This is a genomic window from Trinickia fusca (assembly GCF_003628145.1).
GTDB classification, from domain to species: Bacteria; Pseudomonadota; Gammaproteobacteria; order Burkholderiales; family Burkholderiaceae; genus Trinickia; species Trinickia fusca.
Window position 1 is genome coordinate 58,294 of sequence record NZ_RBZV01000010.1, and the last position, 57,671, is coordinate 115,964.

Genomic DNA, 57,671 nt, shown 5'->3' on the forward strand with positions numbered 1-57,671 from the left:
CCATCGCCGACGAGGAGCTAGACCAGGAGATCCCCGAGCACGCGCACAGCGAGGCACGCGAGATCCCGCCCCCAGCCGTTGCGGCCACGGCCAGCTCGGCCGCGTCCGGCGTAGTGGCCTCTTCGAGCGCTACCGCGGCATCGCCGCCCTCCTCCCCCGCCGCTTCGGCCACAGCCGTTCCCCCCGAGCAAGCCAGCGTCAGCCGACATTCGCTGCGCGTGGACGGGCACAAGCTCGATTACACGGCCACGGCCGGCAATCTGCTGCTGCGCGACACCAAAGGCGAAGCCGAAGCCAGTGTGTTCTACGTGGCATACACCGTACCGACCAAAGACAGCGCACAGCGTCCCGTCACATTTCTCTTCAATGGCGGCCCTGGAGCGGCCAGCATCTTCTTGCTGATGGGCTCGGTCGGCCCGAAGCGCGTGCACACCGCGAGCCCGGCCGCCACACCACCCGCGCCCTATGTGCTCGCCGACAACCCCGACACACTGCTGAACCAAAGCGACCTCGTGTTCATCGATGCGGTGGGCACCGGCTTCTCCAAGACGGTCGGCCGCGCCACGGGAAAGCGCTTCTGGGGCGTGGACGACGACCTCGACGCGTTCGTGCGCTTCATCGACCGCTACTTGACCACGAACCGACGCTGGAATTCGCCGAAGTTCCTCGTCGGCGAATCGTACGGTGCCACACGGGCCGCGATGCTCGCGTACCGGCTCGGCCAGCACGAGATCGCGCTCAATGGCGTCGTGCTGCTGTCGGCCGCGCTCAATGCCAACGTGCACGCGCCCGGCTACGATCTGGCCGCCGTGGGCGACGTACCGACCTATGCAGCGATCGCGTGGTATCACGACAAGCTGCCCCTGCCGAAGCCCCCCGACCTGCCCGCGTTTCTCGACGAAGTCCGCACGTTCGCGGCCGGCCCGTATGCGTCCGCGCTGGCCCAAGGCGATACGCTGCCCGACGCGCAGCGTGACGCCGTCGCGGCCCAGCTAGCACGCTATATAGGGCTCGAGGTCCAAACCATCCTCGGCGCGCGCCTGCGCATCCGACCATCGCAGTTTCGCAAGCAGCTGCTGCAAGCGCACAGGCACAGCGTGGGCCGGTACGACGGCCGCGTCGAGGGCGTCGACACCGACAACGCCTCCGACACGCCCGACTATGACGCATCGGAACGCTACATCACGAGCGCCTTCGACGCTGCGCTGCACCAACACCTCGCCCAAGATCTGCACTACGAAGCACGCGAACCGTACCGCGTGTTCAACGACACGGTGTCCGCTATGTGGGATTGGAAGCACCGGCAATGGTGGGGAGAGCGACTGCAGTTGCCGTACGCAGCCGGCGATCTGGCGGAGGCCATGCGGCAGAACCCGCATCTACGGGTGCTTTCGGCCAACGGCTACTTCGACCTGGCCACACCGTTCTTTTCGACGGAATACGACCTCACGCACATGGCGCTCGAGCCGTCGCTGCAGGCCAACCTGCGCATCACGCACTACGCGAGTGGCCACATGATCTATCTCGACGACGCGGCACTGCGCGCACTCAAAGCCGACATGACCGATCTTTATAATGCGGCCTTGCATGCAAGCAACGTGCCCAAAACTGCGTATTAAACGTTTTATCAACACCTTTAGCAAAATGGATTCACTTAGATATAAGCAAATTACGAGACACTTAATATATTCATTAGAGTAATCATTCGATGTGCTACACAACCCCAATTCATTACAAATAGCCAGCAACAACGCTGCAAAACATTTTCAAATCGGCAAATTTCGCACAAATACGGCGCAAATCACGCCCCACAAGCCGGCAAAGTATATCTAATTAAATACAGACCGTCATTTACACTACCATATTTAATAGCTACACGAGCTTATTTTTGGCTTGTTAGTTTAGGCATGCTCAATGATTAATTGAGCATTTCTCAATGAAAGTCAATGACAACAAAGGCTCGAGACGGCAGTTAATCTCCAATCCGTTGACTTACCGCTATCCCGCGGATACGGCGTCTCCCGGCGTTGCAATCCTAGGAGGTCAAATTGAAGTCGACTTTGAAAGCGAAGCGGTCGGTATCTGGTTTGTATAAAGGTGCAGCATTGGCGTTGCCGCTCGTGTTCGCTGCGCTGCCGCTGCATGCGGCCACGGCGCCCACGACATGGGTCAGCACCGAAACGAAGGCGTTCCTCACGCCCGAGCAGTTGAAGACGTTCGCGACCGGCCCGCAGATCGAAGCAGCGGCAGGCACGCCCGCGAATGTGGTCGTCGCGCTGAAGGTGCGCAACCTCGCCCAGCTGAAGGCACTCGGGCAATCCGTGACGACGCATGGCGACGCACGCTATCACAAGTTCCTGACGAGCAAGGAGTTCATGGCGAACTACGCGCCGACGCAGGCACAGGTCAATAGCGTCGTCGCTCACCTGCGTTCGAGCGGCTTCGTCAACATCCGCGTGTCGAAGAATCGCCTGCTGGTCTCGGCCAGCGGTACGGCCAGCACGGTCAAGCACGCGTTCAACACCTCGCTCGTGCACTTCCGCAAGGACGGCCACGAGGTGTACGCGAACACGGCGCCGGCGCAAGTGCCTGAAGCCCTCGGCGACAGCGTGCTGTCGGTGCTCGGTCTGCAGAACGTGACGAAGGCGCACACGTACGCCGTCAAGGGTCCGCGCACGCAGGCGAAGATCCTCGCCACGGGCACGGAAACGGGCCACTACCCGACCGAATGGCCGACGATCTATAACGTCGGCAGCGTGCCGACGGCGGCGAGCACGAACGTCGCCATCATCACGATCGGTGGCGCGAGCCAGGCCACGCAGGACTTGAACCAGTACACGAGCGCGAACAACCTGGCGCAGGTGAACGTCGTTGCAACGCCGACGGGCGACCCGAACGGTGACTACAGCGACGACCAGGAAGGCCAGGGCGAGTGGGATCTCGACAGCCAGGACATCGTCGGCGCAGCAGGTGGCGCGGTCAGTCAGCTGACGTTCTATGAAGCCGATCAAGGCGCCTCCGGCAACACGGGTCTCACGCAGGCGTTCAACCAGGCCGTCAGTGACAATACCGCCAAGGTCATCAACGTTTCGCTGGGCTGGTGCGAAACCGATGCCAACGCGGACGGCACGGTAGCAGCCGAAGACCAGATCTTCGCGACGGCTGTGGCGCAAGGTCAAACGTTCTCGGTATCGTCGGGCGACGAAGGCGTCTACGAGTGCAACAATCGCGGCATTCCCGACGGCAGCACCTACTCGATCTCGTGGCCGGCCTCCTCGCCGAATGTGATCTCCGTGGGCGGCACGACGATCTACACGAACTCGAGCGGCGGATGGGCCAGCGAAACGGTGTGGAACGAAGGCGTCGACGGCAACGGCAAGCTGTGGGCGTCGACGGGCGGCTTCAGCGTGGTCGAGCCGAAGCCGTCGTGGCAAAACTCGCTGAAGGTGAGCCCGACGCCGACGGGTCGCGCAGTGCCGGACATCTCGTTCGATGCGGCGCAAGGCTCTGGCGCACTCGTCTACAACTACGGCCAAATCCAGCAGATCGGCGGCACGAGCCTGTCCTCGCCGATCTTCGTCGGGTTCTGGGCGCGGTTGGAGTCGGCCAACTCGAATTCGCTGGGTTTCCCGGCGTCGAGCATCTACAGCGCGGTACCGGCGACGCCCTCGCTCGTGCATGACATCACCTCGGGCAACAACGGCGACGGTGGCTACGGCTACAACGCCGGCAAGGGCTGGGACTACCCGACGGGCTTCGGTAGCCTCATCATCTCGAACCTGCAGTCGTACATCAAGTCGCACTCGTTCGCTCGGTAAGCATTCCCGAGCAATGCGAGTGACGGGCCGGTCGTCGTCCCACTATTTGGTGAGACGACGGCCTGCCCGGGCTTACCAGGCGTAACGGTCTGCCGGTCGTCGCCATCTCGGCGGCGACCGGCTCCCGTTCCAGCACGTCGTTGTTGCATGCACAACAGATTGTTGTGCTAAGCAATTCGCGCAGCATGGAAGACCGGGCGCATAATCCAGGCTTTGTGACACCGCGCCGCAGCGTCGTTTTCCATGCCGCTTGCCATCAAAGCTTTCATCGTCCCCTTGATCGTTGCCTGTGCCATGTTCATGGAGAGCGTCGACGGCAACATCATCGTGACGGCCCTGCCCTCGATGGCCCGCGATTTCGGCAGCGACCCGGTCTCGCTGAAAGTCGCGATCACGAGCTACGTGATCGGCCTCGGGGTGTTCATTCCCATCTGCGGCTGGCTGGCCGATCGATTCGGCGCCCGCAGCGTCTTCCGCACAGCCATCGTCATCTTCGTGGCGGGTTCGCTCATGTGCGCAGCCTCACACTCGCTGCACATGTTCACGTTCGCGCGTTTTCTGCAAGGCGTCGGCGGCGCGATGATGGTGCCGGTCGGGCGCATCATCATCTTCCGCGCCGTGCCGAAATCGGAGTTCGTGCGCGCGATGAACTACCTGAGCCTGCCCGCGATGTTGGCGCCGGCCGTAGCCCCGCTGCTCGGCGGCTTCATCACGACGTACCTGCACTGGCGCCTGATCTTCTTCATCAACGTGCCCGTCGGCGTGCTCGGCATCTATCTGACCAACCGCTACATCATCAACACGCATGAGCCACACCCGGGGCCGCTCGACTGGATCGGGTTCATGCTGTCGGCGTGCGGCGCCTCGCTCATGCTGCTCGGGCTTTCGCTGATCGGCAGCGAGCTCGCATCGAATCGCACCGCGTTCGAAATGTGCGTGACCGGTGCGCTGCTGCTCGTGCTCTATGTGCTCCATGCTCAACGCGCCGAGCGGCCGGTGCTCGATCTGCGCCTGCTGCGCGTGCCGACGTTCCGCGCGAGCGTGCTCGGTGGTTCGATGTTCCGCATCGGTCTGGGCGCCGTGCCGTTCCTGCTGCCTCTCGCGCTTCAGGAAGGGCTCGGCATGTCGGCATTCCACTCCGGTGCCATCACCTGTGCCTCCGCGTTCGGCAGCATGTTCATGCGCTCGATGACGACCAACGTGCTGCAGCGCTTCGGCTTTCGCACGGTGCTCATCTACAACGCGGCATTCTCGGCCATCGCGATAGCGGCCTACGGCACGTTCTTTCCAGGCACACCGGTCTGGCTGATCTGGATCGTCGTGCTATTCGGCGGCTTCTTCCCGGCACTGCAATTCACGAGTCTGAACTCGATGATCTACGCCGAAATCGCGAATGCCGATGCCGGACGCGCCACGAGCCTCGGCAGCGTCGTGCAGCAGATGTCGCTGGGCCTGGGCGTGACGGTCGGGGGAATCGTGCTGCAAATCGCGCGAGCGCTGCACGGCCATGCGCACGCGACTTGGGCGGACTTCTGGCCTGCGTTCGTCGTCGTCGGGCTCTTCTCGCTAGGTTCGATTCCGATTACGCGCGAGCTTGCGCCCGACGCCGGCGACGAAATCGCCCGAGGCCGCGCAGCAAGCGCCTAAGCCAGGCCAACGCTCACGCTACCGCGCGTTCGGCGGGATTGATCAACGACGTGAGCACATGATCGGCCCATTGGCCGTCGATCTTCAGGTAAGAATGCGCGAAGCCTTCCCGCTCGAAGCCCAGCCGCGCCAGCAACCGCCCGCTGCGTTCGTTCTCGGGCCGGTGATTGGCCATGATGCGGTGTAGGCCCACTGTGTCGAACGTGTAGGCGATCGCTGCCGTCAGCGCTTCATGCATGAAGCCGCTGCCTTCGAACGCATGCCCGAGCGAAAAGCCGAGGTGGCAGGCCTGGAAGACCCCGCGCACGATATTCGTGAAGTTGCAGCAGCCAATCAGCGTGCCGTCATGTCGGGTCAGCAGCATCAGATACAGCGCGCTTGCCGCGGCCATGTCCTGTTCCGCGGCCGCGAGCCTGCTCTCGACGGCGTGCAGCGAGTAGAACTCGTCGGGGCGCGCGGGCTCCCAGCGTTTGAAGTGCGTACGATTATCGAGCGAATAGCGCTGCAGCGCCGATGCATGGTGGCGGCTTGCGGCCTGCAGCACCAGGCGTTCGGTCAGCAAACCTTCCACCGGAAACGGAGCAGCAAGTGACATAGCGGGATCGATGTGACGACGATGAAAAACGTAGGCGCAATAGCGTAGCGGAAAACGCCGCACGGATCGACATCGGCACGCGGCACGAGGCACGACGCCCGCTGCGTCAAGCGCGCCGCGCCTCACGCTGCCGCTGCCTGCCCTTCGCTCACATAGCCACGCACGGCTTCGAGGACGATCGTCGCGAGTTGCTCGACGGGTGGCGCCGGTGTGCTCGACGCGCGCAGCAGGATCAGCGGCAAGGTCGGCAACGCAGGCAGCCCATACGCCGCAGCATCGAGCATCTGCACGGTCGACGGCAGCCCGTAGTGCGTGCGCACGGCTACACCGAGGCCTGCCGCTGCGGCAGCCCAGAGACCGGCGAGGCTCGGGCTCGTCAATGCCACGCGCCAGGGGATGCCGGCTCGATCGAGTGCCGTCGTCGCGATATCGCACAGCATGCACGGCCCGTCGAACAGTACGAGCGGCAGCGGCTCGCCCGCTTGCGCATCCCATTGCAGCGCATCGGAGCCGATCCAGCCAATCTGCGGCTTGGCGAGCAGGACGCTGGCTCCCGCCGCGTGACGCGCGCGCATCGACAGATTGAGATCGTCCCATGCGAGCGCGAGATCGAGCTCGCCAGCGTCGAGCCGCACCAACAGATCGGTGTTGCGCGCCACCCGCGCCTCGATACGCACCTTCGGATGAGCACGCGCAAAGCGGCCCAGTACGCCCGGCAATAGCGACTCGCCGAAATCCTCCTGCAAGCCGAGCCGCACCCAGCCCTCGAGATCGGTGCCGCGCGTCGCCGACGCCGCCTCGTCGTTGAGCTCGATCAGACGCCGCGCATAGCGCAGCATCACCTCGCCGGCATCGGTTAGCGCGAGCCCACGGCCCGACTTGCGAAACAGCGGCGTGCTGGTCTGCTCTTCCAGTTTCCTGATTTGCGCGCTGACAGCCGACGTCGAGCGCCCCACGCGATCAGCCGCTTTCGCGAAGCTGCCGAGATCGACGCCCGTCACGAAGCTGCGCAGCGCCGCGATATCGAAGTTGACTTGGCTCATGTCGACTCAACCATCCCGTTTTTCTGAACAATGAATTCACAATTATCTGATTTTCAGGATGATCATAGGGTGCGACACTTCGTCCGTCAAACAAACAGACAAAAGGACTTTCAGATGGACACTCAATACCTGGTCAACGTGCCGGCACCGGCTTCCGCGCGGTTCGGCGCTGAGCATCGGTGGAAAGTGCTCGCCGTCGGCGTCGCCGCGAATGCCAGCTTTTCGGCCGCGGCAACCGGCCTGCCGACCACGGCCGTGTGGATGCGTTCGGGCTATCACCTCGGCAACGCCGAACTCGGGCTCGTGCTCGGCTCGATGGGTTTCGGCCTCGCGCTGTCGGAACTGCCGTGGGGCTTCGCGACCGATCGTTTCGGCGATCGTCCGGTCTTGATGACGGGCTTGCTCAGCACGGCTTTGGCCCTCGTCGCGATGTCGCTGTTCGTCGTGCCGTCGCTGACGTCGATTCCCGGCTTGTGGCTGCTCGTGGCTGGCATGTGTCTGGTCGGTCTGCTCGGCGGCAGCGTCAACGGCTCGAGCGGCCGTGCCGTGATGAGCTGGTTCAAGGAAGGCGAGCGCGGACTCGCGATGAGCATCCGCCAAACGGCGGTGCCACTCGGTGGCGGCCTGGGCGCCTCGATGCTGCCGTCGCTTGCGTCGTCGCATGGATTTGCCAGCGTGTACGGCACGCTCGCGGCCTTGTGCGCGATTTCGGCCGCGTTCGCGTGGCGCTGGCTGCACGAGCCGCCGCAGGCTGGTGCCGTGACGAGCCAGGCTGTCGAGCGCCCGACGCGCAGCCCGCTTGCAGATCTGCAAATCTGGCGCGTGGCACTCGGCATCGGCGTGCTCTGCATGCCCCAGTTCGCGGTGCTGGCGTTCGCCAGCATCTTCCTGCACGACTTCGGCCATCTGGGCACGGCCGGCATCAGCGTGGCGATGGCGACTGTGCAAGTCGGTGCGATGATCATGCGCGTCTGGAGTGGGCGCCATACCGATCGACGCGGCAACCGCCGCGGCTACATGCGCGGTTCCACGCTCGTCGCGGTGCTGTCGTTCATGGTGCTCGCGGCAGGCGTCGCCTTCGAGCGTCATGCGTCGATCGCACTCGTCGTGGCAGCGCTCGTCATTGCCGGCGTGTGCGTCTCGGCCTGGCACGGTGTCGCCTATGCCGAGCTCGCGACCCTGGCCGGCCCGGCTCGGGCAGGCACGGCGCTGGGTCTTGCCAATACGATCGTCTACGTCGGGCTCTTCCTGGTGCCGGTCGCGATTCCGCATCTGCTAGCCGCGAGCTCGTGGTCGATCGTTTGGCTCGTAGCCGGTGCGATCGCCCTAACGGTCTATCCGCTGTTTCCGAAGCCCGTACAGGCGTAAGCGCCATGCCGTGCCGACGTGTGGCCTCGCTTCAAGCGCCGAGCTGTGTCGCGAGGTCGACGAAATCCTTGGCGACGACGTCCCACGCGGCCTGCGCCTCCAAGTCCGTCGTTTGGCGCGGGCCGTGTTCGGTGGGACGAACGACGAATGCCGTCTTGAAGCCACAGGTACGCGCCGCCGCCAGATCGCTGTTGTGCGCGGCGACCAGGCAAACCTCCTCAGGCCGCATCGCGAGTACCTCCGCGGTCCGCAAGTAAGATTCGGGCGTCGGCTTATAAGCGCGCACCACTTCGGCGCCGAGGATCGCATCCCAAGGCAGTTGCGCCCGCTTGCTCATATCGAGCATCAGCACGATGTTGGCATTCGAGAGCGGCGCAATGATGTAACGCGCTTTCAGGCGTGTCAGGCCGGCGACCGAATCGGGCCAGGGGTCGAGCCGGTGCCATGCAAGATTGAGTTCATCGAGTTCGGCGGCCGTCACCTTGGCCGCGTCCAGGCCGAACTCGGGCAGGACGGTGTCGAGGTTCTCACGATGCAGCACGTCGAGCCGCTCGAATGGCCTGCGTCCGCTGCGCACCTCTTCCATGGCCGGCGAGTAGCGGCGCCGCCAAGCATCGGCGAACGCGAACGGGTCCGCATCCACACCATGCCCGGCCAGAAACTGCGCCGCCTCACGCGCGACGCCGCTGCGCCAATCGACAACTGTGCCGAATACGTCGAACACCAGTGCTTTCACCCCGTTCAAAGCCATACTGCCCCCTCTCGTGGTCGATGTGCCGCTGCGGCACGATGCGCACAGTCTATCGCCGGGCTCGCTGCGGGGAGTCGGGTCCGAGGTTAAGCTCTATGACCAACGCCGAACCCAGACCCAGACGAAAGCTTCGCCATCGAAAGGCAGCCGCATGACCCTCACCACGATTCCCGTCACCGCGGCCCGTACGCTGCATCTGGCCGCGCAAGGCCTGTTGACGCCGCCGCGCCGCAAGGCCGTCAAGGACGACGTGATCGCCGCGATTCGCCGCATGGCGCAGTTGCAGATCGACACGATCCACGTCGTCGCGCGCAGCCCCTACTTCGTGTTGTTCAGCCGCCTCGGCCCCTACGAGCCGCAATGGCTCGACGAGCATCTGGCTGAGGGACAGCTGTTCGAATACTGGTCGCACGAAGCGTGCTTCGTGCCGATCGAGGACTATGGCCTGCTGCGCCATCGCATGCTCGACCCTCATGGCATGGGCTTGGGATGGAAATATCCGGCCGACTGGCATCGGCGTCACCGTAAGGAAATCGACAAGCTGCTCGCGCACGTGCGCGACACCGGCCCCGTGCGAGCCGCCGATTTCACGCGCGCCAAAGGCAACGGCAATGGTTGGTGGGACTGGAAACCGGAGAAGCGCCACCTCGAGACGCTCTTTACGCTCGGCAAGCTGATGGTGCTCGAGCGGCGCAACTTTCATCGCGTCTACGACGTTGCCGAACGCGTGCTGCCCGAATGGGACGATGCACGCGACCTGCCTGCACCCGAGCAAGCGCTACGCACGCTCGTCGCACGCACGTGCGCGGCGCTAGGCGTCGCCCGCGCCGACTGGATCGCCGACTACTACCGGCTCGAACGCCGCCAGTACCAGGAGGAGCTGCACGCACTCGCCGATCGCGGCGCGTTGCGCGTCCTGCGCGTGGAAGGCTGGAAGGAAGACGTATTCGTGCCGATCGAGTTCGATGCCCTGATCGACGACGCGGCGCAAGGCCGTCTGCGCTCTAGCGTGACGACGCTGCTCTCACCGTTCGACCCGGTGGTGTGGGATCGCAAGCGCGCGTCAAAGCTGTTCGATTTCGACTATGCGATCGAGTGCTATACGCCGGCCCCCAAACGCAAATACGGCTACTTCTGCTTGCCGATCCTGCATCGCGGGCGGTTGATCGGCCGCATCGATGCGAAGGCCCATCGCGCGAGCGGCATCTTCGAATTGAAGTCGATTCACCTGGAACCGGGGGTGCGCATCGGCACCGCGCTGCTCAAAGACGTGCGCCGTGCCATCACGCGTTGCGCGCAGTGGCACGGCACACCGGAGCTTGCTATCGGTCACGCGCCGCGCGAGCTCGCCGAGGGCTTGCTCGCCGCCGGTTAGGCACCGGCTGGCGCCGCGCGCGATTCAACTATTTAAGGAGACTCAGCAGCGTCGTGAGCACCGAAGTTTGCGGCTTGCTTGCCGTCGTTGCAGGCGCGGCCGTGGTGTTCGTCTTCGCAGCAGGCGTGGCAGCCGGCTTGACACTCGCCGGTTGCGCAGCAGCTTTGACGGCGGCCATCGCGCTAGCCGAGCCCGACGGCGTCCAGCGGTACATCAGCACCTTCGCTCGCGCATCCTCTTCGGCAAGGACCACATACTCCCCGTTCGAACGCAGGGCCGCGCTGATACCCATTTCAACGTCGATCCAGCCGCTCGTGCTGCCGACCGTCGAACTCGGTGCGAGGAAGCCGACTTGCTGGCCGGTACTTGCGTCGTAGACGTCGACATGGGCCGTCAGCGATTCCGCGACGAACACGTAGTTACCTGCCGCAGCCAGGCCGACCGCAGCCGGGAGCGTAGACGACGGGACGTACGGCAGTTGCACCGTCCATTGCAACGACGGCGAGCCCGAACTCCAGTTGTTGTAGCGTGCGAGAACGGTACCGATCGCCTTCCAATCCGCAGAGGCGTACGGCTGGGTGCTCGTATAGCCCGAGATGTACATCGTGTCGGTCTCCGACACATACACGATGCGGGCGATATGCGTGAACGGCTGCGGCATCGGGAAAACCTTCGCGCCTTGGTACTGATAGACCGGGTTGCCGTACGCATCGACACCTTGCAGCGGCATTTCACGGATACCGCTGCCCTCCGTCGCGAGCCAAACGTTTGCGGCATCGTCGACGTACCAGTAGCCGTTGCACACGGTATTACCCGTCGACGGGTTCGACTGGATTTCCGCCGGCTCGATGGCACCATCGCCGTTGGCGTCACGCCACATCCATTCTCCGGTCTTCGGTTGTCCCTGCGGCCAGCTACCCGGGATCGTGTTCTGCGACAGCAGGCCCGACGGCACGGCCACTTCGCCGTTCGTGCTCGGCTGGAACCGATAGATGCTCAGATAGTGCGCATACATGTCTTGCGTGTACAGGAACCGCTGACCGTTGATGCGGCGCACCAGCGGTTCGCCACGCACGTTACGCGTCGTGTGGAGCGCGGGATCGTCCGGGTAGCGGTAGGCATTCATCGTGAAGCCCGCATAGCTCCACTCCTGGCCCGCCGACGCCGAGTAGTTCAACGAGAAGTGCTTCGAGCCCGAGAACACGTCGCCGGGTGACGCCGGGTCGAGCGCCGCGCCGTCGACGAACAGCAGCCCGTGAAGACGCCAGTTCAGCGCTTGCGTCGACCAGTTGTAGCTCTCGAGCACGGTACCTTGGCCAACACCCGTCGAGCCGAACGCACGCAGGCCGGCGCCGTTCTGCGCGACATACAGGTTGCCCGTGCTGTCGAAGCCAAGCCCCGTGAGACCGTTGAAGCGCCAGTTGCCCGGCGTGCCGGCCGTGCCTTGGAAGATCCCGCCTTGCGCGCCGAGCGCACCGGCATACTGGGTTTGTCCGCTCACCTCGTTGTAGATGAGGATCTGCTGTGACGGACCGTCGTCGGCGATCAGCAGCTGGCCCGACGGCGAGATCGTCAGATCGGCTGGCACGGCCGACGGCGGCAGCGCCACCGTGCCGGGCAGCGCGGCGCCCGCGGCCGAATAGTGCACGACGCTACGGGCCGACGACTGCATCCCCTGAATGACCCACAGCGAACCGTCCTGGTCGATCGCGATACGCCCCGGCGAAGACGCCGCCCACGAGCGCAACGGCGCCATCGTGTTCGCGTCGAATACCTGGATCTGGTTCGCATAGGCGTTGCTGACGTACAGCTCCGTGCTCGACGCGGCAAGGCCGCGTATACCGGCGTCCGTCGTGTCCGGCGCCGTGTTGACGATCAGGAAGCTGTTCTTCGTCGTGTTGTTCACATTGCCGATGCCGCTCGCGAACGGTGCACCCTGTGCGATGTTGCTGAGCAGACGTCGCGTGATGCCGAACCACGTCGAGCCGCTCGGCGGGTAGCTGCTGCCGGTCAGCTTGCCGCTTTCGTTGTCGATCGACATAGCCGCATACAGATAGGTGCCGTTGATGGCGATCGCGTCGCCGCCCGTGTTGCCCCAGCCGTGCGTATTGCCGGCGAGGCCCACCTTCGTGCCGTTGGAGTACTTGCCGATTTCGCTGCCGCTTTCGTCCCACGGCGCATTCGTATAGACGCTGCCATCGGGGCCGACAGCCATTGCTTCGACGTCGAGCTGGACCCACTTGCCGTCACCGTAGCCGAACGTGTTGCCGATCCACGACGTCGTGGAGTTCAGCTGCGTCTGCGAGAACGAGGCCGTCGGCAGGAGCGCCGAGACTGCGACCAACGAGGTGCAGAGGTAACGTGCAGTTTTTTTGAAAAAAGCATCCCCGCACCGCGCTGCTGCGCGGCGAACAATCTGTGCCATTTTTACTTCCCCCGAGCAGCAGCCCTATTTTTTTGATTAGGACTACTACCTATACGATGATCACGTCGCCCGGCCCTTGATTCGCATTCCTGATCTCCGACACTTCCTGGATGCGAACTTCCGATATGTGCAGTCGCTGAACCGAACGGATGGAAAGACTTTTGACCCTGTCTTGCAGGCTGGGCCTTCAAGGACCCTTTCTTATGGGCTCTAGTATTGCCGCTCGCGCAGACAGCGAAAATCAGCGTGGGAGGAGAATGCCGTGCGGATTCGGCAAATTTCGGTAGGATTCGTCTGACATAACTTCAGCGCGGCGACGACGGCGGGCGCGGCAAGATTTTCCGTCTGATAGCGCACAGACCGCGCCCATCAGGAGGGATTTTTTACCTTTTCCGGCGCCTATAGATTTTGTAGTCCTAACTACCTAGGCAGAGGGAGTCCGCTCGATGAGCGGAAAAGGCGGGATAGGGAGAAACAGGTAGCGGAGGGAGAGAAAAGGGGAAGCGATCAGCCGAACGGCCGCACACCGATCAGCCAGCCGTGCAAGAAGAACGCGAATACAGCCCACACCACAATCCCGCCCACGACGACGCGCGCGTCGCCGAGCAGCGTGCCTGCCGGATAGCGCGTGCCGGCGAGCCGATCGCGGCGGCGCCACACGAGAAAGCTCGTCGTCGACCAGACAAAAAACGCGCCAAACAGCAGGATGGCGTTGGCCGTGCCGTTGGCCAGCAGATGTCCGACGGCCCAAACCGCCACGCCGGCCAGCATCGGGTGGCCGAGCAACTGCTTGATGCGGCTGGCGGGCGCGTACGCCGCGCCGATCAGCACGAATGCGATCGCCACGAGCAACGCGGTCAGATGGCGCGCGCCGGCCGGCGGCATCCATAGGACTATCGGCGCGCGGCGCGCCACACCGTAGCCCAGCACGATCAGCACAATCCCTAGCGCCGATGCGAGCGAGTAAAGCCCCTTCCATCCGCGCTCGCCGAGCCGCGTGACCTGAGCATTACGCCACGGCTCCGCCACGAGCCGGATCGAGTGAACACCGAGAAAAATCACCAAACCGAGGATCAGTATTGCCACGTCGGACTCCTTTGCGTTGTCGTTCTACGTCGCGTGCTCGCGCCGATGCTTGCGCATCGGTGCGAGCGAATACTGGCGTCGATTTTAGGGCGCGACTGAGATCACTTGCGCGATGGCAGCCGTGAGCTTCTTGGCGTAAGGCACGTGCAAGAACTCGTTGGGGCCGTGTGCGTTGGATTTCGGGCCCAGCACGCCACAGACCACGAATTGCGCCTGAGGAAAGCCTGCTTGCAGCACGTTCATCAGCGGAATCGTGCCACCCTGACCGATCGAAGCGCACGGCGCGTCGAAGTAGGCTTGCGAGGCATCCTGAAGCGCCTTGCCAAGCCACGGTGCCAGATCGGGCGCATTCCAGCCGTTGGCCGCACCGGCCTCGGGATTGAACGTGACCTTCGCGTTATAGGGCGGATCGAATTCGAGCAGCGCCTTCAACTCGGCTACGGCGCGCGCCGCGTCGATGAGCGGCGGCAGTCGCAGCGACAGCTTGAACGCGGTGCGCGGACGCAGCACGTTGCCCGCGCCGGCCACCGGCGGCAGCCCTTCCGCACCGGTGACGGACAGCGTCGGACGCCAGGTTGCATTCAACAGTGCCTCACGCGGATCCGTCGTGGTCGGCAGCACGGGCTTGCCGTCCTGTCCGCAAGCCCACGGTGAGGACCGCCATACCTCGTCGCCGAGAATGCGTGCCGCCGCCTCGGCTTCGCTGAGGCGGCTGGACGGGATCGGGCAATGAAAACCGGGCGGCAACAGATTGCCGGAGGCCGCATCTTCGAGCCGCTCGAACAGCTGCCGCATGATACGAAAGCTCGACGGCACGATGCCGCTGTAAGTCCCCGAGTGCACACCTTCGTCGAGCACCTGCACTTCCAGCGCGCCGGCGACGTTCCCGCGCAGCGAGGTGGTCAGCCATAGTTGATCGTAGTTGCCGGCGCCCGAATCGAGGCATACGACGAGGCCGACCTTGCCGAGCCGCTCACGCAGCGCGTCGACGTACGGCAGCAGGTCGTAACTGCCCGACTCCTCACACGTTTCGATGAGACCCACGCAGCGCGGACGCTCGACGCCCTGCGCATCGAGTGCGGCCAGCGCCGAGATGCTCGCGTAGATCGCGTACCCGTCGTCGGCCCCGCCGCGGCCGTACAGCTTGCCGTTTTCGTATTTGGGCGACCATGGGCCGAGGTCGTTGCGCCAGCCGTCGAACTCGGGCTGCTTGTCGAGGTGGCCATACAGGACGATCGTCTCGGTGCTGCCCGAGCGCGTCGCAGGACTTTCGAAGAAGATGACGGGGGTGCGGCCAGGCAACCGCACGATCTCCAGCTTGAGTCCGCGCACGGGCTGCCGTTCGGCCCATTGCGCGGCATCGGTGACGACGCGCTCGAGGTAGCCGTGCTTGGCCCAGTCGGCATCGTAGGCCGGACTCTTGGCGGGGATGGCGATATAGTCGGTCAAGGCCGGGACGATTTCGTCGTCCCATTTGCGCTCGACGAACGCGCTGAGCGCGTCCCGATCGAGCTGCACGGAATGTTGCGTCGCATCGGCTGCAGTCATGGCGGCTTTGCCCTATCGATGAAAGCGCACATGATAGTCCCGATTGCGCGCTATTTCGATATCGCGTGACTTGTACGGAGACGCCGCGCGTGTCCGTGCATTCCCTCGCGCACGGGTCCAATTCGCCAATTGCATAACCGCTCGCATGCGGGATGGGTGCGCGGCGCTGCAGGAAATCGCGGAACGCGCGACAATCGTAGGCCTATGGTGCCGGGAGCGCGTTTATATGTGGGTCAAAACCATTGTGCAAATTGCCGAAATCGTCGCCGCGCTCGCCCTTTACTTCCTCCCCGCGATTATGGCGGATCGGCGCAAGCGGCATGACCTGTTGACGATTGCGTTATTCAACGCCTGCCTGGGCTGGACCGTGCTCGGCTGGGTGATCGCGATGCGCTGGGCCCTCGTGCCGAACCCGCCGCCCGACCTCGAGCACGACGTGGTCGCCAAACGGCGCCTGGTCGGGATGCGTACGTTCTCGAAAGCGCTGGTGACCCGCATCCAGCAACGCGGGGCCAAACGCAACGCCGACGCTGCACGCCGCTAACGCATCAGGCAAGCCAATCGCCTGCGGTCGTGCCGCGAAAATGCACGCGCCCTGGGGAGATCGAGCGTGGTTCACGCACGAGCGCGTCACTTGGAAATTTCTCTTGCCGGAAGTCGCCGCGCTCGTCGAACCATTGGCAAACGGCCCAATCACCATCTGTGCGGCTCGTTCCCACGTGCTCGACGGTCATGCGCGGACCACCCGCCTTCGTCGTCACCACATCGCCCGCACAAAATCGTTCAATTGGATCGAGAGAAATCGTAAGCATGTGCGCTCCGTCGAGAAAAATCGCATCGATTCGGAAAAAGCCAGCTTGGTGCGCCAGCGCACGGAATAAATTTTCCGCTCTGTTTGCCTTTGCTGCCGCGATAACGACTGGGGTGGCCAACAGAGATTAACAATAGAATTTTTATTCCACAAGCAACTTTAGGGAAAACATGGGTAAACCGTTTCACTATATTTAATCGTCAGACGTATCATTCGACCCACCCAATAGCCATTGCGTCGGGCGAAAATACTTAAAAGAAATTCGGCGCCGGAAAATCATAAATTTGAAACAATTGTATGCCTTCCGAGTCGACCGTGCCGCGGTGGATCGCCACAGTCAAGCCTGACGGGCTGAGCGCCGCATATCGGGCACCTCACCCAGTGTCACCAAAGTAAAGCCCAGCCCGCAGGATAGCCTAGTTAGCCGACACGCGCTTGACGGCCATCAAAATGGCTATTCGTAAATAGATATGAAGTATTTTCCAAATATTCGACTCGAATAATCGAAAACGTTTTCGATCAAGACGAATTATCTGCAAATTACCGGCACGATCTGAATAACGTGCCGGCGCAACGGCGATGTTTTCGTCAATCGTCAGGATGCAGATGCCGCGACGCACGCCGCGATGCCACCACGATCAGCTTCATCGTAGCCCGCGTCGCACCGACGAACAGCTTGCGGGCGGCGCGCTCGTCGAACGTCTCGAAGTCGACCTCGGTCAGAATCGCGCATGGCGCGGACTGGCCCTTGAAACGATAGATCGACTCGAGCAGGACATCCCCTTCACGGTATTCAGGGCTGCCGAACAAGTCGTACTTGCCGGTGAAATTACGCAGTCGATGCGGCCCCAGATGATCGAGCGGCGTGAGCACGGAGCCCTCGCGCCCCCGATATGACAGCACCGCGATGTCCTGCTTGCGAAAGCCGAATGAAAGGGCCTGGGTGATGGCACGCTTGGTCGCCTCGACGACGCCGTCCACGCTCGTTTCGTCGTACTGATTGAGCACGATATCGGAGCCGTCGAACGGGCTGCCCGAAGTGAGACGCGACGCGTGCGGCACCGGCGCCCCAACCTTCGTGCGAACGAAGTCGAGAATGTCGCGCGGGCTGCGATAGTTCGTCGTTTCGGTCAGCACCGTCCAGCCCGGCAACGTCACGGGCTCACGCATATAGAGGTTCTGCAGCGGGTCCTCGAGCCACCACCAGGCGCCACCCGGGCGGACGAGACGCGCGAGCGCTTCGACCCAGGGCTCCTGAAAGTCCTGCCCTTCGTCGACGATCAGGACATCGAACGTCCAGCGCTCGTCGATCGGCGCCTCGGCGAACGCGGCCTCGAGCCGGCTGAACACCTCGGGCGCGCCGAAGTCGGGCGCCCGGCCCACATCGCGCACGATCCAGTCGCACAGCTGATGGTAATTGGCGACTTTGGCCCCAGCCGGCGCCACGCGTGCGATGTGATCGGCCAGCGGCCGGTTGAAGCACACGTAGAGCGCACGCTTGCCGCTGGCGGCGGCGTCTTTCATGGCCTGTACCGCGAGCTGCGTCTTGCCCGAGCCCGCGGTGCCGATCACGCGCAGCCGGAACGGCTCGAACGACAGCCGCCGGGCCCAAGTGGCGAGACCACCCGACAGACGCGTGACGAGCGTGCCGGCCTGACCGACGAGCGCGCTCGCGTCGGGCGTGAGCGCCAACTCGTCGGCAAGGAAGTGGTGGATCTTCGGTGCGCACGGCAGGCGCGGCTCGTCGGCCGGCAGCGCTGCCATGATGACCGACGCGAGTCGGTCCTTGCGCGTCGCATCGACGATGTGCGTCGCCTCCACGCCGGCGATCGCCGCGTCCTTCACCACGTAGTCAGGGCAGTAAAGCAGGGCCTCGATACAATAGGTACCGGCCCCGAAAGCTTCGGTAAAGCGCCGATGCATGCCTTCGACGGTCCGTGCCAGCTGGATCGCAACGTTGCGCTCGGTTTGCAGATAGACTTTGACGAGCCCTTTCGGCGTCTCGCGCAGGAAGCCCGCCTTCTGCTCGAGCAGCATCACGCGGCCCGCCGGGCTCACGACGACGAAGTCGGCTTCGCCGAAAACGGAAAAGCTTCCATTCAGGCGCGTCCAATGGACGCCGTGATAGACGGTGTAGCCGTCGGGCAGCGCCGTCTCGAGCAGCGCGAGCGTTTCGCGTTCGCGCACGGCGGCGCCGGTAGCGGCCAGGTTTTTCCAATCGTCAGGGATGAGGCGGGCCATGGTCGGGCAATTCCTCGTGGGACGGTTTGAATTCGGCGTATTGTACAAACCGCGTGATCGCCGCCGCTCGGATGGCGACACCATTTTTTATCGGAGGAGGTACAAATGCTGCAAATTTGGGGACGAGCGAACTCCGCCAACGTGCAAAAGGTGCTCTGGTGCTGCGACGAACTGGGTCTGCCGTTCGAGCGCATCGATGCCGGCTTGCAATTCGGCCGAGTCAACGATCCCGACTATCGGGCGCTCAACCCGAACGGCCAGGTTCCGACGCTCGTCGACGGGACGTACGTGCTGTGGGAGTCGAACTCGATCTTGCGCTATCTGGCCATGCAATATGGCGCATCGAGCTCGCTGTATCCGGCCGAGCCGAAGCAGCGAGCCAGCGTCGACCGCTGGCTCGACTGGACGCTCACGATGTTGGCGCCGGCCGAGCGCCCGGTATTCATTACCCTCGTCCGCACACCGGCCGAGAAGCGCGACCATGCGGCACTCGAGGCCAACCTCGTCACGCTGACCGCGCGCTGGAAACTGCTCGATACGTACCTGCAAGGCCGCTTTTACGTGGAAGGCGACAAGTTCACGATCGCCGACATCGTGCTGGGTACGTTCGCCCGTCGCTGGTTCGGGCTCGAAGGCGTCGAGCGAGCGCCGATGCCGAGCCTCGAGCGCTGGTATCAGCGCGTCGCGCAGCGAGCGGCATTCAAGAAGTACATCGATTTGCCGCTGACCTGAGGCGGCCGGCCGAGCCGGCGTGCGCAGCCGCGTTCAGCGGCCCGCACGCCGGTCGTCGGCGCGCTGCAACAGCGCTTCGATCAGCGGCAGCTGCACGGGCTTGGTCAGATGCATGTCGAACCCCTGCGAAAGCGAACGTTCGATGTCGGCGTCCTGGCCGAAGCCCGTCATCGCCGCAAACAGGGTCGGCTCGAATCCGCTCGCCTGCTTGAGTTCATGCAGCACGCTGAAGCCGTCGGCGCCCGGCATGGCAATGTCGATCAGCGCGACGTGCACGACCGACGCACCCGCTGCGAACGCAAGCGCTTGCGCGCCGCTGTAGGCCACGTGCACGTGATGCCCCTTCATGCGCAACAGCATCGCCATGCTGTCGGCCGAGTCACCGTTGTCGTCGACGATGAGGATCGACAGCCCTTCCTTCTCCCCCTCGCGCGGCCCCGTGCGGCTCGCCGCCGATGCAGCGTCGTTCGCCGCGAGCTGCACGCCGAGCAACGGCAGCCGCACCGTGAAGGCGGCGCCACAACCTGGGCCATCGCTCGCCGCGGCGATCGCCCCGCCATGCATCTCGACCAGCCAGCGGCATATCGTGAGCCCGATGCCGAGCCCGCTTTCCTTACGCTCGAGCCGGGTGTCGGCCTGCACGAACAAGTCGAAGATCGAGCCGATCGCCTCGGGCTCGATACCGCTGCCGCGATCGGTCACACGCACGACCGCGAATGTGCGGTTTTCCTCGGCGATCGTCACGCCGATCGGATCGCCGCGTTCCGAGAACTTCGATGCATTGTTCAATAGATTCTGGATGACCTGTATGAGACGTGCCGTGTCGCCGTTGACGAAGACGCCCGCCTCGGGCGCCTCTACCTGTACGACTTGCTGCCGCAAGCCCAGCAACGGGCGCATCATCTCGATGGCATGTGCCGTGACGTCGCGCAGATCGACGGGCGCGAGGCGCAGCGCGATCTTGCCGGTGGTAATGCGGCCAGCGTCGAGCAGGTCGTCGACGAGCCGCGTCAGATGCGAGATCTGCCGGTCGATCATGTCCCGGCACTGCTTGAGCGTCGGGCTCAAAAGCGGCTCGAGCTTCATCACGCTCAGCGCGTTGCTGACCGGTGCGAGCGGATTGCGCAGCTCGTGCGCGAGTGTCGCGAGGAATTCGTTCATGTGCTCGCTTGCCGCTTCGAGATCGCGCAGCCGTTTGCGCTCGGTCATGTCGCGCGTGACCTTCGCGTAGCCGCGCAGCTTGGGTTCGCCGCCGTGCGTGGTGTAAAGCGCCGTGATGACGACGTTGGCCCAGAACAGCGAACCGTCCTTGCGCACGCGCCAGCCTTCATCTTCGATTCGCCCTACCGTTGCCGCGGTCGTGAGCGTGCGCGCGGGCTTGCCGTTCGCGACGTCTTCGGGCGGATAGAAGATCGAGAAGTGGCGGCCGATGACTTCCTGTGCCGTATAGCCTTTGATCTTCTGCGCGCCGACGTTCCAGCTCACGATGCAGCCATCGGGATCGAGCATGAAGATCGCGTAGTCCTGCACCGAATCGACAAGGATGCGGAAACGCTCCTCGGGCGGCACGACCTGCTCCGATGGTGGCGGGACGGCTTGGCTTTCACGGGCGGGGGCGGACGGTTCCGAGCGCATGGCGGCGGCAATTCGTTAAACGGAAACTGCACGAATGTTCAGGGCACCACGCAAGCATGACTTATGCCTGCCACGAAGCCTGCCGATGAGAACCGCGCTGCAACGCAGCGTCACCACTCGTGCCAAGTCGATTCTGCGAAGCATCGCGGATCGCCCATGAATCCACGCAAAAGTCCCGCCAGCACATCGAAAGAAAAGCCCGAAAGCAAAACGCAACTTTGACAAGACGCTTTGCAAAAACTACTGCGCCCATGCGGTAAAACAACCACGCGAGGCACGCACGCTCGCTGATCCGAGCGTGCGGCCGTGGCCACCGTGGCGTGTGTCACTGCTGCTGTGCTTCAACCGTGTGGACAGCATCGAGGATCACCTTCGCTACCTCCGAGGGCCGAGACTCCTGAGGGACATGGCTGGTCGGAAGGCTCGTCACCCTTGCGCCAATCTTCTTTGCCATGGCCCGCTCCAAATCCGGCTGGATCATCCGATCCTGCTCGCTGACGATGTACCACGACGGTTTCGACTGCCATGCCGCGACGGTCGTCTTTTCTCCAAAGGCAGAGGCTTTGATCGGCCCCTGCGTTGCCGCCATGACACGGGCCTGCGCTGCCGGCACATCCGGCGCGAAATCGCTCGCCAACGCAGCCTCGGGCAGCGACAGGTAGCCGTCCACATCCGCCACCAGCTTGGCGATGCCCGGGCTGGGAGGGAAGCCCTTACCGGCCTCCGCCGTCGACTGACCGGCATCGGGCGCGAAGGCAGCCACGTAGACCAACGCCGAGACCTTGTCATTCGCGCCGGCTTCCGTGATGACGGTTCCACCCCACGAGTGACCGACCAGGACAACCTTGCCAGGCTGGTTGTCGATGGCGCGACGCGTAGCAGCGACGTCGTCTGCCAGCGAGTTGAGCCCGTTCTGAACGGCCTGCACTTTCACGCCCTTCGCTTGCAGCAGTGGGATGACTTTCGCCCAGTCCGAGCCGTCGGCAAAGGCGCCATGGACGATCACCACGGAAGGCGGGTTGGTGCCCTCCGCAAAGACGGGGGAAGTTGCAGCTACGCCAACGGCGAGCAACGCAGCAGCGGCGAATTTCTGATGAAACATAACGATTCCTTTTTTGGTTAAGCGGTCTGCCGAGAAGGTGGGCGAGTCACTTGTTCTGCGCCAGAAGCTTGCGAATGGCGGCGTCCGTTTCGGCGTAGCGTCCTTCTCCGAAGGACTGGTAGACGATGCGGCCCTCGGCATCGATCAGGTAGAGAGCAGGCCAGTACTCGTTGTGGAACGCCGACCACGTGCCATAGCTATTGTCTTGGGCAACGGGATAGTGGATATCGAAGCGCTTGAGCGCTTCCTGCACGTTGGAAGTGGACTTCTCGAACGGGTATTCGGGCGTGTGGACCCCGACGACAACGAGCCCTTGATCCTTGTACTTCTCGTACCACTGCTTCACGTAAGGCAGCGTGTTGATGCAGTTGATACAGGAGTACGTCCAGAAATCGACCAGTACGACCTTGCCTCGCAAGGCCTTCATCGAAAGCGGCGGCGAGTTGAGCCAATGGTCGATGCCGGTGAACTCGGGCGCGGCGCCCCCCTCTGCGGCAGGCGCGCTGAAGGCGCGCGCGCCCGTCCCGACGAAATAAACGGCGGCAATGCCGATCGCAACCAGGGCAGTACGTAGATACGTGCGCATGATTTCAGGTACTTGAAAGGTTGGAAGGCGTGCCAATGAAGCCGGCATGCTCGGCGGCCTTCCGATCGCATCGGGAGGCCCCCTGGACGGGTGTCAGACCAGACGCAGCTCGACGTGGATGTTGCCGCGCGTAGCTTTCGAATATGGGCAAAGCTGGTGCGCCGCTTCAACCACCGCTTGCGCCACCTCCCGATCGATGCCCGGCAGGCTGATGTTCAGGCGGGCCTGCAGCAAGTAGGCGTCGCCGGTTGTCCCAAGGTCCACTTCCGTATCCAATGCCAGGTCCGACGGCAGCTTGATCTTCATCTGGCTGGCAGCGCGGCCCATTGCGCCAATGAAGCAGGCCGACCATCCGGCAGCAAACAACTGCTCAGGGTTCGTTCCCGAACCGTTGCCGCCCGGCGGGGACAGCTTCAGATCGAGCCGATCATCATCGCTATGAGCCTGGCCTTCGCGGCCGCCAGTGACGTGGACCTTGGCGGTGTACAGCACGTTTTCGATACGGGTCATGATGCGTTCCTCGTTGGTTTGGGGATGGCCTGAGATCGCTTCGCAGATGCTCGGCGCTGGGCCATGGAACGCATTAAAGACGGCCGACGTATCGCACGCGTAGCGTGTAACGGCCTGTTGTGTCTTGGTACGTATCGGCGTTGCCGCGTGATACAGACGCATACAAAAATCCGGCGGCAAACAGTTGGTAGGTGGTGTGAGGCGAAGAAACAGGGCAAGGTGCTCGACACGGTCTTTGTATCGCTCTGTATCCGACGGCCCACCGGATACGCAACTTTTCAAATCGGAGGATTGAGCAAACAGGCGCGATACGTCGGCCAGCGATGCTCACCATCGACATCACTTCGAATGGAGCAAGCCATGTCCGAATCGATCAATCAACAGCGGCGGCGCCTGTTCAGCTCGGCCGCCATCACGCTCGCTGCCGCGCCACTGGGCCTATCCAGTCTGGCTCGTGCCGAATCCGGCAAGGCGGCAACGCTCCCGCCGACGGCCAGGCCGGGTGCGCATACCCAATTCTCGAAGATCAAACAAGTGATCGCCGGCGAGCTCAACATCGGCTACGCAGAGGAAGGTCCGGAGAATGGGCCGGTGGTGATCTGCCTGCATGGCTGGCCCTATGACATTCACAGCTTTGTCGACGTCGCACCCGCGCTCGCGGCGGCCGGCTACCGAGTCATCGTGCCGTACGCGCGTGGCTATGGAAGCACGCGCTTTCTTTCCAATGCGACATTTCGCAATGGCGAGCAGGCGGCGCTTGCGCTCGACACCCTGGCCCTGATGGACGCGCTCGGAATCAAACAGGCGATTTTCGCCGGCTACGATTGGGGCGCACGGACGGCCTGCATTATCGCGGCGCTGTGGCCCGAGCGCTGCAAAGCGCTGGTTTCCGTCAGCGGCTACCTGATCGGCAGCGTCGCGGGCAACAGCAAGCCGCTTGCGCCACAGGCTGAGCTCCAGTGGTGGTATCAGTTCTACTTCGCCACCGAGCGCGGAAGGCTCGGCTATGAGCAGCACCGGCACGACTTCGCGAAGCTGATCTGGCAACTCGCCTCGCCTAAATGGAATTTCGATGATCGTACGTTCGATCGGAGTGCTGCGGCTTTCGACAACGAAGACCACGTGAGCATCGTGATCCACAACTATCGGTGGCGGCTCGGCCTCGCTGAAGGCGAGTCACGACACGACGGCCTGGAAAGGCATCTGGCCGAGTTTCCGAGCATCGAAGTCCCCACCATCACGATGGAAGGCGACGCAAATGGTGCGCCCCATCCGGAGCCGAGTGCCTATGCCCGCAAATTTTCGGGCAAGTATCAGCACCGCCTCGTCACGGGCGGCATCGGCCACAATTTGCCGCAAGAAGCACCGTTGGAATTTGCCAGAGCGGTAATCGACGCGGATCACCTGTAAAGGCACCCGCTTTCGGATTTCGAAGGCAGCGGTCAATTTAACGTAACGACCGCTGCCAACCCACCGCCCTCGCGATTGCGCAACTGAAGCGAACCGCCGATCGCGACCGCAAGCTGGTGTGCGATGGCGAGGCCCAGACCCGTGCCGCCGGTCTCGCGGCTGCGCGAGTTCTCGAGCCGGACGAACGGTTGCAGCACGGCTTCGAGCTTGTCTTCCGGGATGCCGGCACCACGATCGAGCACCTCGATGATCACGCTGCCACGCTCTCGGCGCACACGCAGTTCCGCGGCACCGCCAAACTTGATGGCGTTATCGATCAGGTTGGTCAGGATCCGGCGCAGCGCATGGGGACGCGTCTCGATGGTGCCGTCGATGTTCTGCTCGACGGTCACGGTCTTGCGCATGTCCTGGTAGTCGTACGCCAGGCTCTCGATAAACGATCCGAGGTCGATTCTCGATGGCTTCTCGCCATCGCCATGCATGGAGCGCGCATACGCCAGCCCTTCTTGTACGAGCCGTTCGATCTCGGTCAGGTCTTGCTCCATCTTGCGGCTCTCTTCCGAGTCCGCCCCCATCTCGACGCGCAGCTTCATGCGCGTGATCGGCGTCTGCAGGTCGTGCGAGATGGCCGCCAGGATCTGCACGCGTTCCTCGACGAACCGCGCGATGCGATCGCGCATCGCGTTGAACGCCCGCGCGGCACGTTCCAGCTCGGCTGGACCGGTCTCATCGAGCAGCGGTGTCCTCGTATTGGGATCGAGCGTGTCGGCCGCTTCGGCCAGCGCCGCCAGCGGCCGGATCGCCAGGCGTACGGCGAACCAGCAGCACAGAACCAGCAGCAGCAGTTGAATCAACAGCACATAAGGCAGCCACTGAGCGATCGGTGTCATGCGGGGGTGCACGTCGATCGTCAGCGGGCTGCCATCGCTCAGCGTCAGGTGCGCCTGCACTTGCTTGCCACCGCCGGGAATCGCTTCGACTTCGACAGGGAAACGGCCGCCGCTGGCTTGCGTGATCCGGTCGGCAATCGCCTTCCCGCGCGGCGTCATCTCGGGCACACCCGGCGAGCCCGGCCCCAGGATATATCGGTAGTTGCCGCGGTTCACGCGCGGCAGCCACTGCGGCCGCTCGGCAGCAGGCACGCGGTCCAGGATGGCAATCGAGGTCGCCACGTCGGTCTCCAGCGTGTCGAGCATGACTTCGCGTGCGCTCATGTAACGCTCGGAGAACAGCACGGCGAATGACAAGCCATATGCGATCACCAGGCCGACCAGCAGAATCAGGAACAGGCGCGAACGCAGCGAGCGCGGCCAAGGTCGGAAACGCGCCTTCACTGGCGTGCCTCCTTGATCTCCACGGGCATTGCCAATACGTAGCCCTCGCTGCGCACGGTCTTGATGTAGCTCGGTTCGCGCGCATCGTCCCTCAGACGCTGACGCAAGCGGCTGACCAGCAGGTCGATCGAGCGCTCGAACATCTCCGCCTCGCGGCCCTGCGTGAGATTGAGGAGTTGGTCGCGATTGAGCACTCGCTGAGGATGATCGACGAACACGCGCAGCAGCCGGTACTCTGCGCCGCTCAGCGCGACGATGGTGCCCTCGCGGTCGATCAGGTGACGTGCCGTGGTATCCAGCTGCCAGTCACCGAACGCGAGCACCCGTCCGGCCTCGGTGATCTGCAGATTGGGCGGCAACATCCTGGTGCGGCGCAGCACGGCCTTGATGCGTGCCAGCAGCTCGCGCGCGGCAAAGGGTTTGGCGAGGTAATCGTCCGCGCCCATTTCGAGGCCGATGATGCGGTCTGTTTCATCATCGCGTGCAGTCAGCATCAGGATCGGCGTGGCCTTGTGCTTCCCGGCGCGCAATTCGCGGCACAGCACCAACCCATCGTCACCCGGCAGCATCACGTCGAGCACGATCAGATCGACGGCATCGGCCTCCAGGAACGACCTCATGTGGCGGCCATCAGGGGCCACGGTCACGCGCAGACCGTTCTTGGTGAGGTAGGTCGAAACCAGTTCGCGGATTTCCCGGTCGTCGTCGACGATCAGGATATGGTCGATATGCGAGTCCATCGGCTTTATCTCGGCAGGATTGGAAGAATGCGGCCTGTCAGGTCCGACGACATTGTATGGGGCTGCCCATCCTTGCGTGTACCACAATGTATCGGGTCACGAAGCTGCCACACAGCGGTACATATTCGGCCGTTTGCGACACATCCTGGCGATGTGGGCGGTGTCTGATCGAGGGCAAGCCAAGCCCCTTGCGAATGGAGCCCGATCATGACCCTGCTGATTCTCGCCTATCTGGGTGGTGTGCTGACCATCCTGAGTCCGTGCATCCTGCCCGTCCTGCCCTTTGTCCTGAGCCGAACCGGACAGCCATTCCTACGCAGCAAGCTGCCGATGCTCGCCGGCATGGCGCTGACTTTTGCCGCCGTGTCCACGGTCGCGTCGGCCGGCGGTAGCTGGGTGGTGCGCGCCAACGAATACGGACGCGATGGCGCGCTGATCCTTCTCGCGGTCTTCGGACTCTCCCTGCTCATGCCCGACTTGGCCACCCGGCTCGCGCGCCCTGTGGTGGCGCTGGGCAACCGGCTGAGTACCGGCAACGCAGGCGCGCCGGCTTCGGCATGGGGATCGCTGGTGCTTGGCATCGCGACCGGCATGCTTTGGACGCCGTGCGCGGGCCCCATCCTCGGTCTCGTGTTGACAGGCGCGGCCTTGAACGGCGCCAGCATTTCAGCTGCATTGGCGCTGACGGCCTATGCAGCCGGCGCGGCAACCTCGCTGACCGCCGCGCTCGGCATCGGCGGCCGCGTCTTCGCGTTGATGAAGCGATCGCTAGGCGCTGGCGAATGGATCCGCCGTGGCCTCGGGGCGAGCGTGCTGGGAGGGGCAATCGCCATCGGTGCGGGTGCCGACACTCGCCTGCTCGCGCATTTGCCCGCCAGCGGCGCGGCATGGATCGAGCAGGCACTGGTGGGCGCATGGCACACGAAAAGTCCCTCGCCGCGAGCCGCGGACGCAGAGACTTAGCAGGGAACGTTCACATTCCCTGGACCGCACTCGCGTACTTGTGAGCGGCCGCCGTCTCCGCCAACAGCGCCACGAGCCGATCGGGCTGCGCGGGCTTGGTCATGAAATGCTGGAAGCCTTCCCCGATGCTGCGTAGCCGATAGGCGTCATCGGTATGGCCCGTAATGGCGATCGCCACGGCGGGCACACGATTGCTGCGGATTTCATCGTCGCGCAGCCGCTGAATCAGGTAGAAGCCGTCCATCGCCGGCAAGTCGAGGTCACATACGATCGCGTCGGGTGCCATGCTCAAAACGGCTTCGACGCCTTCTTCGGCATCGGCTGCTGCCACTACACGCGCCCCTTCGGATTCGAGCATCTCTTTCAGCGATTCTCTGCTGGATCGATCGTCGTCGACCACGACGATCGTCATGTGCTCCAGTCTCAGTACTCCGTCCATATCAGTCTTCTAAGCTTTCTATGCATTTGCCTGATGCTCGGACCGGCTAGCGCGTCGCAAGTTGCATAGGCTGCGGCACAGCATCGGGTCGCGACGTCTCTCACGCCGCCGCGGACAATATCACGTCATAACGTCGTACGGATGAATGACGGCGCGCCCATTATTGGTTTTGCCGCACATTGCGCGATGCGACATGCAGGTTTTACATGCTGCAGCGGCGACGCCACAGCTGCGCGCTACAATCCGCGCATGCCGAAACCGACCTCCTCGCCACCCGCACAAACAGGCGCGCCGGCGCATGCGCCGCTCAACGAATACACGGTCGACGAGCTTGCGCGCGTCGCCGGTACCACCGTGCGCAATATACGTGCCTACCAGGACCGAGGGCTGCTTGCGCCCCCGACCAAGCGTGGCAGGATCGGCGTCTATGACGACACGCATCTGTCTCGTCTGAAGGTCGTCAATCACCTGCTCGCGCGCGGCTATACCCTCGCCAACATTCAAGACCTGATCCAGGCTGTCGAACAAGGCCACGACCTGCGCTCGATCCTCGGTCTCGAAAGCGCAATCGGCTCGCGCTGGTCGCATGAAAGACCGCACTCGTACTCGCTTGCCGCGCTCGCGAAGATGTTCGGCGGCGCCTCGCCCGGGCGTCTTGCGCAGGCCGTCGAACTCGGGCTCGTGGAACGCGACGGCCTGAAGTTCGTGGCGCCGAGCCCCGCTTCGCTCACGACCGGCGCGGCCCTCGTGAAGGAAGGCGTTCCGGCTGACGACCTGCTCGAAGCCGTACGCGCCTCGCGACCGCATTTCGAGGCAGTCGCCAAGGTGCTCGTCGATCTCGTCGTACGGCGCCTCGACCGCTACGAAGCCGGCGCGCTGCCGCCCCCCGCGGACGTGCCTGCGCTCATCGACGCGATCTGGCGCTTGCGGCCGCTCGCGTCGATCCTCGTCGAAAGCGAAATGAACCGTGCGCTCGAAGAAGCGTCGGGCGATTACCTCGGCAATCGCGTCGCGGCCATTCTAGAGAAGCGGCTGGAACAAGCGCACGACGATGCAGCCGCGCAGCCTGCCGAGCCGCATGACCGACGCGGCAGCACCCAACGTTCGGGGACGCGCTCGACACGGCGCTGAACAATCGGCTCGAGGATGGGGGATTGACGCCAATATCAGCTCGTATATGCTGGAAGACAGGCTCAATGCCAGTCGAGTGTCATCGTGAGAGTCCGAGGCCCTTTGGTTAGGTGGGATCGCTGCCCGCATGCGGTGTTTTCGCATGCAGGTCGCGCCTGCGTCGACGGGCGCCGCGGCAGCCTTGCGCTGCGTTGGTTCGTCTCCGTTTCCACCCTCCTTTCCCGTCGTTCCGTTCGACGTCACAACGTCGCCGCGGCGCGCGCCGGTATCGCAGTACAACGCGACGACGTGTCGTCGCTGCTGCCGTAGCGCCTCCCGAGCGCTAGTCATTCCTTTTTTCCTCTGCATGACGACGCATTGAACAGTGCGTCGCGGCGGCACTCGCCCACCCCGCGCTTTCCGGCGTCGGCGACGCTGCACGGCATGTCGTCCTGCTTTCGCATTTACCGCATCGTCGCGTAGACGACGCCATTCATCATGCGTGCGCGCACAACAATTCGGATAACGAATCATTTGACAGAGCAACAGGCCCTGTTGCCCACCTATGCCGTCCGCGCTTGGCCTCATCGAGAGAGAACAACCATGCAAGACATCGACGATTTTTTGAAGCAGCATCACATCACGGAGATCGAAGCGATCATCCCCGACATGACCGGTATCGCGCGCGGCAAGATCATTCCGCGCAACAAATTCGAGTCGGGTGAATCGATGCGCCTGCCGCAAGCGGTGATGATCCAGACGGTAACGGGGGACTACCCGGCCGATGGGACCCTCACGGGCGTGACCGACCCCGACATGGTGTGCGTGCCCGACGCGTCGACGATCCGCTTGATTCCGTGGGCCGTCGACCCGACCGCCCAGGTCATTCACGACTGCGTGCATTTCGACGGTACGCCCGTGGCCATCTCGCCGCGCTGGGTGCTGCGCCGTGTGCTGGACAAGTATCGCGAACGAGGCTGGAAACCCGTCGTCGGGCCCGAGCTCGAGTTCTATCTGGTCGACATGAACAAGGACCCCGACTTGCCGTTGCGTCCGCCGATCGGTCGCACGGGCCGCGCCGAGACAGGCCGCCAGTCGTATTCGATCGAGGCGGTCAACGAGTTCGATCCGCTGTTCGAAGACATTTACGAGTACTGCGACGTGCAGGAGCTCGAGATCGACACGCTGATTCATGAAGTCGGCGCGGCGCAGATGGAAATCAACTTCCTGCACGGCGATCCCCTCAAGCTCGCCGATCGCGTGTTCCTGTTCAAGCGCACCGTGCGCGAAACAGCGCTGCGCCATCACATGTATGCGACTTTCATGGCCAAGCCGATGGAGCATGAGCCGGGCTCGGCGATGCACATTCATCAAAGCGTGACCGACGTCGAAACGGGCCGCAATCTGTTCACGGCCGCCGACGGCTCGCCGTCGAAGATGTTCCATTCGTACATCGCGGGCTTGCAGAAGTACACGCCGGCCTTGATGCCCGTCTTCGCGCCGTACATCAACTCGTATCGACGTCTCTCGCGCTTCATGGCCGCGCCCATCAACGTCCAATGGGGCTACGACAACCGCACGGTCGGCTTCCGCGTGCCGCACTCGGCGCCTGTCATGCGCCGCATCGAGAACCGCATTCCCGGCGTCGACTGCAATCCGTATCTGGCGATCGCCGCCACGCTTGCGGCCGGCTATCTCGGCATGGCGCAGCGGCTCGAGCCGACCGAGCCGCTCGCGTCGGACGGCTATGCGCTGCCCTATCAGCTGCCACGCAATCTCGAGGAGGCGCTGACGTTGATGGGCGCCTGCACGCCACTCGTCGACATGCTCGGCGAGCCGTTCGTGAAGGCCTATCTCGCGCTGAAGGAAACCGAATACGAAGCGTTCTTCCGCGTGATCAGTTCGTGGGAACGCAAGCACTTGCTGCTCAACGTTTGAGAATCGGAGACCAACATGAGTCATACGCTCGACGACCAGAAGCCCTTGCCTACGCCTTCGCCCGACACCGTGCACTATCGCGCGCTCGATGGCGCGCACCATATCCACCCGTTCTCCGACATGGGCGCGTTGAACCGCATGGGCAGCCGCGTCATCACGAAAGCACAAGGCGTCTATCTATGGGACTCGGACGGCCATCGCCTGATCGACGGCATGGCGGGCCTCTGGTGCGTAAACGTGGGCTACGGCCGCAAGGAACTGGCCGAAGCCGCGTATCGGCAGATGTGTGAGCTGTCGTACTACAACACGTTCTTCAAGACGACGCATCCGAGCGTAGCCGAATTGTCGGCGCTGCTCGCGCAGCTCGCGGGCCCGCCATTCACGCACTTCTTCTACTGCACGAGCGGCTCGGAGGCCAACGACACGGTACTGCGCATCGTCTATCGCTATTGGGCTACGCAAGGCCAGCCGCAGAAGAAATACGTGATCTCGCGCAAGAACGGCTATCACGGCTCGACGATCGCCGGGGCGACGCTTGGGGGCATGGCGTACATGCACGAGCAGATGCCGTCGAAGGTCGAACACATCGTGCACATCGACCAGCCGTACTTCTTCGCCGAAGCCGAGCCCGGCATGACGCCTGATGCATTCGGCCTCGAACGCGCCCGGCAACTCGAAGCGAAGATTCTCGAGCTCGGCCCCGAGAACGTCGCGGCCTTCATCGGCGAACCGTTTCAGGGAGCTGGCGGTGTCATCTTTCCGCCTTCGACCTATTGGCCCGAAATCGAACGCATTTGTCGTCGATACGATGTGCTGCTGGTCGCCGACGAAGTCATCGGCGGCTTCGGCCGCACAGGCAAATGGTTCGCGCATCGGCACTTCGGTTTCAAACCCGATCTGATGGCGCTCGCGAAAGGCATCACGAGCGGCTACGTCCCGCTGGGGGCTGTGGCGATCTGCGAACGCGTCGCGCAAGCGATCGTCGAGCACGGCGAGTTCAATCACGGCATGACCTATTCAGGCCACCCTGTCGCCACGGCCGTCGCGCTGGCCAACCTCGCGCTCATGCGCGAGGAAGCCATCGTTGAGCGCGTCAAAGACGATACAGGACCGTACTTCCAATTTCGCTTGCGCGAAGCGTTCGAAGGTCATCCGATCGTCGGCGAAATCGCGGGCGTGGGGCTAGTCGCCGGGCTGCAACTCGCGCGCGAGCCGCGCTCGCGCACGCGCTTCGAAAACGGCGCGGAAGTCGCCGGGATCTGCCGGGATCTGTGCTTCAGCGGCAACCTGATCATGCGCGCGAGCGGCGATCGCATGCTGCTCGCCCCACCCCTCGTGATCAGCAAGCCCGAAATCGATGAGCTCGTCGCCAAGGCCAAACAGGCCATCGATGCGACGGCCAGGCGTGTCGGCATGATGTGACGCCCTCATAGAATCCCCCATCTAAACGGCCCCTTGCACCGGGCCGTCCGGTTGCCTATCGTTACATCCATCAATGTAATGATCGATAAAAACAATCATCGGAGGGCGCCCGGATGGAGACGGTCGACATCGCGATCATCGGCTCGGGTTTCGCCGGCCTAGGCATGGCGATCCGCTTGAAAGCGGCCGGCATGCACGACTTCGCCATCATGGAAAAAGCGGAGTCGGTCGGCGGCACCTGGCGAGACAATCATTACCCCGGTTGCGCGTGCGACGTCCAATCGCACGTCTATTCGTTTTCGTTCGCACCCAATCCGCATTGGTCGCGCATGTTCGCCCCACAGCCGGAGATCCGCGCGTATCTGGAACACTGTGCCGAACGCTTCGGCATCGGGCCGCATCTGCGCTTTCGGCGCGCGCTTGTCAACGCCCGTTACGACGAGACCCTACAGCGATGGCATTTGCGTTTCGCCGACGGTTCGACGCTGTCGGCGCGCGTGCTGATCTCGGGCATGGGCGGACTCTCGCGTGCGTCGGTACCCGAGATCGAGGGCCTGTCGACGTTCGCCGGCAAGACGTTCCACTCGCAGCAGTGGGATCACGGCTATGCGCTCGCGGGCAAGCGTGTCGGCGTGATCGGCACGGGCGCGAGCGCCATTCAATTCGTGCCGCAAATCGCGCCGCACGTCGCGCACCTTGCGCTGTTTCAACGCACGCCGCCGTGGATCATGCCGAAGCCCGATCGCGCGATCAGCACGGCCGAGCGTTGGTTGTTCGAGCATCTGCCGTTCACCCAGCGTCTCGCACGCACCGGGCTCTATTGGCTGCTCGAATCGCGCGCATTGGGGTTTTCCGTGCATCCGGGCATCATGAAGGCGCTGCAAAAACTCGCGCTCAGGCATCTGCACAGGCAGATACCCGACGCAATGCTGCGCGGAATCCTCACGCCGGGCTATACGCTCGGCTGCAAACGAGTGCTGATCTCGAACGACTATTACCCGTCGCTGATGCGCGAGAACGTCGAGGTCGTCACAGACGGCATCGCCCTCGTCGAGCCCGATGCCGTCGTGACGACGGACGGACGCACACATCACGTCGACTGCCTGATTCTCGGCACGGGCTTTCATGTCAGCGCCCCGTTCGAGCGCGGCCTGGTTCACGGACGCGGGGGCCTCGACATCGTCGACGCCTGGCACGACGGCGCGCATGCCTATCTGGGTTCGACGCTGCCGGCCTTCCCGAACTTCTTCATGATCGTCGGCCCGAACACGGGGCTCGGCCATCACTCGATGGTGTTCATGATCGAGTCGCAAATCGAGTACGTGCTGCGTGCGCTGATCACCATGCGCAAAGCCAACGCTGCCGCGCTCGAAGTGCGCGAGCCCATCGAACGCGCGTACAACGAGCGCATTCAACGAAAACTCGCGCGCGCGATCTGGTCCGTAGGCGGCTGCAAGAGCTGGTACCTCGATCCTGTCACGGGCAAGAACACCACGCTGTGGCCCGGCTTCACCTGGCGCTTTCGCCAGGCCACGCGTCAATTCCGGCTTGCCGACTATCACGCGTATGCCGCACCGGATGCGGCCGATGCGTCGGCTGGTATCGCTTCCGACGAGCGCGCGACCGCGTCGTCGACACAAACGGCATGAAGCATAGGGAGTCCATAACGTGAAAGTGTTGACCGACAAAGTCGCCGCCATCACGGGAGCCGGATCGGGCATCGGGCGTGCGCTCGCGTTGGCGCTGGCGCGTGAAGGTTGCCATCTGGCGCTCGCTGGTCTCCACCCGGAACCTCTCGAAGAAACCGCCCGCCTCGCACAGCAGGCCGCAAACGAACGACGCGGTGTGCCGATCGACATCACGACGTGCGTGCTCGACGTCGCCGAACGCGAATCGATGTTCGCGTGGGCAGCGGCCACTGTGGAGCAGCACACTCAAGTCAACCTGATCTTCAACAATGCCGGCGTCGCGCTGTCGAGCACCGTCGAAGGCATGGACTACGCCGATCTCGAGTGGATCGTCGGCGTGAACTTCTGGGGTGTCGTCCATGGCACGCAGGCGTTCCTGCCTTATCTGAAGACATCCGGCAACGGACACATCGTCAACATCTCGAGCGTGTTCGGGCTGTTCGCGCAGCCCGGCATGAGCGCCTACAACGCGACCAAGTTCGCCGTGCGCGGCTTCACCGAGTCGCTGCGGCAGGAACTCGACCTCATGCAATGCGGCGTCTCGGCCACCTGCGTGCATCCGGGTGGCATCCGCACGAACATCGCGCAAGCGAGCCGCATCTCGCCCAGCGTCTCCGGATTCCTCATCGACAACGAACGTCAAGGACGGGAAGACTTCGAGCGCTTCTTTATCACTAGCCCCGAACAAGCGGCGCGCACGATTCTCGATGGTGTACGCCGAGACAAGCGCCGCGTGCTGATCGGCCGCGATGCGCGCGCCGCCGACGCGCTCGCGCGCTGTCTGCCGGCCGCGTATCAGGCGCTCGTCGTGCGCACGATCCGCCGCATGCGGCGCGCGACGGCCAAGCGTGCCGAGTTGCCGCAAGCATCCATCAAGGAGCAATAGCATGACGATGCCTATTCGTCGCGACCTGCGCTTTGCTTTACCGCCCGATCGTGCGTGCGACTGGCATGTATTCGGCCCCTACGTCACGCATTTCTTCAATGCCATGTCGTTGATGTTTCCAGCCGGCGAGCGATACTTCATCGACAGCGTGCGCTACTACCGCGACCGCATCGAAGACCCGGAGCTGAAGAAGCAAGTACTCGGCTTCATCGGCCAGGAAGCGATGCACACGCGCGAGCACGTCGAGTACAACGCGTTGCTCGATGCAGCGGGGCTACCGGCCACGAGGCTCGACAGGTTCATCACGAACCTGCTCGACTATGGACGCAGGAAGTTGCCTCATTCGATCCAACTCGCGCAAACGGTCGCGCTCGAACACTACACGGCGATGATGGCCGGGCTGCTGCTCGACGATCCTCGGCGTATCGAAGGCTCGGTACCGAGCTACGTCCAGGTCTGGACCTGGCATGCCCTCGAAGAAACCGAACACAAGTCGGTGTCGTTCGATGTCTGGAATGCGGTGATCAAGCCTGGGCCGAAGCGGTATCTGATGCGCACGCTCACGATGCTGCAGATCACCGTCATGTTCTGGGCCATCGTGTTCTGCTTCCATGTGCGGCTGATCGCAGCCGATCGCCCACACGGCCATCGGCTGCGCAACTCGTGGATTCTGGTGCGCTTTCTGTTCAGCCGGCGTGGCGTGTTTCCGTGCATCGCACTAGACTGGCTGCGCTTTTTCAAGCCGAGCTTCCACCCATGGGACCATGACAACAGCGCGTACCTGTCCCGCATCGATGAGCTCGTCGCCGCTGTCACGACGAGCGGCATGCAGCGCCCGGCCGACGTTGGCCACCTGCGATCGCGCACGACGGCACAGACGTGAACGCCGTGCTTGATACCTCGACTGTCGTATCGGATGGCGTGCGGCTCGCTGTCCGTGCGAGTGGGCCGCGCGATGCGCCGCCCATCGTCCTCGTGCACGGCTATCCCGACTCGGCTGCCGTATGGGAGCCGATACGCGCGCAGCTCGACGGACAATTCCGTGTCATCGCCTACGACGTGCGCGGCGCGGGCGCCTCGGAGGCGCCCGCGCATCGTGCAGGCTACCGGCTTCCGCAGTTGGCGGCCGATCTTGCGCGTGTCGCCGAAGCCACGTGCGGCACACGGCCGTTTCATCTGGTCGGCCACGACTGGGGATCGCTCCAGAGCTGGGAAGCAGTAACCGAGGAGTCGTTGCGCGGGCGTATCGCTTCGTTCACGTCGATCTCGGGGCCATGCCTCGATCACGCAGCCTATGCGCTGCGCGGTGACGGCGCCACGACGGGCTCGCGTGGAACGAGGCTCATGCAATTGCTGAAGTCTTGGTATATCGCGTTCTTTCATTTGCCCTTCGTGCCCGAGCTCGCCTGGCGAGTCGTCGGCGTGCGCGCGTGGCCGCTATGGATCAAACTCACCGAGGGCATTCGTGTCGAGGTCGACCCGGCCTTGCTGCGAAACGCGGTGAATGGCCTCGAGCTCTATCGCGCCAACTTCATCGAGCGGATGCGCAAGCCTCGACCTCGTCACGCACACGCCCCCGTGCAGTTCGTCGTGCCGCGGCATGATCGCTATATCGGGCCGGGGTTGTCGATCGGACTCGAACGCTGGCTCGGTGCCTATACGCGTGTGGAGGTCGATGCGGGTCATTGGGTAGTGCTAAGGAATCCTGATCTCATCGCCAGACATATTCGCAACTTCGTGCGGGCGCATGAGTTTGGCACGTCGCCTGGCGAGACGTTGTCGCCGCCATCGGCCGGCCAGCAGAGCGTATAAGGACCCTCTCGCGGAGAAGCAATGTTCGAGTCGTCGACATCCCGGTGTACTCGTCTTCGCTTACTTCCCAATCCTGTGTGGTCCCACGTCGTCGTGCGCCTCGCCGCGGCACTGTTGTTCGCTGGCCTTATCGCCGCTCAAGCCTGCCATGCCGATGCCCCAACGCTGCCGCCTCCGCCCTCGCAGCTCTATGGCGACCTGTTCGTGGCGGTGCAAACGCAGCAGATCTTCGACGATCAAAAGACGTTCGTGGATGCTGTGCCCAATAGCGCCCCGGCTACGATCGTTCAACAGTACGAGCGACAAAAGAACCTGCCCGATTTCGATCTGAAGGCGTTCGTGCTCGCCAACTTCACGCTGCCGAGCGAACCGGTGATCACGCCGCCGAGTGGGCAAACGCTGCGCGAGCATATCGACTGGCTGTGGCCGAAGCTCACACGGACGACCACCACCGCGCCGGCATACAGTTCGCTGATTCCGCTACCCCAGCCCTACGTGGTGCCGGGTGGGCGCTTTCGCGAAGGCTACTACTGGGACACCTATTTCACGATGCAGGGCCTGCAGGAATCATGGCATGAGGACCTCGTCGATGACATGCTCGACGACTTCGCCTACGAGATCGATCAGTTCGGCCACATTCCCAACGGCAACCGCACCTACTACCTGAGCCGCTCTCAGCCGCCGTTCTTCGCGCTGATGGTGGCGCTTGCCGCGCGCAACGAGGGCAGCGGTGTCTATCGAAAGTACCTGCCTCAGCTAAGGAAGGAGTACGCCTACTGGATGAGCGGCGCGAGCACGACGCCACCCGGTCAGGCGACACGCAACGTAGTCGTGATGGCTGACGGCACGGTACTCAACCGCTATTGGGACGAGCGCGACACGCCACGCGACGAGTCGTATCTCGAGGACGTGAAGACGGCCCAACAAGCTACGGAACGCAACCCGAGCGAGGTCTATCGCGACTTGCGCGCGGCCGCCGAGTCGGGATGGGATTTCAGCTCGCGCTGGTTCGGCGACGACCATACGCTGGCTACGATTCGCACGACCTCGATCGTTCCCGTCGACCTCAACAGCTTGCTGTTCACGCTCGAAGCCACCATTGCGAAGGGCTGCGAGTTGTCGCGGGACTATGCCTGTTCGGCCCAGTATGTCGGAAAGGCTCAGCGCCGTGCCGACGGTATCAACCGCTATTTGTGGAATCGCAATGGCTACTACGGCGATTACGACTGGCGGCTTGGCAAGTCGCGCGACAAGGTTTCGGCCGCCGCCGTGTATCCACTGTTTGTCGGCATAGCGTGGCCCGAACGCGCCGCGCGGACGATCAAGACCGTCGACACGCAACTGCTGAAGCCGCACGGCCTTGCGACGACGACGATCGAAACCGGTCAGCAATGGGACGCGCCGAATGGCTGGGCACCGCTGCACTGGCTCACGATTGAAGGCGTATGCCGCTATGGGCACCCTGAGTTCGCCAGGACAGTCGGCGTGCGCTTTCTTGCCGACGTGAAGCAGGTCTACGCGTCGGATCAGAAGCTCGTCGAGAAGTACGTCGTCGAAGGACCGAATGCTGGTGGTGGCGGCGGTGGCGAATATCCGTTGCAGGACGGCTTCGGGTGGACCAATGGGGTCACGCTCAAGCTGCTCGATCGATATGCGCGTGGTGAATGATTAGAAGGATGGGTTGTTGAATTATCGGCGGCCCATCCCACGCTCCGGCTTCGGTTCGCCCGACATATTAATCCGGCATAGCCCCTCCTGATTAGCGCCCCTCGTAATTTAGAGTAGATCCACCAACGTAAAACAGTCCGAACCACAAAGAATCTTGCGCCTTGAAGCGAAATTGTTGGTTAGCCTCGATCCCATGAAATAAAAATGAGAGAGCCAAATTGGGAAAATCGAGGAACGTCGTCTTTTTCATCAATCCACCCAACAGCAATGACATTGGTGCGGCCCCGACGATCGGCGATTCGGTCTCAAAGGGTGTGCAGCATACCGATTGGGCAAATTTTCCGCACTTGGGAATCCTATCGCTTGCGTCATATGTCGATTCGCTTCCCGAATTGGATGCGATCTACATCGACGGCGTCGTGCATCCAATCGACGTCATCACCTCTGAAATCCAGTCCAAAGCGGCGACCACACTTGCTGTCTGCCTCAGTGCGATCACCGCAAACTACGAAGCATCTCTTCGAATTGCACACTCAGTCAAAACAATCGACCCTGCTATTTCAATCATTATGGGGAACGATCACTTTTCGGCGTTAAGCCGGGAAATCCTATCTCGCCATCGCACACTTATTGACTGTGGTTTTGTCGGAAACGAGATCTACACAGGACTTGGCGAGTACCTGCAGGATCTCCGTCGCCATACGACGAGCGAGATCTACCCAGGATCCGTGCGATGGGTAGCGGATCGGCTCATCGTCGATCCGCAGATTCGCGAGGAGGTTAATCGTGTGATCGATTACCGCTTGATTGACCGCGTGCTGCCACACACGTCGACCTACTCTCGGAATTTCACTCGTCGCCTCGGCCACCGCATTTGTGATCTAACTGGCCGCCACGCGAAGTGTGGGGTGCCCGTTGAGATCAGCCGCGGCTGCATCAAGTTCAGCGGCGATGATGCGTGTTCATTCTGCTCAATTCAATACGGTGGTATGTGGAAAAACGAGCTTCCTGCTGTACACGCATGGCAGGCGATTCGCGCTGCGTGGTCGGCGGGGTATGACTATCTGTATGTCACTGCCGACGAACTTCCCCTTACGTTTTCGCGGCTGATGCTCGATATGGCGAACACACCACCGATATGGTGGCAGGAGCTTGAACCTGACGAACGGCCGATTCTTGTCGGGTATGCGCGAGCCGACGGCATGGAAAAGGAACATGTCTTGAAGGCCATGCGGCAGATTGGCTTCCAGATTTTATTCGTCGGCGTCGATGCAGGCGCGTCACTGTCGTTACGGGCGCTCAATAAGCCACTAAAAAATAAGGACCCACAACTCTCGTCTCAACGAATGTCTGCGTCGAATCTGCGCGCACTGGAGAACGCTCGGCGCCATCGTGTGTCGATTAAGGCAGGATTCGTCCTCGGCCACCTTGGTATGAATGACGCGCTACTTGGGGAGAACGTGCGCACCTATGTCGAGTTCCTGCGCAGCGGGCAAGACGTTATCGTCAGCGCCGATATCGAACTCTTGTCGCCCGAACCCGGGTCCAAGGATTTTTACTACCTGACTCACCCGGACGCTGCCGCCGCGATTTCGAGCGATCTCGATCTCGAAATCGCGCCCATCGAATTGCGTGAGCACATCGCTGCTGACTATCGTGGCATCGACATTTTTGATCGCGAGCGCGCAATCGAAGACTATATCCGGGCGTTTATGCCGAGACTGTCGAAAAACACGCTCACACAAGCCCGTGATTACGTGAGGGCATCATGTTTAACGCTTGGCATCGTGATTGGTGACGAAATCTGATGACAACCTCCCAGGCTCTCGCTTTCACTGCCACCTGCCTCGGCTTCGGCTTCATTCCAGGGCCGGCTCTGCTGCAAACGATTTCGATCACCATTCAGCACGGTCGCCGCGCAGGTGTATTGTCAGCACTCGGAATCCATCTCGGCGCACTCTTGCAAATCAGTGCCGTTGCTATGGGCGCGGCCGCTGTGTTGAAAACATCACCGTGGCTCTATCACGCGCTTCGCATTACTGGGGGCGGATACCTGATCTGGCTTGGCATTCAGCGTATCCGCACCCAGCCCGAGACTGGCAACGGAAGCTCCGCGGGGCCGAAGAACCCAATTTTGTCGAGCGCGCTGATCGAAGCAGTGAATCCGAAATCCGCGCTGTTCTATTTTTCGTTCCTACTACAATTTGTCGATACGTCGATGTCACTCAATGTCGGCTTGCAATTTTTCCTATTGGGCATAAGCGCGAACTTGCTATTCTCACTCGCCGACCTGGCTTGTATCGCGCTTGCACATCCGCTATATGAGAAAGCGACAACGGGTGGCACCGCATTGACCGTCTGTCGCTATCTCGCAGGTGCGCTCTTCGTCACACTCGGCATCGTCGCGATCATTGAAAAATAGCCCGATTGGGACAGGCGCTCTCCGTCGTATACCCATTTTGCAGTACCGTTCTATCCGTATAGAAATTTTCAATGCCTCCAACTTCATTCACCATCCGAGCGGTAGCTCAAGCTGACATTTCATTGTGGCGTTTGTTAAGGCACATGCTCTGGCCACATACAAGTGTAGATGACCATGCACACGAGACTGAGCAATTACTCGCAGCACCACATCAATACGCGATGGCTATCGCCATCTCATCCAAAGGCGAAGCACTCGGCTTCGCCGAGGCTGCAATACGACACGACTACGTCAACGGCTGCGACACTTCACCAGTGCTTTTTCTCGAAGGCATTTACGTAGTCCCCAGCATGCGCCGTCAAGGCATTGCGAGAGCGTTGTGTACATCCATTGAGCAATGGGGAAGTTCGCATGCATGCGCAGAATTTGCTTCCGATACCTCTATCGACAACGTCGATGCACAAGCGTTACATCGTGCACTCGGCTTTGATGAAACCGAGCGTGTCGTGTTTTTCCGAAAGCTCCCCCGCGACCGACGTCGAACGGCCTGATCGCGTTTTCGGACACCTTGCATCTGCCCCTCTTACCCACGATAGAAGTGCGTTCTCTATTGAGCGCATACGAACGATCAACCGCCCATCACGACTCCCCGCACCTTCTGCAAAGCCGCTTCAAGCATCGGCAAGGGCACGGACCCCAACGCAAGACGCAGCGCATGGGGCACTGCCGCCGTCGTTGCAAAAGGCTCCGCGGTCGTCACGAGCACGCCATCGCGCGCGAGTGACGCCGCCACCGCATCGGCGCGAATGTCTGGCGGCATCGTCAGCCACAAGAAGTACGACGACGCATACCCCGTCAACGCTGCACCATGCAACACGCGACGCGCCAGCCTCTGCCTACGTCGAGCATCGTTGCGCTTGCGCTGCTCGAGCGTATCGACGATGCCGTGCTCGATCCAATGGCAAGCGAGCGCGACCGTCAACGAAGGCGTGTTCCACGTCGATACGCCGATCGCTCGCTCGAGTGCCGGCACCCAACGCATTGGCGCGGCGATAAATCCTAAACGCAACCCCGAAGCAACGCTCTTCGACAGCCCCGATACGTACACGGTGTGCTCAGGCGCATACGTAAACACAGGCTTCGGTGCCGGCTCCGCAAGAAACGCATACGCGCCGTCCTCGATGATAAGCAAGCCGTATCGCTGTGCAAGCTCGGCAAGACGTTCGCGCTGCGGCTCCGGCATCACGTGGCCGAGCGGATTGTGCAGCGTCGTCATCGTATAGACGGCGCTCACCTTGCGGCGCTTACATAGCACTTCAAGCGCGTGAAGATCGGTGCCGTCATGCTCGATCGGCACGGGGACGACCTCGAGCCGCATCGCTTGTGCGAGCGCTTTCATGCCCGGATAACTCAGCGAGTCGATCGCCACCACATCGCCCGGGCTCAGCAATGCCAGCGCGGTCACGGCCAGTCCTTGTTGCGCGCCATTGACGATCATCACTTGTTCGCCTGGCACACGGATGCCGCGATTGCGCAAATGCCGGGCGACCGTCTGCCGCTCGTGCGCACGACCACCTTGGGGGGACGAGTGAAGTAACGCATCCAGATCGCCCGACGCGGCGATGCTGCGCAGCCCTTCACGCAGCATCTCGTCCTGGCCAGGCAGCGACGGGTAGTTGAAGGTCAGATCGATAGCACCCGCGCTCAGCGACTGCTGAACCACACCATTGCCGCGCGACAGCGTCGTGTCGCGCACGAAAGTGCCCCTGCCCGTCTCGCCGACGACGAGACCGATCGACGCAAGCTCGGCATAGACACGCGTCGCGGTACCGAGCGCGATACGGTGCTGCTTCATCAGCATGCGGACGGTGGGCAACTGCGTGCCAGGCAGCAGCTTGCCCGCCCGAATGCGCTCGGCGAGTTCGTCGACGATGGATTGGTAGCGCGGCGCGGTCATCGTGTCTTGGACGTGTACTTGGAACAATTTCTTTGGTGTATCAGGTCGTCAGCGTACGCTGTACCCGTCTTCCACGCAAATCGGTGTCCCCATGCCAGGAATCGCGACCTTGTCGATCTTTGCCGCAGCCGTCGTCATGCTGCTGCTCTCACCCGGGCCCAACATGGCATTCGTGCTGGCGCACGGCGTCGCCTACGGCGCGAGCGGCGGCGCTGCGGCTGCACTCGGCATCACCGCCGCGGACCTGATCCTCACGATACTGACGGCGACCGGCATCACGGCGATCGTCGCCGCCTGGACGCCCGCCCTCGACGCGATTCGCTATGCCGGGGCCGCGTATCTGCTATGGATGGCCTATCAGGCATGGAGCCGACGCGTAGGGATACATCACGACGTGACACGCGAAACGTCACTTACCGCGGTGTTCGTGCGTGCGATGTTGAACGGCTTGCTCAACCCCAAAGCGCTCTTGTTCTTCATGGTCTTTCTGCCGCGGTTCGTCGACCCGGGCCACGGCGCGGTCACGCCCCAGCTTGTCGTGCTCGGCTGCGTGCTTGCGGCCATCGCCGCCGTCTTTCATGTGGCGCTCGGCGCCGGAGCAGGCCCGCTGAACCGGATGCTGTCGGGCCGCTCGACGGCAGCCCGGCTGCAATCGCGCGCGCTTGCCGTCGTGCTGGCGCTGCTCGCGCTGCGGCTCGTGTTGATGACGCACGCATCCTAGGCGGCACGCGACCCATTGGCTTGCCTTGCCGGCGATGCTGCAAGGGTGGCGGGAAGTGCCGCAGATGCGTAAGATGCTTGTCGCTCGCTGAAGTGGCCCCGGGCCGCCAGCCATTGACTTCATCGCTCAACCACCACCCGATTTCATGGAAGATCTGCTCCCGCATTACGAACGGGAACTCGCGCTGTTGCGGCGTTCCATGCAGGAATTCGCGGCACGCTATCCGAAGATCGCCGCCCGACTTGCGATTTCGGGCGAGCATTCCGACGATCCGCACGTCGAGCGCATGCTCCAGTCGTTCGCGCTGCTTGCGGCCCGCATCGACGCCAAGCTCGACGACGACTACCCTGAATTCGCGCACGCGATGCTCGAGGCGCTGTATCCGCAGTACTTGCGCGCCTTTCCGTCGTGCTCGATCGCGCAGTTCGACACGGCCGATCTTTTCAAACAGCTGACGCAGCCGGTGGTACTCGCACGCGGCCGGCAACTGATCACCAAGACGGGCGGCTATCGCTTCCGTACCGCCTACGACGTGACGCTGGCGCCGCTGTGCATCGAGCAGGCGCGCTATGCGTTCGCGGCGTTTGCGCCGATGACCGTGAAGCTGCCGGACGATACCTCCGGAGTCGTGTCGATCACGTTCGCCCCTGCCGCGGCCACGGTCCGTCTTGGCGCGTCGATGCCGGCGAAGGTGCGTGTGCATCTGAGCGGCCAGCGCGAAGTCGTGGCGGCACTGACCGACGGATTACTGCTGCGCACGGCAGCCGCTTTCGTCGATGCCGACGATAAGGGACAGTGGCGTCCGCTTGCCCGTTCGCCGCTGACTGCAGTCGGCTTCGACGAACACGATGCGTTGCTCGACGGCTCCGGCGACGCCACGGCTTCGTTCCGCTTGTTGATGGAGTACTTCGCGTTCCCCGACAAGTTCGACTTCGTCGACGTCGATCTGGGCGCACTGACGCGTGCGGCAGGTCCATGCGAGCGCTTGACGTTGCACCTCGCGATCACGGGCGTACACCCCGATTCGTGGGCCGGCCAGCGCATGGCCACGCTGAGCACCGACCATCTGAAGCTTTTCTGCACGCCCGTCATCAACCAGTTCAAGCACGATGCGATGCCGGTCAAACTCGAAGGCACCGCCACCTCGTTTCCCGTGGTACCGCAAGCGCCGAAGCAAGGCAGCATCGGCGTGTATTCGGTCGACAGCGTGCGGATGAGTTCGGCCGGACGCAGCGAGCCGGTGAGCGTCGCACCGTTTCATTCGTTGATGCACGGCAGTTCGGAGCAGTTGTCGGGGCCGTACTGGATCGCTCGGCGCGACCCGAGTGCGATCGTCGCGGAAGCCGATCACGAGATCGAGCTGACGCTGGTGGGGCTCGACGGCGTGCCCATGATGCCCGATGCCGACGAGCTTGCTATCGGCCTCACGTGCACGAATCGCAATTTGCCGAGCATGCTGGCGTTCAAGACGCCGGGGGGCGATCTGTCGACCGATCATGGTGCCGTCAAGTGCCCCGTGTCGCTGCTGCGCAGGCCGACGGAAAGCGTGGAGCCCGCGCGCGGCAAGGAAACGCTGTGGCGCCTGATCTCGCACATGATGGCGCATCCGGTGCAGCTCGGCGAGGCCGGGCTCGACGAGTTCAAGCTGCTGTTCCGGCAGTTCGCGAGCTTGTCGTCGTCGCAGACGCGGCATATCGACGGCGTAACGCGGCTCGAACGTCGCTCGACGATGCAGTGGATCGTGATGGACCCGTGCCCGGCCTTCGTGCGCGGGATCGAGATCGCGCTGACAGTCGACGATCAGGCGTTCGCGAGCAGTAGCCTCAATGCGTTCATCGAGGTGATGGATCGGTTTTTCGCGCCGTATGCGCCGGCGAATAGCTTTGTGCAGCTGGTTGTGATTTCCAAGCACAACGGCTCGGAGATTCGGCGGTGTGAACCTAGGCAGGGGAAGGCGGCGTTGGTTTGATGGTCGATGTTCAGAGGGCCGCGTTGCGGCGGCCTTCTCCTATCGCTTAACGTGTGATGCGTTTGAATGTTTTGGGGGCGCCGATGTCACCTACAACGCTGAGCCATGCATTGCCTTCCGCCTGCACCGCATCCACGTCTTTATCGAAACGCTGGGTGCCGATCACCTTCTCTGCCGCGAGATCGATCTTGACCGAGAACCACGAGTGTTCGTCGCTACATGATCGCCCTATGATCTCGAGCACACTCCCGCTAGGCGCAAGCGCTTTGGCGGCACAGATCGGCTGACTTAGCGTAAAGTTTTCCTTCTTCAGCTTGCCGGACGTATCGATCAAGGAAACGAGTAACGGCGGCCGATTGGAGGCGGAAAGACCGACGTAGGCGACGCTACCGTCGGGCAAGAATGCGGTCTTGGTTCTCAGCAAGTCCCGCGGGTACACGTACGTTGACCAGACATACCCGCGTTTGCTCAGATCGACCTTCGAAACGGCGTAGCCATCATGGCCTGACGATCCTTGGCTACCGTTGGCCATGAACTGTCCCGCCATGAACAAGTGCTGTCCCTCAAGCCTGGCTTGCGTGCCGACCCAAAATGCGCCAGTCGGGAGCGTGGTGACGCCTTGCGGTTTGAGCTCCTTATCGAACGTCGCCATGAATACGCTGAACTTGCCGCTTCTATTGAGCGCATCGTTCATTCCGCCTGCAACCGATACGCCATTGGCGTCGACGCTCAGCAGGTAGTCCCACTCATCGAAACCGGCAGACACACGCTGTCGCTTGAGCAGCTTGCCCGACGCAGAAATCTTGCTCAGCACCAGTTCCGACTGACTCACCGACGACGAGCTGTCCGTCTGCTCCTGACTCAGCACGTAGAGGAACGTGCCGTCGCTCTTGCATGAGAGCGCTGCATTTTCGTAGTTGGACTTCGCATAGGGAATGTCCAACGACCAGACAACGCGGCGCTTGCTCGCGTCGACAAGCATCACGAATCCGCTCGTATTCGGCACCTCATCGTGATAAATGTCTCCAGCTAAGCAGTATTGATCGTTGCCGATGGGTTCGATTGCGCTGGCGCTGAAGTCGTCCGAATGATCGAGTGGTATGTCTACCGACTGTGGGGGTGCAGCAATGGCACTCGCAGAGAGAGCGGTGGCAAGAATGCCCAGCAAAACTGGAAGTAGAAATCCGCGCTTCATATCGGCCTTGCGTATATCAACCAAGACTCGAAATCAAATGGCACCCACAGGTCGCCTTATGCCCGTGCCGGGCGATCGGAATGCCGTCATCGGTCATCGATTCGTCTCCATCGAGGATAACGTTCGGCTTCACGTCAGGATGCTTCGGGCACGAGACTTCATCGCCCTTGCGTGCGACATACCGTCCGTCGTACTTCATCGTCTTCGATGCCGTGATCACTTTGCCGCCATGATCGGTGTCGTCATCCAAACGGATCAGATTCATGATGTGAAGCCCCTCCCTATTCAGTTGATGTCAATCGGCTAATTACAGTGCCTTCCATTTGAAGAAGTTCCAGCCGACGCCTTTGTCCTTGATGCATCCTCCGCTCACCACGTGCGCATTGGCGATGTCGACTCCGGCATAGCGCGGCGACTTCGATTCGACGTCCAGCATGATCGTCACGTCACCGTTGCCGCCGTGATCCTTGAACACGTTCGTCTTGACGGTGTCGCCATCCTGCAGGAAAGCTGAATCGTCCTCCATGTCGTCGGTCTTCGAGGTGAACTTCGCCTTACCCGACAGCGTCGTCTTGCAAACGGCCGACGACAGATCGAGCTTGTAGCCGATCAACTTTTTGCCGTCTGTGTCCTTGCCGAGGTCGGTCACCGTGATCGATGCCGAATACAGTACTTCGCCCTTCGACGTCAATATCACACTCTTTTCAGCCGCATGACACGCAGCAGACATACAACCGATCACACTCAGCAGTACCCACGATAAAAATCCGCTCTTCATATTGATCTTCGGCTCACTTGCCCTTGGACGCGCCGGGCCAGTCGAAAAAATTCCAGCCGTCCCCTTTCTTATCTACACAGCCGCTAGGAGTCGTCTTAGGGTTGTCAATATCGACGCTCGCAAACCGAGGCTTCTTCGACTCGACATCCATGACCAATTCGACGTGGCCGTTGTCACCATCATCTCGGTAGACTGACGTTTTTACGAGGTCACCGCCAAGCACCGTCATCGGGTCGTCTCTGCGCGTAAAAAACGTAGCCTGCCCTGAGATTACCGACTGACATGTCGTCGATTTCAGTTTGACCTGGTAGGCTACCTTGCGCTTCCCATCACTGCCCTTCCCCGCCTCCCTCAACGTTATCGATGCCTCATATGGAACGTCTCTCGACGTTAGCGTCACCACCCCGTCAAATGCCCGACTCGCAATCGGAGAAAAAAAGATAGAGGCCATCACAGCGCGGGCAAGAAAATTCTTCATTTGTAAACGTCCATTCAGGTCATACAAAGTGCTGCACTATCGGGTGGAAGCGGCCGTCATAGTAGCGCCATCCACATCGACGAACGCAAGATCGTAGTCTTCGTCGCTCTCCGTATATTCCTCAGGAAACCGATAGTGTGTTACCCATGACGCAGGCACGGAACTGTGACTCACAACATGGTCATGTCCCTGATTTCCTCCAAGAGTGCCAAGGTTTAGGGCATGCCTCGACCTTGCCACCTTTCCTCTAATAAATGTGACGTGATAGACGCCTTGAGGAGGAATCCGAACAATTGCAACCGCGCCATAGGCGGGCTTGTTGTCACGAGTCGCTCGGCCCCAATGAGCGAGAGTCGCCGCACCGGCGCTGTTGTTTCCTTTATAGCCGGAGCGAGCGAGACACCAGTTCACGAACGCAGCGCAATAGGCAAGTTGGTCTGAGTTCACATGGAGAGACGTAGCGCTGAAATACTCCTTGATGTTCTTATTCTGCTCTTCGCCTTTGTGGCTGCGACGCACATGCGCGTGAAACTCCTGTTCCGCAACTGCCATCCATGGCGCACGACGCGCGCTGATCACGTCCGTTTGTGGGTGGTCGGCCTCACTGCGATAGCGAACCGCATGAACCGTGTTGTCGGGTACCAGGATCGTGGGGCCCGCCGCTGCCTGACTACCGCTCGCAGATTGGCCCGACGAAGCACTCGACGCCGCACTAGCGTGAGAGGCAGCTTGCGGTGTTGTTTGAGACATAGGCGAGGATGCCGGTGGCGTAGCCGATTGCGCTGCACCTTCCGACTGCGATGCGGCCTGCGGTTGGGACGCGGCTTGCGATTGCGAAGCCGACGGTGGGACCACGGGCTGCGACGCTACCGCCGGCGACGACTGCGCCGCGTGTTGCTGCGCGTTACCCGCATGAGCCGCTGGCGTCGCATCGTGATGCGCCGGCTTGGGCATCTTCAATTCCTGCCCAGGGTGCAGGTAGTACGGCGACGAAATGCCATTGAGTCGTGCAATCGTCAGATAGCTGGTCGAATGCGCTTTTGCGATCTTGATCAGCGAGTCGCCCTTTTTCACCTTGTAGGTCGTTGTCCCAGGGTGATGCGCAGTCTGCGTATGTGATGCCCCCGCAGACGCCTTGCCGCCCCCCGCACCAGCGCCGCTCGCAGCACCTGCCGGTGCAGCCGGTGTGCTTGAAGCCGCTGCTGGCACACTCGCCCCCTTCGCCGCCGCAACCGGCTCATGATGATCAGTCGAAGTCTGAACGGCAAACGTTGGCGCAATAAACGTCAATGCCGTCGGCGGCGTGGAAGGCTTCGAGTCCTGCTCGGCGGGCACCCACGTCTTATCATGCTCGGACCACACCTCGATCGTGACCTTGCCATTCGACAGTGCAGCCTGAATCTGGACATGACCGTCCTTATCCGCTACGAGTTCAAGCGTCTTACCATTTTGCGATGCCTTGACCTTTGCGCCCTCGAGCTTGACCCGCGCACCATCGAGCACGTAGATGTTCAGCGTTGGCAGGCAACCCTTGCAGCCCTCTTTCTGGGCACGGGCTATGGCCTTTTGCATCGACTTACACTCGAACATCCCCTGCAATTTTTGCGGGTAATCGTCTTTGGTCGCGTAATGGGCCCTTCGCAATGCGGTCGCTTCTTTGAGCAGATTCCCCTTGGTGCCCGGGTCGAACAAGCCGTTCTCGCGGTATCGCGGGTTCTCGGCCAGAAACTTTTGGCGGTCACGCAAGCTTTCGAGGATCGACGGATACACGCGGAAGGGATCGTCGACCCACACCATGCTGCCGTCCGCCTTTTCCTCCTGCACATGGAAGACTTTCGACTCACCCTTCCAACTCTTGTCGGCTTTGATGTTGAAGATATTGTTCGTACCGTGCAGCGTCTTCTCGCCCCACCCCGTTTCGAGCGCCGCTTGCGCGAGGATCAGTTGCCATGAACAGCCGGTCTCGTCCGAGACTTGGCGAGCCGCGCAGTACAGGTTCTGGATGAATTGAAGCTTGTCTTCGTACGTGTATGCCATCTGCGTCCCCTTCAGCGAGCAACGCGCCTGAATGTTGCGTGCTGCGCCCGTTCATCCACGGCGACGCCAACCCACGCATTGCCCTCGAATCGCACTTCGCGCACGTCACCACTCACACGCTGAATGCCGCCGACAGTCTTCTGCTCAAGATCGATCGTGGCAATTGCATCGACGGCGGCTTTGTCGCACGTCTTACCGAATACCGACAACGTCTGTCCTTGCACACCGAGTGCTTTGATTTCACACAACGGTTTCTTCAACGAGAAGTGCTGCGTCACATGTCCCGCTGCATCGACTGCCGAAACAAGCAACTCGCTCGATGTAAGCGCAGCGTAGAAGGCGCTACCGTCGGCTTCGATCGCGGGTGTCGCTGAGTCAACGTCCGTCGGATACAGATGCGTCGATCGGATATACCGACTATTGCCGATGTCGATCTTCGAGACCGCGTACGGCTTGTCTGCCGGTGACACCGCGCCGTTCGCCAAAAACTGGCCACCGACCAGCAGATAGGCGCCATCGAGCCGCGCCTCGGAATCGATCCAGTAAGCACCGGTAGGTAGTTTGGCGAAATCGGTTCGTTTGGAAAGATCCTGATCAAACCGCGCGACGAATGTGCTGAACTTGCCGCCTCGTTGCAGCGTGTCGCTGATACCACCGGCCACAGCGACACCGGCAGGCGTCACATCGAGCAGGTAAGCCCATTCATCAAAGCCCACACCGACGCGCTGCTGCTTAAGCAGCTTGCCATCCGCGCTGAATTTTTGAAGAAAAAGCTTCCCTTGATCGAGGCTCTCGGAGCTGTTCGTGTCTTCCTTGGTCAGTACGAAATAGGCAGAGTGATTGCTATCGCTGACGCAACGCAATGCTTCACTACCAGCGTGATCGTGCGCGAACGGAATACTGCTCTTCCAAACGACTTGCCGCTTGTCGGCATCGACCACGGCCACATATGCCGTGGTAGTCGCGGCCATATCATCGAGGACCTCGCCTGATACGCAGTAACGCCCGCTCCCAACCGGGTCGATGAAAACAGGCGTGAAACCTTCGGGCACCCCAAGCGGAATTTCCACCGATTGCCCTGCCGCCATAGCACCCGCAGCCACCAAGCTGGAAACGAGACCCAGCAAACTCGAAATCAAAAACCCGCACTTCATACGTTCCCTGATGTTGTATTTGCCTATCGCTCGTCTATCGAGGGGCCGGCATCGCATCAACCCGTTCGACGACGATCGCATGCAATGCATGTCATGCCGCTCGCGTGTCGTTACGTCGGAGCCTAAATATTCGTGTCGTCTTCATCACCCGGCCCATCCGGCACGTCCTGCACATGCTCGTGGTCCGCATAATCGAACACGCCTGCGTTCGGGTGATCGGTCAGATTGCTTGCGAGGTCGAATGGGTCGTCATACTTCAACGTCGTCCACTTGCCCTCATTAACATCGATGATGGTCTTGATCTGCTGCGGCGTTTCAGTGAACGCACGCAGCGTCTTGCCCGCGCCATCTAGCATGCCGCTGCCGAGCAGCATCCCATCCTCAGCAAGGAACTGATACTTGACCGGCGCGGCCACGCCGTCGGGCTTGTGCAGCACGTCGTCGAGCAACAACTGCTGGCTGTACTTGAGCTCCTTCTGACTCTGGAAGAACTCCTGCCGTTGCTGCTGCACGCTCGTCGCCCCTTCCTTCGACCACGACGCGCACTTCTCCAGAATCTGCCCCGGTGTGCCGTTCTCGATCTGGCTGCCGTTGATCTTGATGTACGAGCCACCGGCGCCGATCCAGATCTCCTTCGAGGCCGACAGCACGATCTTCCCGTCGCTACTCGTGATCGTCAGATCCTTCAGCGCCGCCAGCGTCATCGCGTCGCTTTGCGCTTGAATCTCGACTTTGCCCTTGCTCGCGAACAGCTTCATGCCCGCGTTCTGCACGAATACGCTCAGCTTCTCCTTAATACTCGCGATCAACGACTTGCCCGTCACCACATGCGTGTTCTGACCGCTCACGATGTTGACCTGCTGATCGGCCGTGATCTGCGTCGATTGCTGCGTCGTTAGCCCGATGCCCGCCGGGCTCGCCATCAGCATGATCGGCTTGGCAAAGCCGTTCGCATTGCCCGTGCCACCACCGGCCGTGCGCCCGCCCGTGGCCGCGCCAGCCACGCTGTGCTGCGTCGCGTCGGTGAACTGCTTCAGCGCATCCTGCCCCGGCTGCAAGCTCTCGGCGTTGCCCGTGACGCTCGCCTCCGACATCGCTTCCATCACGCTTTCGGCATTGACCAGCTGCTCGCTCGCCGCGCCAGCGGCCATCGGTTGATTCACCGACGTCGCATGCGTCGTCACATACAGCCCTTTCCCCGCCCGCACCGCGCCATACGCGTCGGACTTCAAATCGAAGCCCGTGCCCAGGTACGCGCCACGAGTGTTGTCGGTGTGCTGAATCAGGTAGCCCAGATGCAGATGAGATTGGGCGCTCGTCGAATACAGATGCAAACGGTTCTGGCCGGTCGAGTCGTCCATGACGATCTGGTTGTAGCCGCTGCCGCCATACTCCTTCGAGCGATGGCCCGACAGCAGCCCGTGCGTGTTCCAGATCGGCGCCGTGTTGCCCCCGTGCATGCGGCTCACGATGATCGGCCGGTCGCAGTCGCCGCCGAGCCAGTCGATGATCACCTCGTCGCCCTTGCGCAGCGGATAGGTACCCCCGCGGTCACTGCCCGCATCGGGAAAAGCCGCACGCACCCAGCACGACGCCCCTTCATCGCCGCTGTTGCGACGATTCCACGGGAACCACACCTTCACGCGATTGAGCGCATCGGTGTAGATCTCTTCCTTGTCCGGCCCCGCGACGATGCCGTTTTGCAACTGCATGACAGGCTTGTGGTGCTCAAACGGGCTGCGGTACGGCACGCGTCGGCGCTGCGCTTCAAGTTCGACGCGGTAGAAACCTTGGCTACCGTCAGGATGCTTGATGATCGCTCCACCTTGCTGCCCCTGCGCGGCGCGGGCTTGCTTGAGTTCCTCGCTCAAGCTCTGCGGGAAGTCGACGCTACCGTTTGCACCGGGCAGGTTGTTCTGGATGATCCAGTCCGCGGCAATGATCAGAAACTCGCGCTCCTGCGGGCGGCCTTCATCGTGAATCGGATGGCCTTGCAGCTCGAACCAACGCCCGGGCATCGCACTGCGCAAGCCCCCCACGCCATGGAAACGACGCGAGCGTGATTCCCATTCCTCCATGCGGATGCGCGCGAGGAATTCGCCGTCCTGCGTCTCGCCCCAGCCATAGGCACCCGCATAGTCGTAGACCTCGCCGTCCGAAGGCAAACGTTCTTGCGCCGGTACGTCCTCGCGCGAGGTGGCGATCTCTTTGTTCAGATCGGCGCGCTTGTAGTCGAACGTACGCGTGGTCAACTGTGCGCTGTCGAGTTGCCCTTTCTCGATCCACTGCGTCAAGCCATCGGCTTCGTCGTTCAGGCTCGCGCGGCTAAAGCGCACCGTACGCTGATCAAGTGGCGGCACGAAGAACGCATCGTCGATCACCACCCATGTATGCGACTTGCCATCTTGAGCCTGCTCGAAGCGGCCGAACATCCCCACCGGCTCCATGCGCCGATGCATGAAATTCCAGTCGGAATCGGCTTGCACGCAATACGACGACTGCGGGCACGTGCGGCGCAGCTCGAAGCGGAACTTGGCTTGCGGATGCTGGTGATAGACGTCGGCGAGAATCTGCTCTTCGCTTTGCTCCTGCCAGTCGCGCATGTCGCGGCGCAGGTGCAGGAAATACAGCCACGAGGAAAACTGCAGCTGGAAGTACGTGAGATACCCGTCCGAGCCCAGTCGGCTGAACGTATGCACGTAGCCGTGATGCGGCAGATACGAGCCGTCCGTTTGCTGAACCCACAACGTGACGGGCTGCGCGATCAACGCTTGCAATTCGATTTCGCGGCGCGTCGTGACGACGTCGACGGTGAATTCGTAGTCGCGACCTAGGCGGCTCGTGCCTTTGACCTGGAGCGGCAGCAGGCAGTCGGTGCCGAGCGGCGTGTCGAGCTTGATCAGGCGGTTGTACTGTGCATTGCCGTTGATAAGCATGTCATAAAGCTTATTCGCGCTCATACCGCCTGTCCTCTCCGCCAATCAATTAGTCAAGTGCCTGATTTTTCAGGGAGTGAATTCTAATTGACCTTGGATAGGAATGCGATAGCAAGACGACATGCAATGGCAAACAAGGCCAGAGCTGGCCGTACCAACGACACAATAGAATCGTCCGTCAGGTTCCTCAATTCACGCACCGATTTAAAACGGAAATTATTTCCGATTTATTCGGTAATTTAGCATGAAAGGTGATATTTACTCACTCACACACTGAACCCACCCCGTTCGGCACATCGGCTTATACGCAATTGTCGGCGTGACCGCTGGCACGTAACTTCTGCACTGTCTCAGCGGCAACATGAACCTCTTTGAGTCAGAACCGGATGGCTTTCGCACCGGGTTCGCCATCGCCCTTGCGGCCGAGGAATCCGCCCAGGCGCGCGATCAAGCACAGCACCTCGTTAAGCGTGGGCTTGGCCGACTGCTTAACGGCGGTGAGCAAATGCGCGCTGCGAATTTCATCAGCATCGAAGAACAGATTGGCTTGACGCCACTTGGCCCGTCGAATTCACGCGCCACCAGACAGGTGACCGTCACGCTTTGTCCAACGCCCGCCGGCAACTCGATTCGCCGCCGCCACACGTGCTGACGTACTTGACGCGCCTTCACGCCGTGACGGGTGACGCGAGCCCATCGTGAAGGCACTCTCGCAGAGTGCTTCACCTTCGCTCGCACATGCACACAGCTTCGCCCCCTCGGGCAGTGCACGGTCATGGGTCGACCGAATCAGCCAATCCGCCGGCGTACCCAACTCCTGCGCTCGTACCATCAGCGCGATCATGTCGACACGCCTGCGGCACACCGGCCGTCGGCTTGGCCGCCAATCGTTCCATCCATGTCCTCGCTCGCTTGTTCAAGCGCGCATCGCCAAGGTCAAGGTCGGTAAATTCAGTCTCCGTCCAGCGCGGTGCATCCAAGGCCAAGGCGTTCACGCAAAAAGCGAGAGTAAACGCGACGCGCCAAAAGCTTACAAGCCCCGGTCTATCTCATTGATCGAAAACGATTCATTCCCGTCTACGGCTGCGGAAGGCTGACTTGTCTATAAGACAATGCGCCTGAGGGGGTCGCTTGCGTAGACTTTGGATACGAGCGATGGCATTTCATCCTCGTGGGTTGTCTCGCGAGTCAGACAATGCTTTCTGAATTGTTGGTGTTCTTCAGTCCTAATTTTCGCAACCCCACCGTGATATGTACCATGGATCGATAAATTCCATGACCTTGGGCACATACAGCCCCATCGTGTGCCAATACGTCAATCGAGAGAGAAATGACATCTAAAATCCAAGGTCGAAAATTTATTTTAACGCTAGTGTATTCAATTCTTGTTGTCGCACCATCTGCCGCGAGCGCGGAGATGCTGCACTACCTGGAAAGATCAGATGTGCGTGAAGATGGCTCCAAATATTGCCAAGTCGCAAGAATTGATATATTTAGAAATTTCCAGGGTGATAGCGCAAACTCCAGAGGAAGCAAAATATTCGTCAACGGAACTCAAACCAGATCAATCAGGTCAATTAGAATTCTTGCATCGAAGAACACCGACAATCAAGCTGGAATTAGAATTCGCCCAGATTGTTCGTCAAAACATTGCCCAGATCTTAAGGTGGCCGTCGGAGATAGAGCATTCATCCATTACTTCGATACATCCAAGTTGCCCGCCCCTCCTTCCAGCGACATCGTTGAGAATGATTCCACGGGTTACAAATCATGGACATCATCAAAACCCCTTGACAACGAATCCGTGAAAGATGATGGTTTCGTGCAGTTTTCGATATATTTTATTGAAAGCAAAGGCACAGACTCCAATATTGAATACAATGGGAAAATTCTCATTTCAGCACACTCGGCATCAGTACGAGCCGGCACTGTCGTAGTTGGCAAAATGCTAACCAGCAACGCAATAAATCTTGACACCGACTCTCTTTCGAGCTGGAGTCAGAAAGACATCGAGGTGGGTGACTCCCAAACAAAATATGCCCCCGTGCTCGTCGAGCAAGCAATGCTTCCGATCGATGATGATAGAAATTTAGCACACCGTGTACGGCGAGCTTTGGGAGACGGGGATAAAACCAGCCCGATGGCGTGGATTGTAGATCTCCTTAATCTCTTACGCAGAACGTTCTGGGGAGCGCCACAGCGGACCCATCACGCGTCATTGCCTCAAATACACGTGGTGGAGCCGTCGTCGGAGCGACCACCCATGGAGCAGACTGCGCCCCCGGTTGTATCCGTGTATCACGCGGAAATTTTCCACGAGAATGGCGAAACTGCATTTGGCACCGCCATGAATATGATGGATTGCGGAGCCGACTCAACAATCCTAGATGAGACGCCTGAGGGCGAGTCAAGTACGCGTACAAAGCCGAAAAAGCAATCAGATAATAAAAAGAAGAGAGTGCGCGATAAAATGAAAAAGAAGCTTGGAAGGCTTTCGCAGGACGAGATTGAATCGATTCAGACGCAAATTGCACCACACCGAGAATCGTCGTCGCCTATCCGTGAGCCATTGTCCTTGCCAGGGGGGCGGCTGCTAGATGGGGAACTCGCTCAGTGGTTAGCCGAAGATCCGGCACGAGCCATCGGTATGCTTGATCGGGCTACTGCGGTGCTAAGAGCTTCGGGCGGGGATCATCAGCGGAACATCCCAGTCGATCAGCTTGGCGAAAACGACGGTGTGCTCATGGCTAGCTGTGCAGCGAGTGGGGAGGGTGCCAGTTTAGCGTGGAAGTGCGTGGACCGTGCTAAGAGGGCAGCAAAGAAGCCTGCACCAGTCATTGCCGTTCCCGCAAGTATTGCTGTACCCGGAAGGGGATATTACCTTCACGGAGAAGCAGGGTTCGATGGACTGGCCAATCAGGTCAGGAGAGATTTTTCAAGAACGCTTTTTCCTGGGATCGCGCGCGAGTGGTTCAATGACCAAACCATTGCGATTGGGCGAGATGCAGCTCGACCACCATATAACCGTGGAATTGTATACATCCATAACGTCAGAGACTCACGCAGCTCAAGAAGATTCATCTACGGGGTTAGTCATATTTTGGAGCCAGAAAATAACGGTGGCCATCGGGCGGCGTGGAATTCGCTGGGGATAAACTCGGAAGAACAACTGGCGCGACTTATCATGTCTGCCGTAACGAATGAAGACTCAGTCTGGGCACCAGTAATTAACGGCCGCACCGATCGATCAACTCGTCAATACATGCGATTTACCTATGGCGGGTTTATATGGGAGGGGAAAATTATAATTGCAATTTCAGACAATGGATCGATCATAACCG

The 57,671-nt window shown here is 61.5% G+C and carries 46 protein-coding genes and 2 pseudogenes (2 of these 48 only partly in view); 23 read left to right on the forward strand and 25 right to left on the reverse strand.

All coding sequences use genetic code 11. The features are described 5' to 3' along the window. The 3 genes from D7S89_RS20330 to D7S89_RS20340 all read left to right on the forward strand — a co-directional run. Positions 1–1,619 carry the 3' portion of a S10 family peptidase gene (locus D7S89_RS20330; protein WP_121280473.1) on the forward strand. 103 nt of this gene lie to the left of the window's left edge, so the window shows 1,619 of its 1,722 coding nt (coding positions 104–1,722); the start codon falls outside the window, past its left edge; its stop codon occupies positions 1,617–1,619. A 468-nt stretch (positions 1,620–2,087) separates the two neighbouring features. Next, complete coding sequence (locus tag D7S89_RS20335) at positions 2,088–3,818, forward strand: S53 family peptidase (RefSeq protein WP_245983093.1); 1,731 nt, start codon at positions 2,088–2,090, stop codon at positions 3,816–3,818. A gap of 243 nt (positions 3,819–4,061) precedes the next feature. Next, positions 4,062–5,465, forward strand: a complete 1,404-nt coding sequence (locus D7S89_RS20340) for an MFS transporter (protein ID WP_121280476.1) — start codon at positions 4,062–4,064, stop codon at positions 5,463–5,465. Between the two features lie 13 nt (positions 5,466–5,478). On the opposite strand, the gene D7S89_RS20345 is transcribed toward D7S89_RS20340, so the two are convergent. Further along, positions 5,479–6,060: a GNAT family N-acetyltransferase gene (locus D7S89_RS20345; protein WP_121280478.1), complete on the reverse strand. Its 582-nt coding sequence runs from the start codon at positions 6,058–6,060 to the stop codon at positions 5,479–5,481. Positions 6,061–6,182: 122 nt separating this feature from the next. Beyond that, the gene (locus tag D7S89_RS20350; protein ID WP_121280480.1) at positions 6,183–7,103 is read right to left on the reverse strand and encodes a LysR substrate-binding domain-containing protein; all 921 of its coding nucleotides are present in this window, start codon (positions 7,101–7,103) and stop codon (positions 6,183–6,185) included. A gap of 114 nt (positions 7,104–7,217) precedes the next feature. On the opposite strand from D7S89_RS20350, the gene D7S89_RS20355 reads away from it, so the two are divergent. Continuing rightward, positions 7,218–8,471, forward strand: a complete 1,254-nt coding sequence (locus D7S89_RS20355; protein ID WP_121280482.1) for an MFS transporter — start codon at positions 7,218–7,220, stop codon at positions 8,469–8,471. Positions 8,472–8,502: 31 nt separating this feature from the next. On the opposite strand, the gene D7S89_RS20360 is transcribed toward D7S89_RS20355, so the two are convergent. Continuing rightward, positions 8,503–9,270 (reverse strand): haloacid dehalogenase type II, encoded by a 768-nt coding sequence (locus tag D7S89_RS20360; protein ID WP_245983106.1) that lies wholly within the window; start codon positions 9,268–9,270, stop codon positions 8,503–8,505. Between the two features lie 103 nt (positions 9,271–9,373). Between D7S89_RS20360 and D7S89_RS20365 the strand changes: the two genes are divergently transcribed. Further along, positions 9,374–10,597: a winged helix-turn-helix domain-containing protein gene (locus D7S89_RS20365; protein ID WP_121280495.1), complete on the forward strand. Its 1,224-nt coding sequence runs from the start codon at positions 9,374–9,376 to the stop codon at positions 10,595–10,597. Positions 10,598–10,625: 28 nt separating this feature from the next. On the opposite strand, the gene D7S89_RS20370 is transcribed toward D7S89_RS20365, so the two are convergent. The 3 genes from D7S89_RS20370 to D7S89_RS20380 form a co-directional block, all read right to left on the reverse strand. Continuing rightward, positions 10,626–13,022 carry an NHL repeat-containing protein gene (locus D7S89_RS20370; protein WP_245983094.1) on the reverse strand — a complete coding sequence of 799 codons (2,397 nt, stop codon included), beginning with the start codon at positions 13,020–13,022 and terminating at the stop codon, positions 10,626–10,628. Positions 13,023–13,529: 507 nt separating this feature from the next. Further along, the gene (locus tag D7S89_RS20375; protein ID WP_121280520.1) at positions 13,530–14,108 is read right to left on the reverse strand and encodes an NnrU family protein; all 579 of its coding nucleotides are present in this window, start codon (positions 14,106–14,108) and stop codon (positions 13,530–13,532) included. Positions 14,109–14,192: 84 nt separating this feature from the next. Further along, complete coding sequence (locus tag D7S89_RS20380; RefSeq protein ID WP_121280522.1) at positions 14,193–15,656, reverse strand: M20 family metallopeptidase; 1,464 nt, start codon at positions 15,654–15,656, stop codon at positions 14,193–14,195. 226 nt (positions 15,657–15,882) lie between these two features. Here D7S89_RS20380 and D7S89_RS20385 point away from each other — a divergent pair, with 226 nt between their 5' ends. Further along, positions 15,883–16,200 (forward strand): superinfection immunity protein, encoded by a 318-nt coding sequence (locus D7S89_RS20385; RefSeq protein ID WP_121280524.1) that lies wholly within the window; start codon positions 15,883–15,885, stop codon positions 16,198–16,200. Positions 16,201–16,204: 4 nt separating this feature from the next. On the opposite strand, the gene D7S89_RS20390 is transcribed toward D7S89_RS20385, so the two are convergent. Together D7S89_RS20390 and D7S89_RS20395 are read right to left on the reverse strand one after the other, a co-directional pair. Continuing rightward, the gene (locus D7S89_RS20390; protein ID WP_425470856.1) at positions 16,205–16,588 is read right to left on the reverse strand and encodes a YodC family protein; all 384 of its coding nucleotides are present in this window, start codon (positions 16,586–16,588) and stop codon (positions 16,205–16,207) included. A 467-nt stretch (positions 16,589–17,055) separates the two neighbouring features. Continuing rightward, positions 17,056–18,708, reverse strand: coding sequence for an ATP-binding domain-containing protein (locus D7S89_RS20395; protein WP_121280528.1), 1,653 nt, complete (start codon positions 18,706–18,708; stop codon positions 17,056–17,058). A 105-nt stretch (positions 18,709–18,813) separates the two neighbouring features. Between D7S89_RS20395 and D7S89_RS20400 the strand changes: the two genes are divergently transcribed. Further along, entirely contained in the window at positions 18,814–19,440 is a 627-nt protein-coding gene (locus D7S89_RS20400) for a glutathione S-transferase family protein (RefSeq protein ID WP_121280529.1), read from the forward strand. Between the two features lie 33 nt (positions 19,441–19,473). Here the strand turns inward: D7S89_RS20400 and D7S89_RS20405 are convergent, their stop codons facing one another. The 4 genes from D7S89_RS20405 to D7S89_RS20420 form a co-directional block, all read right to left on the reverse strand. After that, positions 19,474–21,075, reverse strand: a complete 1,602-nt coding sequence (locus D7S89_RS20405) for a PAS domain-containing hybrid sensor histidine kinase/response regulator (RefSeq protein ID WP_121280531.1) — start codon at positions 21,073–21,075, stop codon at positions 19,474–19,476. Between the two features lie 325 nt (positions 21,076–21,400). Beyond that, positions 21,401–22,177: an alpha/beta fold hydrolase gene (locus D7S89_RS20410; protein ID WP_121280533.1), complete on the reverse strand. Its 777-nt coding sequence runs from the start codon at positions 22,175–22,177 to the stop codon at positions 21,401–21,403. Positions 22,178–22,223: 46 nt separating this feature from the next. Further along, the gene (locus D7S89_RS20415) at positions 22,224–22,763 is read right to left on the reverse strand and encodes a thioredoxin family protein (RefSeq protein ID WP_121280535.1); all 540 of its coding nucleotides are present in this window, start codon (positions 22,761–22,763) and stop codon (positions 22,224–22,226) included. 93 nt (positions 22,764–22,856) lie between these two features. Further along, positions 22,857–23,273, reverse strand: coding sequence for an organic hydroperoxide resistance protein (locus D7S89_RS20420; RefSeq protein WP_183085284.1), 417 nt, complete (start codon positions 23,271–23,273; stop codon positions 22,857–22,859). A 360-nt stretch (positions 23,274–23,633) separates the two neighbouring features. Here D7S89_RS20420 and D7S89_RS20425 point away from each other — a divergent pair, with 360 nt between their 5' ends. Next, complete coding sequence (locus D7S89_RS20425) at positions 23,634–24,683, forward strand: alpha/beta fold hydrolase (protein WP_121280713.1); 1,050 nt, start codon at positions 23,634–23,636, stop codon at positions 24,681–24,683. Positions 24,684–24,715: 32 nt separating this feature from the next. Here D7S89_RS20425 and D7S89_RS20430 read toward each other — a convergent pair whose 3' ends face one another. Both D7S89_RS20430 and D7S89_RS20435 read right to left on the reverse strand, forming a co-directional pair. Further along, a complete protein-coding gene (locus D7S89_RS20430; RefSeq protein WP_245983095.1) occupies positions 24,716–26,017 on the reverse strand; it encodes a sensor histidine kinase in 1,302 nt (433 codons plus the stop codon). Then, positions 26,014–26,757 carry a response regulator gene (locus tag D7S89_RS20435; RefSeq protein ID WP_121280537.1) on the reverse strand — a complete coding sequence of 248 codons (744 nt, stop codon included), beginning with the start codon at positions 26,755–26,757 and terminating at the stop codon, positions 26,014–26,016. The genes D7S89_RS20430 and D7S89_RS20435 overlap by 4 nt, the downstream gene beginning before the upstream one ends. Before the next feature lie 207 nt (positions 26,758–26,964). On the opposite strand from D7S89_RS20435, the pseudogene D7S89_RS20440 reads away from it, so the two are divergent. Continuing rightward, positions 26,965–27,711 (forward strand): annotated as a pseudogene (locus tag D7S89_RS20440) (cytochrome c biogenesis CcdA family protein); the annotation flags it as partial. A gap of 19 nt (positions 27,712–27,730) precedes the next feature. Here D7S89_RS20440 and D7S89_RS20445 read toward each other — a convergent pair. Continuing rightward, entirely contained in the window at positions 27,731–28,159 is a 429-nt protein-coding gene (locus D7S89_RS20445) for a response regulator (protein WP_121280541.1), read from the reverse strand. 249 nt (positions 28,160–28,408) lie between these two features. On the opposite strand from D7S89_RS20445, the gene D7S89_RS20450 reads away from it, so the two are divergent. The 11 genes from D7S89_RS20450 (at position 28,409) to aac(6') (ending at position 41,656) form a co-directional block, all read left to right on the forward strand. Next, on the forward strand, positions 28,409–29,290 hold the full coding sequence (locus D7S89_RS20450) for a MerR family transcriptional regulator (protein ID WP_121280716.1): 882 nt from the start codon (positions 28,409–28,411) through the stop codon (positions 29,288–29,290). Positions 29,291–29,872: 582 nt separating this feature from the next. Next, positions 29,873–31,207, forward strand: coding sequence for a glutamine synthetase family protein (locus D7S89_RS20455; protein ID WP_121280543.1), 1,335 nt, complete (start codon positions 29,873–29,875; stop codon positions 31,205–31,207). 15 nt (positions 31,208–31,222) lie between these two features. Beyond that, a complete protein-coding gene (locus D7S89_RS20460; RefSeq protein ID WP_121280545.1) occupies positions 31,223–32,629 on the forward strand; it encodes an aspartate aminotransferase family protein in 1,407 nt (468 codons plus the stop codon). 113 nt (positions 32,630–32,742) lie between these two features. Then, complete coding sequence (locus D7S89_RS20465; RefSeq protein ID WP_121280547.1) at positions 32,743–34,278, forward strand: flavin-containing monooxygenase; 1,536 nt, start codon at positions 32,743–32,745, stop codon at positions 34,276–34,278. Positions 34,279–34,297: 19 nt separating this feature from the next. Beyond that, entirely contained in the window at positions 34,298–35,203 is a 906-nt protein-coding gene (locus tag D7S89_RS20470; protein WP_121280549.1) for an SDR family NAD(P)-dependent oxidoreductase, read from the forward strand. A 1-nt stretch (position 35,204) separates the two neighbouring features. After that, complete coding sequence (locus D7S89_RS20475; protein ID WP_183085285.1) at positions 35,205–36,086, forward strand: metal-dependent hydrolase; 882 nt, start codon at positions 35,205–35,207, stop codon at positions 36,084–36,086. Continuing rightward, positions 36,083–37,015, forward strand: a complete 933-nt coding sequence (locus D7S89_RS20480) for an alpha/beta fold hydrolase (RefSeq protein ID WP_121280551.1) — start codon at positions 36,083–36,085, stop codon at positions 37,013–37,015. Before D7S89_RS20475 ends, D7S89_RS20480 begins: the two co-directional genes overlap by 4 nt. 21 nt (positions 37,016–37,036) lie before the next feature. Continuing rightward, entirely contained in the window at positions 37,037–38,683 is a 1,647-nt protein-coding gene (treA, locus tag D7S89_RS20485) for an alpha,alpha-trehalase TreA (RefSeq protein WP_121280553.1), read from the forward strand. 218 nt (positions 38,684–38,901) lie between these two features. Further along, entirely contained in the window at positions 38,902–40,491 is a 1,590-nt protein-coding gene (locus tag D7S89_RS20490) for a B12-binding domain-containing radical SAM protein (protein WP_121280556.1), read from the forward strand. Further along, complete coding sequence (locus tag D7S89_RS20495) at positions 40,491–41,105, forward strand: LysE family translocator (protein ID WP_121280558.1); 615 nt, start codon at positions 40,491–40,493, stop codon at positions 41,103–41,105. Before D7S89_RS20490 ends, D7S89_RS20495 begins: the two co-directional genes overlap by 1 nt. A 71-nt stretch (positions 41,106–41,176) precedes the next feature. After that, positions 41,177–41,656, forward strand: coding sequence for an aminoglycoside 6'-N-acetyltransferase (gene aac(6') / locus D7S89_RS20500; RefSeq protein WP_183085286.1), 480 nt, complete (start codon positions 41,177–41,179; stop codon positions 41,654–41,656). 77 nt (positions 41,657–41,733) lie between these two features. On the opposite strand, the gene D7S89_RS20505 is transcribed toward aac(6'), so the two are convergent. After that, positions 41,734–43,062, reverse strand: coding sequence for an aminotransferase-like domain-containing protein (locus tag D7S89_RS20505; protein ID WP_121280562.1), 1,329 nt, complete (start codon positions 43,060–43,062; stop codon positions 41,734–41,736). 91 nt (positions 43,063–43,153) lie between these two features. Here D7S89_RS20505 and D7S89_RS20510 point away from each other — a divergent pair, with 91 nt between their 5' ends. Continuing rightward, positions 43,154–43,783, forward strand: coding sequence for a LysE family translocator (locus tag D7S89_RS20510; protein ID WP_121280564.1), 630 nt, complete (start codon positions 43,154–43,156; stop codon positions 43,781–43,783). A gap of 145 nt (positions 43,784–43,928) precedes the next feature. After that, positions 43,929–45,752: a type VI secretion system baseplate subunit TssF gene (gene tssF, locus D7S89_RS20515; protein ID WP_121280567.1), complete on the forward strand. Its 1,824-nt coding sequence runs from the start codon at positions 43,929–43,931 to the stop codon at positions 45,750–45,752. Positions 45,753–45,798: 46 nt separating this feature from the next. On the opposite strand, the gene D7S89_RS20520 is transcribed toward tssF, so the two are convergent. The 9 genes and pseudogenes from D7S89_RS20520 to D7S89_RS27960 form a co-directional block, all read right to left on the reverse strand. Then, a complete protein-coding gene (locus tag D7S89_RS20520; protein WP_147426720.1) occupies positions 45,799–46,971 on the reverse strand; it encodes a hypothetical protein in 1,173 nt (390 codons plus the stop codon). After that, complete coding sequence (locus D7S89_RS20525; protein ID WP_121280571.1) at positions 46,964–47,215, reverse strand: PAAR domain-containing protein; 252 nt, start codon at positions 47,213–47,215, stop codon at positions 46,964–46,966. Before D7S89_RS20525 ends, D7S89_RS20520 begins: the two co-directional genes overlap by 8 nt. Positions 47,216–47,254: 39 nt before the next feature. Continuing rightward, positions 47,255–47,638 (reverse strand): hypothetical protein, encoded by a 384-nt coding sequence (locus D7S89_RS20530; protein WP_147426721.1) that lies wholly within the window; start codon positions 47,636–47,638, stop codon positions 47,255–47,257. A gap of 100 nt (positions 47,639–47,738) precedes the next feature. Then, complete coding sequence (locus tag D7S89_RS20535; protein WP_121280575.1) at positions 47,739–48,203, reverse strand: hypothetical protein; 465 nt, start codon at positions 48,201–48,203, stop codon at positions 47,739–47,741. A gap of 36 nt (positions 48,204–48,239) precedes the next feature. Continuing rightward, positions 48,240–50,240, reverse strand: a complete 2,001-nt coding sequence (locus tag D7S89_RS20540; protein ID WP_121280576.1) for a glucosaminidase domain-containing protein — start codon at positions 50,238–50,240, stop codon at positions 48,240–48,242. 11 nt (positions 50,241–50,251) lie between these two features. Next, the gene (locus tag D7S89_RS20545; RefSeq protein ID WP_147426722.1) at positions 50,252–51,379 is read right to left on the reverse strand and encodes a hypothetical protein; all 1,128 of its coding nucleotides are present in this window, start codon (positions 51,377–51,379) and stop codon (positions 50,252–50,254) included. Positions 51,380–51,516: 137 nt separating this feature from the next. Then, the gene (locus tag D7S89_RS20550; protein ID WP_121280580.1) at positions 51,517–54,354 is read right to left on the reverse strand and encodes a type VI secretion system Vgr family protein; all 2,838 of its coding nucleotides are present in this window, start codon (positions 54,352–54,354) and stop codon (positions 51,517–51,519) included. 352 nt (positions 54,355–54,706) lie between these two features. Then, positions 54,707–55,195 (reverse strand): annotated as a pseudogene (locus tag D7S89_RS20555) (IS4 family transposase); the annotation flags it as partial. Continuing rightward, positions 55,104–55,325, reverse strand: coding sequence for an IS4/Tn5 family transposase DNA-binding protein (locus D7S89_RS27960; protein WP_245983097.1), 222 nt, complete (start codon positions 55,323–55,325; stop codon positions 55,104–55,106). The pseudogene D7S89_RS20555 and the gene D7S89_RS27960, both read right to left, overlap by 92 nt. Before the next feature lie 335 nt (positions 55,326–55,660). Here D7S89_RS27960 and D7S89_RS27240 point away from each other — a divergent pair, with 335 nt between their 5' ends. After that, on the forward strand, positions 55,661–57,671 hold the 5' portion of the coding sequence (locus D7S89_RS27240) for a hypothetical protein (protein WP_147426723.1). Its footprint extends 50 nt past the window's final position; only the first 2,011 of its 2,061 coding nucleotides appear in the window; the start codon lies at positions 55,661–55,663; its stop codon lies off the right edge, out of view.

Excerpts from the sequence above, each read along its gene's own strand:
- D7S89_RS20340 (WP_121280476.1), top strand. The coding sequence starts at position 4,062 with ATGCCGCTTGCCATCAAAGCTTTCATCGTCCCCTTGATCGTTGCCTGT.
- D7S89_RS20345 (WP_121280478.1), bottom strand. The coding sequence starts at position 6,060 with ATGTCACTTGCTGCTCCGTTTCCGGTGGAAGGTTTGCTGACCGAACGC.
- D7S89_RS20350 (WP_121280480.1), bottom strand. The coding sequence starts at position 7,103 with ATGAGCCAAGTCAACTTCGATATCGCGGCGCTGCGCAGCTTCGTGACG.
- D7S89_RS20355 (WP_121280482.1), top strand. The coding sequence starts at position 7,218 with ATGGACACTCAATACCTGGTCAACGTGCCGGCACCGGCTTCCGCGCGG.
- D7S89_RS20365 (WP_121280495.1), top strand. The coding sequence starts at position 9,374 with ATGACCCTCACCACGATTCCCGTCACCGCGGCCCGTACGCTGCATCTG.
- D7S89_RS20370 (WP_245983094.1), bottom strand. The coding sequence starts at position 13,022 with ATGGCACAGATTGTTCGCCGCGCAGCAGCGCGGTGCGGGGATGCTTTT.
- D7S89_RS20380 (WP_121280522.1), bottom strand. The coding sequence starts at position 15,656 with ATGACTGCAGCCGATGCGACGCAACATTCCGTGCAGCTCGATCGGGAC.
- D7S89_RS20385 (WP_121280524.1), top strand. The coding sequence starts at position 15,883 with ATGTGGGTCAAAACCATTGTGCAAATTGCCGAAATCGTCGCCGCGCTC.
- D7S89_RS20395 (WP_121280528.1), bottom strand. The coding sequence starts at position 18,708 with ATGGCCCGCCTCATCCCTGACGATTGGAAAAACCTGGCCGCTACCGGC.
- D7S89_RS20400 (WP_121280529.1), top strand. The coding sequence starts at position 18,814 with ATGCTGCAAATTTGGGGACGAGCGAACTCCGCCAACGTGCAAAAGGTG.
- D7S89_RS20405 (WP_121280531.1), bottom strand. The coding sequence starts at position 21,075 with ATGCGCTCGGAACCGTCCGCCCCCGCCCGTGAAAGCCAAGCCGTCCCG.
- D7S89_RS20410 (WP_121280533.1), bottom strand. The coding sequence starts at position 22,177 with ATGTTTCATCAGAAATTCGCCGCTGCTGCGTTGCTCGCCGTTGGCGTA.
- D7S89_RS20415 (WP_121280535.1), bottom strand. The coding sequence starts at position 22,763 with ATGCGCACGTATCTACGTACTGCCCTGGTTGCGATCGGCATTGCCGCC.
- D7S89_RS20420 (WP_183085284.1), bottom strand. The coding sequence starts at position 23,273 with ATGACCCGTATCGAAAACGTGCTGTACACCGCCAAGGTCCACGTCACT.
- D7S89_RS20425 (WP_121280713.1), top strand. The coding sequence starts at position 23,634 with ATGTCCGAATCGATCAATCAACAGCGGCGGCGCCTGTTCAGCTCGGCC.
- D7S89_RS20435 (WP_121280537.1), bottom strand. The coding sequence starts at position 26,757 with ATGGACTCGCATATCGACCATATCCTGATCGTCGACGACGACCGGGAA.
- D7S89_RS20445 (WP_121280541.1), bottom strand. The coding sequence starts at position 28,159 with ATGGACGGAGTACTGAGACTGGAGCACATGACGATCGTCGTGGTCGAC.
- D7S89_RS20450 (WP_121280716.1), top strand. The coding sequence starts at position 28,409 with ATGCCGAAACCGACCTCCTCGCCACCCGCACAAACAGGCGCGCCGGCG.
- D7S89_RS20455 (WP_121280543.1), top strand. The coding sequence starts at position 29,873 with ATGCAAGACATCGACGATTTTTTGAAGCAGCATCACATCACGGAGATC.
- D7S89_RS20460 (WP_121280545.1), top strand. The coding sequence starts at position 31,223 with ATGAGTCATACGCTCGACGACCAGAAGCCCTTGCCTACGCCTTCGCCC.
- D7S89_RS20465 (WP_121280547.1), top strand. The coding sequence starts at position 32,743 with ATGGAGACGGTCGACATCGCGATCATCGGCTCGGGTTTCGCCGGCCTA.
- D7S89_RS20475 (WP_183085285.1), top strand. The coding sequence starts at position 35,205 with ATGACGATGCCTATTCGTCGCGACCTGCGCTTTGCTTTACCGCCCGAT.
- treA (WP_121280553.1), top strand. The coding sequence starts at position 37,037 with ATGTTCGAGTCGTCGACATCCCGGTGTACTCGTCTTCGCTTACTTCCC.
- D7S89_RS20495 (WP_121280558.1), top strand. The coding sequence starts at position 40,491 with ATGACAACCTCCCAGGCTCTCGCTTTCACTGCCACCTGCCTCGGCTTC.
- D7S89_RS20505 (WP_121280562.1), bottom strand. The coding sequence starts at position 43,062 with ATGACCGCGCCGCGCTACCAATCCATCGTCGACGAACTCGCCGAGCGC.
- D7S89_RS20510 (WP_121280564.1), top strand. The coding sequence starts at position 43,154 with ATGCCAGGAATCGCGACCTTGTCGATCTTTGCCGCAGCCGTCGTCATG.
- tssF (WP_121280567.1), top strand. The coding sequence starts at position 43,929 with ATGGAAGATCTGCTCCCGCATTACGAACGGGAACTCGCGCTGTTGCGG.
- D7S89_RS20535 (WP_121280575.1), bottom strand. The coding sequence starts at position 48,203 with ATGAAGAATTTTCTTGCCCGCGCTGTGATGGCCTCTATCTTTTTTTCT.
- D7S89_RS20540 (WP_121280576.1), bottom strand. The coding sequence starts at position 50,240 with ATGGCATACACGTACGAAGACAAGCTTCAATTCATCCAGAACCTGTAC.
- D7S89_RS20550 (WP_121280580.1), bottom strand. The coding sequence starts at position 54,354 with ATGAGCGCGAATAAGCTTTATGACATGCTTATCAACGGCAATGCACAG.